Below are 57,671 nucleotides of genomic sequence, written 5' to 3'. Positions count from 1 at the left end.
CTGCACCGCCCCCTGGCGCGGATGCAAGGTGATCCCTTCACAGGTGGACAGTTTGCTTATCACCAGCGAGCCTTCTTCTCCCTGTATTTCGCTGCTCAGTACCGAATCACTGACTTTGGAATGCAGAATAGTCACATCAAAATCGCCGTAATCCAGAATCACCGTTCCGTGGGCATCGACCCCGCTTTCCAGTAACGACGCCTGAGCTTTGACGCCCCGGGGGGCGCCCCACAACGCCACGGCGCTGGCCAGCGGATAAAAGCCGATGTCCATCACCGAGCCATTCGAAAACTGCGGGTTAAAGGTATTCGGATTTTCGCCCGCCAGGTAAGGCTGATACCGCGAGGAGTACTGACAATATTGCAGCAGCGCTTTACGCAGTTTTCCCAGCGCCGGCAGGGTGTCACGGATCACCCGGAAGTTAGGGAGGGTCGCCGTTTTAAACGCTTCAAACAGCACAACCCGATGCTGCTTCGCACAGGCGATCATTTTGGCGGCCTGAACGTCATCTGACGCGAGCGGTTTTTCGCAAATCACGTGTTTCCCGTGGCGCATAAACAGGCAGCTCTGTTCACAATGCAGCGAATTCGGGCTGGCAATATACACCACCTCCGCCAGGTCGCTCTCTGCCATTGTTTGCAAATCCGTAAATACCGCCGGCGAACCATAGCGCGCCGCGAACGCCGCGCCCTGTTCCGGGGTCCGTGAATAGACCGCACTCAACGTATAAAGACCACTTTCCAGTGCCGCAGACACGAAACTGTCGGTGATCCAATGTGTTCCTGCCACTGCCAGTCTTAAGGTCATCTCTGCTCCGTCTGTCACTGAATGATGTGATCCAGCATAGCCATTACTCCGTGCGCTGTCCTGCAGCCACCGTAAAATCTTTATTATTTCCGGACGGGTTCACAGGAATGTCATCTGTGGTTGCCATGCTGACCCTGCAGATTCACTATTCAGCAACCATGGAGTTTTCTGATGGCGACAACTTATGCGATGCAAATTGAAGAGATCCTGGCCAGTGGTCAGCGTTACCTTTCTGATGATTTACTGAATCCGGTCTGCCCTGCGGCCAGGGACACTGAGGAATATGACGATCAGGGGGCTTCCCCTGAACTCTGTTTTGATGAATAACCACCGCCCCCGGCGTGGTGACCGTCCTCTGTATCGACGGCCGTAGGGCAGATCGCCCCTCCCGGCCGCCATGCGGGGATCGGCCCCGCAAAAGACGATCCCTGCGGAAGGATCATCGCGATCCGCCAGCCAGCGACCGCCGGACATCTTTCAGTCACCGGCCTGCCCGTCAGCATCGATCCAACAGGCGGGCGTTACTGACAGAGGGTCGGGCCGTTGCACGTGACTCCCGGGATCCGTCGCTCCCTGCCGATCCCGCCGGTGGATCAGAGTCATCCGGGGTTCGTCTCCCGGACATATCATCCCGTATCAGGGTAACAGCATCACCTGCGGTCGCCGATGAGGCGTTGCCGAATGGACACTCAGTTCCGCCCCGTACCAGTGCTGTAATATCTCTGCATTCAGTACCTGCTGTGGCGTGCCCTGTGCGACCAGGCTCCCCTGATGCAGCAGCAACACCCGGTCTGCCCAGAGCGATGCCTGATTCAGATCATGCAGCACACTGCATACCATCAGTTTCCCCTGCCGGGTCAGCCGGTGCAGTAACCTCAGAATATGCTGCTGATGATAAAGATCCAGCGCCGAAGTGGGTTCATCCAGAAACAGGAATCCCTGCGGCTCGCCGTCACACCAGAGTTGTGCCAGCACCCGCGCCAGCTGGACCCGCTGCTGCTCTCCGCCGGATAAGTGCAGATAATTGCGGTCCAGCAAGTCACTGCAGCCGGTCAGTCCGGCGACCCCGGTCACAATTTCATCCTGCTGACCCCGGGGCCAGGCCGCCCTGCCCAGAGAGATGACCTGCCTTGCGGTCAGCGCAAAGGTCAGGCTGCTTTGCTGACGCATGACCGCACGTTGCTGTGCCAGTAAACGGCCTTCCCATGCACTCAGCGCTGTCCCCTGCAGGCGGCATTCGCCACTGTCCGGGGCAAGATAACCACTCAGTACCCGTAATAAGGTGGATTTACCGGCACCGTTCGGGCCTATCAGAGCGACCATTTCTCCGGGCGATAACTGTAACGAAACCGCAGACAACAGCGTTTTTTGTCCGCGTTTCAGGACGAGGTTATCGGCTTCAAGGTTAACGGCCATCACTCCCCCCGCTGGCGACGGATAATCAGCCAGAAAAACCACGGTGCGCCGATCAGGCTGGTCAGTAATCCGACCGGCATTTCTGCCGGGGCCACCACCGTGCGGGCCAGTGTGTCGGCCAGCAGCAGTAAAATAGCTCCGCTCAGGGCCGATGCCGGCAGGACACTGCGGTGATCACTGCCGAAGCACATCCGCATCACATGAGGGATCACCAGCCCGATAAAGCCAATCACCCCGCTGACCGAGACGGCGGTGCCCACCAGTACAGCATTCAGTACCAGCAGCTGCCGCTGCGTACGGCTGACATTGACCCCCATATAATGGGCATCTTCTTCCCCCAGTTGCAGTAAGTTGAGCCGCTGTGAAAAGAATAAGGTACCGAAGGTGGCGGGCAGAATAAGTAACACACAGACGAGGATCACCGGCCACTGTGCCTGGGACAGACTCCCCATGCCCCACAACGACAACTGACGTAACTGCTGATCATTACTTATCCATGACAATACCCCGACAATCGCCCCGCACACCGCATTGATGGCCACACCAAACAGTAATAAACGGGACAGATGTCCGACGGTAAAGCGGCTTAGCCGGAAGATCAGCACGGTAACCAGCAGGCTGCCGGTAAATGCCGCGACCATCGGTAGCCACAGGGCCAGGGCCGGCGGCAGGGAAAACGGAATGATCAGGGCAATGGCAACGGCCAGGCCCGCCCCGCTGCTGATCCCCAGCAATCCCGGGTCGGCCAGCGGGTTACGAAATAATCCCTGCATTACGGTGCCGGAGACGGCCAGAGCCAGTCCGACCAGCGCCGCCAGCAACACACGCGGTAAACGGATATTCAGCCATATTTTCCGCGTCAGGCTGTCCGGGTCCGCATGCCATAACGTGGACAGCGACAGAGGCAACGCCCCGGACTGACTGGAAATCAGCAAGGCCGCCAGCAGGATCCCTCCCATCACCAGCAGCCAGATCAACGTCTGTGGGTTACTCCGCATCGATCTTTTCTGCCGCCTGACGCAGCTGAAGGAGAGCCTTCGGCGTCTGCAGGCCAAAGCCCAGTAACGCCATCTGATCGATAGTGATCATCCGGTGGTGCTGACCCGCCGGCGTCATCGAAAGGCCCGGTAACTGCCACAATTTTTCCGGCCCCCCCAGGGCTGCCACACCGCTACGGTCGATAATAATGACCTGCGGGGCTGCGGCGATAACGCCTTCCGCAGACAGGGTCTGGTAGTGAGGGACGCTGCCCATCACATTGCTCAGCCCGGCACTGCGCATCGCCACATCTGCCGCCGTCCCCTTACCGGCCACCAGCGTGGTCATACCGCTGTTAGCCATAATATACAACGCTCTGATCTGCAGAGGCCGGGTCGGCAGTGCCTGTATCTGTTCACTGACCTGACGTAATAAGGGTTTTGCCGCCTCCTCTTTATGCAGGGCATCAGCAATGGTGGTAATTTTTTGCAGAATCGCCGGCAGGCTGTTTTCGCCGGTGACATGCACCACCTTTACCCCGACCTGCGATAACTGTTCCAGAACCTGTGAGGGTTTCGCCTGCTCATTGGCAAGCACGACTTCCGGCTTGAGCGCCAGAATACCTTCGGTATTTAGCTGGCGCATATAGCCGACATCGGGAAGTTTTTCGGCCTGTGCCGGAAAGGTGCTGGTACTGTCACGGCCCGCCAGCTGGTCACCGGCGCCCAGAGCATAGACGATTTCGGTGACATCTCCGCCAATGGAGACCACCCGCGGACTGGCGAAAACCGGTAATGCCAGCAGACAAAGCATCAGGCCAAAAAATCTCATGCCATTACACTCCCTTTCAGTGATTCGATTTGCTGACGCCAGAGTGTCTGCTCCGGCTGCCCTTCACTGCGCTGCCCATAGAGCTGGGCAATTTGAGTACCATCTGCGGCAAATAACTCCAGGCTGGTGACATGTCCGTCAACCGTGGGTTTGCGGGTGATCCAGCTTTCCGCTATCTGTTTATCCTGTAAATGCAGGGTAAAGCGGGGATTAAAGATATTCAGCCAGCCCTTCATCGGTTCAACTTTCTCCACCGGGCCGGTAAAGATCTGGGTGCAGCCACGGTTACCGACAAAGATCATGATCTCATTACCCGCATCCTGCGCCAGCGTCAGTAACTGTGCCAGTGCACCGGCATCGACCCGACAGGCCAGATCATCACTGACCGCCGCAAAGGCCTGCTGCCGGCTGATATTGTGACGGCTGAGCAGACGGAAAAACTGATGCACGTCTGTCATTTCCCGCCACTCCTGCTCTATCAGAGGTGCATCAATCTGTTCCGCGTACGCGGGGGCCGGTGCCTGGCTCACAGAGAGCATCGCAGGTTCCGGCTGACGGAAAGCGGTGATCAGTTGCTGCCAGGCCGCCTGATCGGTGTGCCCGGTGGCATAGATTTTGATCACTGCCTCGCCATGACGATCAAAGACCTGAATGCTGTGACGTTCGCCGCGGGCGCTCTGCTCCTGCAGACTGAAAACACTGTGCCATTGCGCGAGGAAAAAACGCAGATCCAGGTGGCGCGGATTTAATACCAGCCCGGCATGCGGACCAATATGCAGATGATCAAAGGTGCCGGTCTGTTCATGGACCGCATATTCGTTGCGGGTAATACTTTTAATTTCACCCACACTCTGCAGGGCTTCCAGTAACGCCGGAAAATCTGCCCGCAGGGGTTGCGCTTCGTCTGCCCGGGCCTGGATCAGCTCAGCTTCACTGATCCCCATCATTTTTGCCAGATCCCGGGCATAACTGCCAGGATGTTCGGCTTTTAACTGCACATAATGCTGATAAGTCGTCATCATAACTTCTCCTGCTCTCTGTTCCCTGAGTGCCCTGCCGTATGGCAGGGCGGATAATGGATCATCAGAAATCGACGTTCAGACCTAACTGATACGTCCGGCCCGGCATCACGGCTAATGCCACATCATTACGATCCTGTGCGGTCGATGTTTCCAGATCACGGCTGCTGAGGTAATCAATATATTTACGATCAGTAATGTTATAGATCCCTCCGCTCAGTTTGACATTTTTTGTGATGCGCCAGTAAGCGGTCGCATCCACCAGACCATAACCCGGAATGCGCAGATACGGGCTCTCTTTACTGGTCACCGTGCCGGTAGTGGTGGTATCACGCGTAGTCTCGCTGGCCTGCTTCCCTTTCACAAAGGTCGCCGTTACGGCACTGCCCCAGACGCCTGATGGTGCATCCCAGGCGACACCGACCACGGCTTTCATGGGTGGCACACCGTCAAGATCGGTGTAGCTGTCTCCGGTGAGAGAAGACTTAGACTCGCCTTTAGCATAGCCCAGCGCCAGGGTGGTGCTCAGCCCTTCCGCCGACTCCAGCCAGTGACCAATATGGAATTTCGCACTGATATCTCCGCCATAAATAAAGGCTTTATCGCGGTTTTCTGCCTGATAGATCGTATAGATATTTGACGGTACATTGGTAAACGCCGCCGGCGATCCGCTACGGGTATAACGGGTGTACGCAATGAAGTTATCGTACTGGTTATAGAAGACCGACCCGCTGAGCGTGATCCCCGGATTCAGCTGCCCGGTCAGGCCCCACTCGAAGTTATTACTGGTTTCTGTTTTCAGCGACGGATTACCGATCAGCGCATACTGCTGGGTTCCCGCATAGCTTGAACCCAGGTTCCAGGAGCCGTACAGCTGGCTGGCGTTCGGGAATTCCGCCCCGCGTTTATACTGAACATAGGTCAGCAGCGTCGGGGTTAACGAATATTGCAGTGTCAGAGACGGTAATACCTGAGTATCACTGGTGCCGGAACCATATAAGGTGTCCACATCCCCGGTGGTCAGCACGGAACTGCCGTCAGCGAGGGAGGAGAGATTCTGCGGTTTAGTTTTCTGATAGGCAACACGAACACCTGGCGTGATCGCGAAATTATGGCCCTGCAGATCAAAGTTAATTTTGTCCTGCAGGAAGGCACCGAGGGTGGTGCTCCGGCTGTCAGCCTGTGGCTGCATCACTGAATAGTAGACCAGCGGTGCCGGCGACTGTTCAAACGGACGCGTGGTATTTTCCAGACCGGCGTTCACTCCTCCGCTCAGCTCATGGCGTCCCAGGGTTTTACGCAGTTCGGTGGAGAATCCCAGCGAATGGGTATTGTAGTCCGAGTAGGTACGGCCAATCACCCCGGTATCATAAGGTGCCAGCGTATTGTCATGCGCTTCGGTCTTTTGCCAGTTAACCCGGGTGGTCAGGGAATCTATCCAGTCATTGTACGGCGTATATTCATCCTGCAGATTGACTCCCAGGCGGCGGGTTTCCCCGGACTGATGGCTGGTACCGATCACATTCTTGCCGGCGGAATCCCAGGTGTCATAATGCGTATGATGAGTTTTATCATAATAGCTGAAGGTCCCGGTCAGCTTATGCTGATCATTCGGCTGCCAGATACCGGTGGTCAGGAAGGCGTCGGAATGCCAGTTCGCCGGATAGGCGGAGACGGTCCCGCTGTTATTAAGGGTTTGCTGACCGTCGCGACGACTGTAGACAAAGATCCCGCGCAGTTCTTCACCACCGGCCGCGGCGGTGATCCCGTTGTGCCAGCCCCGGTCAGAGGAATCGTAATCCGACTGGTAACCGAAATAGGTCGATTTTTCCGGGTTAAGGTAATCGTCCGGAGATTTGGTACGGAAGGAGACCATGCCGCCGATAGAGGTGTTCGGCTGCGATACTGCGGTGGCTCCCGCATCAATACTCATTAAACCAAACAGGTACGGGTCAATATAATCGCGGCCAATACCGAAGGTGTTCACTCCGGTACGTCCGACGTAGCCACGCCCCGTGGCAGACGGGAGTTCAACCCCATCCACATCAATGCCGACACGGTTGCTTTCCAGGCCGCGGATGTTGTAACCGGTGTATCCACCACGGTCAAAACCACTTTTCCCGTTACCGGAACCGCCGCTGGCTCCGGTCGCACTGACCAGCGTCTGATAACGCATCAGCGTACCAAAGTCTGTTGCGCCCTGCTTTTGCATCTGATCAGCCGTGATCGTTTTCCGGTTATCTGCGCGCAGCGGCAACGGGGTGGCCGTAACGGTAAGCTGCTGTTCAGAACTCCCGGCCTCTGCGTCAGTCGTTGCTGTGTTTGCGGCAAAGGTACAGGCCGAATGAACGGACAGTGCCACCGCGGTAAATTTGAATAATGCGGGTTTAAACTTACCCTGAGTCAGAAATTTATACATAATTATCAGTATCCAGACACGCCAAAAATGTCGTTTGCCGGCAAGTGAATGCAAACGAATGTTTCCTCTCAAAGAAAGAAATTGTGCAAATATCAGCCACTTATTTTATGTGAGAATCTACATCATTTTGATAATGGTTATCAATAGCATTTACAATATCCAGACACTGATACTGTTGTAAAATCGTAAAATGCCAGCAGAGGGCGACGAAAGGATAAAAAAGACATTTAAACGTGACTGCCCGGCCGGCCACAGGAGGGAAACCGCCACCCTGACGGGCTTGTGCCAGGTCTCAGACGTGCCATCCCACCCGACCGAAGCACGATGAATCGCCATCGTGAAGGCCTGTAAAGAAGACGGCAGAACGCCGCCCGCCCCCGGACCAGCAGGAGCATCAGTAAAACAAAATAATAACGGATGGTTTACATTATTACAGGAAGATGGTTAAACCGCGGTATATTTTGCATACCGCGGTTTAACCACACATAACGCAATATTGATCAATTATTGATAAGCTTCCGCTAATATGCCGTCGGAAAATATTTTCCATACGACATCTCTGATTATTATCAGCGCTTACGACATTGATGAAAAGTTCAGTGAAAAATTCGTTATTAAGACTATTCCTATAACGTCGCCATTATTCGTTGTTCCTGATTAGCCATCGGAGCGCATATAATTTTTTCCAGACTCTCTATCGTTTTAAAGGTGCATGAGCAGGTAATATCCTGACATTGATAGTATGCTTCCTTGGTCGTATCACTTAAGTAACGGCTCGTACGTGTGTGAGCCGGCTTGTTACAGATCGGGCAACGCATCATAAGTACCACCTATTTTTACTGAATAATTTTAAAACATGTAGAGGTATAAATGATCAATCACTACATTAATGGCTGTTAATAGATAAAAGATTCTATCTGCTTTTTATCTGGCTGTAGATACTTATTTATATACCCGTCCGGCGCCATCACTCTCTGGTCTGCCACTGACTACACAACAATACGGCCCTTTTTTAAATTATGTCTGTTGTGTGGTGCATTACAAAATTAAATGCGTTTTAATTATTTACGGGGACATGATTTTATTAAACCTCATTCAATTACGGAGGTTTAATATGAAAAATTTAATAGATAAAGTGAAAACTACTGCATGGAGCCGTGCTGACGCCCTTAAAGTTCGTTCTGATGATCCGACCACCACACAGCCGCTGGTCGGTATTGATTTTCCAGTGATGAGTGATGAAGTGTTTATCTGGGACACCATGCCGCTGAAAAAATATGACGGTAATATCGTTTCCGTTAACGGCTGGTCTGTCATCTTCACGCTGACCGCAGAGCGTCAGCCTGATGTCTACACTGACGCCGAAGGCAACTACGATATCGACAGTGACTGGGTCAATCGCCACAGCCGTGCACGTATTTGTTTCTGGTATTCCAAAGACAGCAAAAACTGGACGTTCGGTGGCCGGGTCATGGCGGACGGCGTTTCACCGACCACCCGTGAATGGGCCGGGACACCGGTTCTGCTAAACGAGCAGGGTGACATTGAACTGTACTACACCTGCGTCACCCCCGGCGCGACAATCGTGAAAGTTAAGGGTAAAATCGCTGCCGATGGCAACGGAGTCAGGCTTTCCGGGTTCAGAGAGGTCATTGAACTGTTCTCTGCCGATGGTTTTATTTACCAGACAGAAGAACAGAATGAATACTGGGGCTTTCGTGACCCGAGCCCGTTTATTGACCCTAAAGACGGCAATCTTTACATGGTGTTTGAAGGGAATGTGGCCGGCGATCGCGGGACACATATCATCACCAGCGAAGATATGGGGGATGTTCCTCCGGGCCATGAAGACGTCGGCGGTGCCCGCTATCAGACCGGTTGTATCGGCTTTGCGGTAGCAAAAGATGCCGAGGGTAACGACTGGCAGTTACTGCCACCATTAATCACGGCGGTCGGGGTCAATGACCAGACAGAGCGTCCTCACTTTGTGTTCAAAGACGGTAAATATTACCTGTTTACTATCAGCCACAAGTTCACCTACGGTGACGGTGTGACGGGGCCGGATGGTGTGTATGGCTTTGTCAGTGATTCTTTATTTGGCCCTTATGAGCCGTTAAATGGTTCCGGTTTAGTCCTGGGGAATCCCTCGTCACAACCTTATCAGACGTATTCACATTGCGTCATGCCCAATGGCCTGGTGACCTCTTTTATCGATACTATTCCGCAATCAAATGGCGATTATAACGGTAGCTATCGTGTCGGAGGAACCGAAGCCCCTACCGTACAAATTAAAATAAAAGGCAACCAGACGTTTATGGTTAAAGAATTTGACTACGGTTATATTCCTCCGATGGAAAATGTCATCGTCAAATAATATTCATTGCGGCGCGACTGAGGTCGCGTCTTTATCAGGAAAAATTTATGGATATTAACAGCATTATTAATGCAGCGAAGGGAGCCATTCGGGGAGATTCCGTTTTCTTTGGTGTTTTCATCTCCTTTTTTATGGCTATCCTGCGAATGATATATTCCGGACGGGGTATTATCGAAACATTACTTGAAGGGGGGATTTGTGGCTGCCTGACATTTATTTCTGTATCGTTAATGAATTATTTTGGGGTATCCAGCCAGTTAACCGTTTCTGTTGGCGGATTTATCGGTTTTATGGGCGTAAAAAAAATCAGTTTCTGGATAAACCGGATTATCATGAAGAAATTGAATTAACCCTGCACTTAACATTCTTTGTAAAAACATGCCCGGCAGAAAATTATCTGTTGTTCATGGGAGAGGAACGCCGGTGAATAATACGCATTCCTCAGACTATAACCTTAAAAATGATAGGGAATATTTTATTTTTTAACATTATTCCCACATCTCTTCTCTGTAATGAGAAATATCCCTGATAAAATCAGGGGATATTTATCTCCGGATAAAACATCGCTTCGCCGCCGGCCGGGAATATCTTTCTGGCCGGTTTTCCCCTTTCTGTTAACAGGCTGCCTGCCGTGTTTATCAGCCATCATAGTGCGGCTTCTCTCCCGAATCCGGGAGGTGGCAACACGGGACACCGTCCGGAAAGGTCTCAGCACGGCGGTCATCATGCTTAGGGTTCTGTACCTTTCTGCTGATCGATATTTCCCGTCAGCGCACAGTGGATGTCATAAAGGTGAAAGCGATCGCCAATGGCGGCGATCCGCGGCCGGAAACGACACCGCACGATACGTCTTTTCCATCCACCACAGCGTCCGCCCGCCAGGGATCCTTCCCGGGCCGCTGAAAGCGGCCGCGTGTTTCACACCGGGGTTTCCGGTCGTCATACCGGCTGCCAGGGGAGATTTGATCATTTCTGCCCGCCGGCAACAGCGTTGAAAGGGATCGGCAGAGTAAGAATACTGCGACACCTCTGCCTGACGTCTTCGTTTCAGGTCGCTAAAGGTCTCAGAGTCAACGGATCCGCCCTGCCGGCGTCGACCTGGCAGTGAATAATGAACGTCTCGCTGAGAGCGGTGGCCAGGCCGGAGATTATCGGTTAATTGCCGGACCTCCCTTTTCCGCAGAATGAAAACTGTCCTCCCGGCCTGCTGACAAAACAACACAGAACACAGGCGCTGGATGGGCTGTGTGATCTCATGTTCATGGATATCTGATAAATGCCATCGGGATGACAGATGAAAACATTTCAACCCACGGAAAAGAGGATATTAGTAGCGGGTGATGTCCGGACCAGAAATATGACTTATCAGGAGATCCCAGGATACAGATTTTATCATACTCCTGACCATCCCTTATCTCTTACCGCGGTTCATGACATTACGATAACAGACCGTTCTGCCGGTCGGTAGCCGAATATCGGCTGATCAGAAATCCCGGATTCGTATATTTTCTGTGAACTGAACGGATATTTTAATTTATATGAAAAAATCCCCCTGGCGACGGAAAAATTCTCATAAACACCGAGCACCCCCATTTTTTAAGAAAAAGTCGCAGGGATATTACCCCAGTTTTTGCTTGCCATTTTCTCGTGAAAATGTTCAGCATGAAAATCCATTTCCGGACCACCGGACAGTGTCGGATAAAAAAGTGAGCAGGGATATATTCAGCCGTTGTCTGCTCTGCCACACAACAAATAATAAGATTATTTTCTGAATATGTTGTGTGGTAAATGACAAAGCCGGGATACGTTTAATTAAATAACGCTGCATGTTTTTATAAAGCCTCACTTAACTACGGAGGTTTTAAAAATGAAAAATACTGAAATTAAAAATTTACAAGACAAAGTAAAAACAACTGCATGGAGCCGTGCAGATGCACTGAAAGTTCGCGAGGATGATCCAACCACCACTCAGCCTGTGGTCGCCATTGATTTTCCGGTGATGAGCGATGAAGTCTTTATCTGGGATACTCTGCCATTACGTAAATACGACGGTAATATCGTTTCCGTTAATGGCTGGTCCGTGATCTTTACGCTGACCGCCGATCGTCTGCCGGAAGAGTACACCGATGCAAACGGCAACTACGACATCTACACCGACTGGAATGCCCGTCATGGTCGTGCCCGAATCTGCTTCTGGTACTCAAAAGACAGCAAAAACTGGACCTTCGGTGGCCGTGTGATGGCGGAAGGTGTTTCACCGACTACCCGTGAATGGGCCGGTACCCCGATTCTGCTGAACGAACAGGGTGATGTGGAACTGTATTACACCTGCGTCACGCCGGGCGCGACCATCGTGAAGGTGAAAGGTAAAATTGCTGCCGATGGTAACGGCGTCACCCTCTCCGGTTTCAATGAAGTCATTGAGCTGTTCTCCGCTGACGGTTTCTACTACCAGACCGAAGAACAAAACCCGTACTGGGGCTTCCGTGACCCAAGCCCGTTCATCGACCCGAATGATGGCAACCTCTATATGGTCTTCGAAGGCAATGTGGCCGGGGATCGCGGCAGCCATGAGATTACCACCGAAGATATGGGTGATATTCCTCCGGGTTACGACGATGTCGGTGGCGCACGTTATCAGACAGGTTGTATCGGTCTGGCGGCGGCGAAAGATGCGGAAGGTAATGACTGGCAGCTGCTGCCACCGCTGATCACTGCGGTTGGTGTCAACGACCAGACGGAACGTCCTCACTTTGTGTTTAAGGACGGGAAGTACTACCTGTTTACCATCAGCCATAAATCGACGTATGCCGATAACCTGACCGGCCCGGACGGCGTTTACGGATTTGTCAGTGATTCACTGTTTGGCCCTTACGAGCCGCTGAATGGTTCCGGCCTGGTACTGGGTAACCCATCGTCTCAGCCGTTGCAGACCTATTCACACTGTGTGATGCCAAACGGCCTGGTGACGTCATTTATTGATACGGTGCCAGCTTCTGACAATGACTACGACGGTGCATACCGCATCGGTGGTACCGAAGCCCCGACCGTACAGATTAAGATCGAAGGTAAACGTACCTTTATGGTCAAAGAATTCGACTACGGTTATATTCCGCCAATGGAGAACGTAATCATCCGTTAATCCCGCTACCGGCACAGTGAGAGCTGTGCCGGTTTTTATTCATCCCATCTGCAACATGGCTGTCGCCCACACCGGGTGTTAGCCATGTTGCCGCTCAGGTCACACCTCATAACGATGTGAATACTTACTATCAATATAACCTCCTATATTAGTCGATTTTTATTATAACAGAGCCATACGGTGGTGATGTTGTTCAGCTAATGCGTCACAGGAACCACTAAACACCTTCCGCTGAGATATCGCCTGCGAAACAACCTGTAATGACAGTCTGGCCTGTGATTAAGATAATCCTTCTGCAAAGATAAGATATTAAACCCCTGTCAGCTTTCAGCCATCCGCACTACCTTCAGAGCCGGTCTGCCGTGACTTATTTATGGCGTGATCACGCTATAAAAGTAAGCGTGTACTTACACTCTCTCAAGACACCGTAATAAAAAGCTCCATTCCGGGATATCCAGCCCCTTTCCTTCAGGATCCTGCCCCGTAAACCGCAAACAACTCCTGCTTTCCGGCCCAGCCACGGGACAGACTTAACACCGTCATTCGCTTCCCCCCGGACCAGGACGATATCGCACAGGTCCCCCGTAAACCTTCTCTGTCCTGCAGCAGCCAGGCCAAAACAATGCACCACCCCCTCTGAACCAGCCGTCATTCAAGCCAGCACCTGACAGAACCAGTAAACCTTTGCTGTTGTTCTGCAGACGCACAGAGACAAAACCGCATCGCACTGAGTCGCCACTTCGCTAAAACGATCCCCCTTAGAGCCAGCATATATTCTCTGTTTTCAGCAGCCACGCAGAAATAAAGCCACCTTCTGATTCAGCCGTCACTCAAGCCAGTACCTGACGGAACCGGTGAGCCTTCGCTGTTCTTCCCTCAGAGACACAAAACTCTGCACCCTTTCGCTAAAACGGACTTCCCGCCGGTCCCCGTAACGCCCTCTGTTCTCAGGAAAAATAACAGAGAGCCAGCACCGTATTACAAACCAGGCTTCGCAAAAGGGAGCTCCTGCCGAACCCGCCAACAGGTCGCAGGTATACCGTGACTGACTCAGAGAAAGTCCTGAGTCACGTTGCGCAGCCCCCACTCCCCGACCTCCTGAAAGTGAATACCCACTTTCATTCTGTTTCACGGATGGCGGGCAGCAGCAGACAATTTCACGCTTACAGGGTATACGCCCCACAGGGAACAGTTCAGAGGTTCAGAGGACAGACAGGAATAATCAGAACAGGTTAATCAGCGACGTGCGCGAGACTGCAGCCACTGCCGTTAAGATGAAGAGATCACTGATTCAAACAAACTCACATAACCGCGATACCCGTTCACGGAGACAACGATCCCGCAGGAGAGAGAACAGGTGAATTATGGGGGAAGTGCTAAGGGGGTTATCGGGCCGGTATCGCCTGAGCGATACCGGCCCGATAAAGGACAGGATCAGATATAGAGAGAAGCTTCCCCCATCGGTCGGGTTTTAAAACGGCGGTGGACCCACATATATTGCTCAGGTGCACGCATAATTTCCCGCTCAATGATCTGGTTCATATAAGCCGCCGCTTTCCACTCCGTGGCCGGGAAATCTTCTAAAGGTTCCTCGATATGTAACTGGTAGCCTCTGCCGTCTTTTTTACGGACAAGGGTAATGGTTAACAACGACGCATGCGACAGACGGGAAAGCACATAGGTTCCGTTGGTCGTTGCCACATCTTTAACCCCGAAGAAAGGCACAAAGGAGCTGCCCTTGATTCCGTAATCCTGGTCCGGCGCAAACCACACCGCTTCACCCTGTTTCAGCTGACCGACCATGCCACGCAAATCGCGGCGGTCAATCATCGCTTTGTTCGAGCGTAAGCGACCACGGGTTTGCAGCCATTCCATCAGTGGATTATTGTGCGGACGGTAGGTTGCCATCATTGGCTGGCACAGTCCCATGACTCTGCCGCCCAGTTCAAGGGACATAAAGTGAACCCCGACACACATCACCCCGCGTTTGCCGGACTGCGCGCGCTTCAGGTTTTCCAGCCCTTCAACGTCAAACCACTTACGGATACGCCGGTCAGACCAGAACCAGGCCATGCCGGTTTCCAGTAATCCCAGCCCCAGGGATTCGAAATTTTGTTGTAACAACGCTTCCTGTTCCTGAGGAGACATATCAGGAAAGCAGAGACGGATATTTTGACGGGCGATAGACTTACGTCGTTTCAGGAAAGGCTGCGACCAGGTGCCGAGGCGTTTCCCCAGGGCAAGAAGCAGTGGATAAGGGAGCTTAACCACACACCATAAAACACTGATCCCAAGCCACAAGGTCAGATATTTAGGATTCAGGAAGCTGAATTTGAACCCATTACTTTTTTTCATGCTTGCATCACCAATCTATTAGTCGACATTATTTTATGTCTCATCACTAAGACAAACTGGCGAGTTAATAATTCATGGACCATAATGTAACAATTTACGTCTTTATTTTTTCGCCATCAGGAGATGGTACGAACTCCCGGATGATTATGATATAGGAAATATCAGTACTTTCGCACAATTATTCATTTCCTGACAAAAACGGGCGATGACGTGTGGGTAAGCTGCCCCCCGGCGGCTTAAAAAAGTCCTTTAAAACCGGAAAGATACCTATTTTTCCGGCCCTGTCCCTCCCTGATCTCCCCCTGTTTTTTCTGCTTCCTGGCGACTCACAATCATCACTGATTTATTTAGTATCAGTGTGATGAGATACACACTTAAGCATGACACTATTGTAGAAATTTTCTACAAAAATATTCATCCTTACCGGCAAGGTATCACAATGAAAATCACGCATTTTCATCATGTAAGCTAACTTATCTCCGTGAGTTGACGCCGGATTGACGTTGGCTGCCTCATAGTTAGCAGACATCAATATTTTTTATTTATCGTATTAAGGGTTGTCATATGACCAAATCACTACGGTTCGCCGGGGCGGTGGTAATGACCGGGGTACTCTCCGGACTGGGCGGCATGTTACTGGCGATGCTGCTGCATGCCGTGCAGCATCTGGCTTTCGGGTACAGTCAGGATGCGATTATCAGCAAAGAGAGCTTTTTACAGGGCGTGACCGCGGCCAGTGGTGAACGACGGATCATGGCTTTACTGGCGGGAGGGATCATTGCCGGTGCCGGCTGGTGGTTGCTGGCACGCTACGGCCGTCCACGGGTTTCGGTCAACGCGGCAGTGAAAGATCCCGCCAGACCGATGCCGGGGGGCACCTCACTGATCCATGCCTTATTACAGATTATCACGGTGGCGTTAGGCTCACCGTTAGGCCGTGAAGTGGCACCGAGGGAGATCGGCGCGCTGGGCGCCACCTCTCTGGCTCGCGTCTTCGGGCTTTCCCCTGAGGATACCCGGGTGCTGATTGCCTGTGGTGCAGGGGCCGGGCTGGCAGCGGTATATAATGTCCCGCTGGCCGGAGCCATCTTTACCCTGGAAGTTCTGCTGATCTCTTTCCGCTGGTCCTGCGTACTGCCAGCGCTGGTGACTTCGGCACTGGGAGCCTATGTCGCCACCTTTGGCCTGGGCAATGAATCGCAATACCATTTCTCAGCACCGGCCGCCGGTACACCCTTGATTATCTGGGCCATCGTTACTTCACCCCTGTTCGGCTATGCCGCACATCTTTTTCGCCGTTATACCGAAAATGCCCGCAAAGGAGTTAAAACCAATTGGCAGATGCCGGTCCTGTGTCTGCTGAGTTTTGGCCTGACCGGCGTTTTGTCACTGTGGTATCCGCAATTACCCGGCAATGGTAAAGGGCCAACGCAACTGGCCCTGTGGGGGGAATTAACCGGTCTGTTACCCGTGATATTGCTGGTACTGAAACTGGTGCTTATCCGGGCTGTGTTGCGCGCCGGGGCTGAAGGCGGCGTTCTGACGCCAGGCTTTACCGTCGGCGCTCTGCTCGCCAGTATTTTGTTCACCGTTTTTTCACCATGGTTACCCGCCGGAGATCAGACGGCGATTGCGCTGTCAGGGGCCGCCGCTTTCCTTGCGGCATCAATGCAGATGCCACTCACTACGGTGATGCTGGCGGCAGAATTCACCCATATGGGCAGTACGCTGGTCATTCCGGTGATACTGGCCGTGGGAGGCTCCTTCGCGACCTGCTGTGCCATTGAGAAGCGGGCGAAGTAATCCGAAAACCGTTGCAGGCCGGCTCGCGGTCACTGTCATCCTGTGACGATAACAGCAACCCGGCACTGCAGAGGCTGTCCGTTCACCCGGGTCCGTTATCCCGCCGGGTAAGGCAGACCGGAAAGATTCCGGCCTGCGATCGCAGGCCGGATGAGTACGATACCGCACATCAGAATACGCTGTTACTGCCTGAACAGCGTCTCACCTCAGTACACTATGGCCCAGAAGATGAATGCGAGGAGCCACCGGTTTGCCACCCCCCTCCCAGCACCTTATACAAGGTGATTTTCTGGTTCAGCTGTCCCAGGCGGGCAGCGATCAGCGATTGCTGTGCGCTATACCAGGAGCGCTGTGCGACCAGAACGCTCAGGTAACTGTCCACCCCCTGCTGGTAGCGTAATTGGGCATAATGGTAATCACGCTGGCTGGCGGCGGCCTCCTGATCGACTGCCTGTAACTGCGCACCCCAGGTATCTTCTCCGGCCAGCTGATCATTCACCTCTTTAAATGCTGTCTGAATGACTTTCTCATAATTGGCAATATCGATACGTTTTTCGATGTTAGCAATATTAAGGTTTGCCGTATTGGCTCCGCCATCAAAGATAGGCAGAGAGATTGACGGTACAAACGACCAGGCTCCGGTCCCGCCGTCGAGTAAACGGTCCAGGGAACTGCTGGATGACCCCCCGAAAGCTGTCAGGCTGATGGACGGAAAGAATGCGGCTCTCGCCGCACCGATATTGGCATTGGCGGCCTTCAGCGTATGTTCGGCAGCGATAATATCCGGCCGGCGGGTCAGTAAGTCCGACGGCAACCCCGCCGGGGTCGGTGGGAACTGCCAGTGACTGTTAAGCGTCGCATGAGAAAGCAGCGAGGCAGGTAAGTCGGTCCCCGCCAGTAACCGTAAGGCATCCACATCCTGACGCACCTGACGGGTGTAGCTGGCAACATCGGCCTGGGCACTGCGCAATGTCATTTCTGCTTCGGCCAGGTCCTGATCACTGCTGACCCCACCGTCATAGCTCATTTTGGTCAGCCGGTAGGAGTCCTGCTGACTGAGTACCGTTTGCTGAGCCAGGTGCAGCAGGTCGTTATCCGAACAGAGCGTCAGCCAGGCGCTGGCCACTTCGGCGATCAGTGAGATCCGCGTCGCCTGTTCTGTGGCGGCGGTCGATAAGTAGGTTTCCTGCGCCTCATCCTTCAGGCTGCGCAGACGTCCAAAGAAATCCAGCTCCCAGGAGGTGACTCCTAACCCGGCACTCAGCTCATGTTCCGTCACCGCCCCCGTGCTCCGGGTGCTGTAGAGGTTGGCCGGCAGATGTTCAGAGGTCTGGCTGGCGGTAGCATCCACCGTCGGCATCAATGCCGCACGGTTGACCGTGACCCGATTCCTTGCCTCCTCCACATCCAGCGCCGCCACCCTTAAGTCACGGTTATTTTCCAGCGACAACTGAATTAACTGCTGTAACGTGCTATCGGTGAAAAAATTCTGCCATGACATGTCCGCGACATTCCCCGGCGCACCGGACAAACGGTAACGGGTATCTACCGGCATTGCCGGACGTTTGTAGTCGGGCTGCAGACTGCACCCTGCCAGCCCCAGGACTGCCACCAGCGGCAGCAGCTTCCACGGGAAAGACTTAATTATCATCTGTAGTCACCTCAGAGGGGTGTTTCTTCTTCCCGGAGAATGCCCGGGACACCACAACATAGAACATAGGCACGAAGAAAATCGCGAGGAACGTGGCGGTCAGCATCCCCCCGACCACCGCCGTACCGATCGAGTGCTGGCTGCCTGCGCCGGCTCCGTTAGCGATAGTCATCGGGAACACGCCGAGAATAAAGGCCATCGACGTCATAATTATCGGCCGGATACGCATGCGTGCAGCGTCTTTGGCCGCATCAATCAATGAGCGACCCTCACGCTCGTGCTGCTCCTTTGCAAACTCGACGATCAGGATGGCATTTTTTGCCGCCAGACCGATGGTGGTTAATAACCCGACCTGGAAAAAGACATCGTTACTTAATCCGCGGATAAGTACCGCCGCAATGGTCCCCAGCACGCCTAACGGCACCACCATGATCACCGATAACGGAACAGACCAGCTCTCATACAGTGCGGCCAGGCAGAGGAACACCACCAGCACAGATAACGCATACAATGAGTATGTCTGAGATCCTGACGCCTGTTCTTCATAGGAAATACCGTACCACTGCACCCGGAATCCGGACGGCAATTGTTTAGCAATCTGTTCTACCGCTTTCATTGCCTCCCCGCTGCTATAACCCGGTGCCGGTGACCCCTGAATTTCTTCCGCCGACATTCCGTTAAAGCGCTCGTAGTGCGGTGACCCGGTGACCCATTGACCGCTGCCAAAAGCGGAGAACGGTACCATGTCGCCACTGCTGTTACGGAAGTACCATTTATTCAGGTCTTCCGGGGTAACACGGGAGGTGGCTTTCCCCATCAGATAGACTTTTTTGACCCGTCCGTTATACATGAACTGGTCAACATAGCTGGAACCCCAGGCCACGGATAAGGTGTTATCGATATCAGAAAGACTCAGCCCTAACGCGCTGGCCTGCTCATCATTGATGATAAGCTGATATTGCGGTTCATCTTCCATTCCGTTCATGCGGACCGCGGTCAGACGGGGATCCTTGTTCGCCAGCTCAATAAATTTATGGGTCGCGTCCATCATCTGCTGATGGGTATGATCGCCGGTATCCTGTAAATAGAAGTCAAATCCGGTCGCATTACCCAGTTCCATCACCGCCGGAGGGACCATCGCGAAGATTTTGGCATCTTTGTAGTCACTGAAATGGGCCATCGTGCGGTCGGCCAGCGCACTGACGCTCTGATCAGCGTGCGTTCGCTGACTCCAGTCTTTCAGGCGGACAAAGGCCATGCCACTGTTCTGTCCCCGACCGGCAAAGTTAAAGCCATCCACCGCAAAGACGGTGGATACCACACTGCCTTCCTGTTTATTCAGATACTCAGAGACATCATTCAGTACCTTCTGTGTCCGCTGCGATGATGCATTTACCGGCAGGGTCACCTGGATCATCATCAGCCCCTGATCTTCTTTGGGCAGGAAGGTGGTCGGTACCCGGGTGAACAGGAAAGCCATCACGCCGATAATCACCAGATACACCAGCATAAACAGGCCTCGCCGCGACAGTATCCGGTTAATACCCCGGCTGTAACTCAGTGTCCCCTGTTCAAATTTCCGGTTAAACCAGCCCGCCAGACCGCGGGTTTTACTCTCTGCCGACCCGGGCTTCAATACGGTGGCGCATAAGGCCGGGGTAAAAATCAATGCCATCAGTACTGACAACGCCATCGCAGAGACAATAGTTACCGAGAACTGACGATAGATAACACCGGTCGAGCCGGAGAAAAAGGCCATCGGTAGGAGTACGGCCGACAACACCAGTGCTATCCCGAATAATGCCCCCTGGATCTGCTGCATCGATTTGATGGTGGCGGCTTTCGGGCTAAGCTGCTCATCGTGCATCACCCTTTCCACGTTTTCGACCACCACGATGGCATCATCCACCAGCAGGCCTATCGCCAGCACCATTCCGAACATGGTGAGCGTATTGATGCTGTAACCAAAGACGGCAAGAATACCAAAGGTGCCGAGCAGGACCACCGGCACCACCAGTGTGGTGATCAACGTCGCCCGCAGATTCTGCAGGAAGATCAGCATCACAAAGAAAACCAGCACAATCGCTTCAATCAGTGTTTTAACCACATCCTCAATCGAGGCACTGACGACCGGCGTGGTATCATAGGGATATTCCACCTCGACATTGTCCGGCAATGAATCTTTCAGCGCAGCCACGGTATTACGTACCGCTTCTGCGGTGTTCAGCTCATTGGCCCCGGTGGCCAGACGTAATGCGATACCGGCGGAAGGGCGCCCGTTCATGGTCGAGTCGATGGTACAGCTTTCCGGCCCCAGTGCCACGTGAGCCACATCTTTCAGCCGGATTTGAGACCCGTCACTGTTCACTTTTAATAAAACATTTTCGAATTGTTCTACCGTCGTGAAACGTGATTTCCCCAGAATAGTCGCGGTGGTTTTATTGCCAGGCACTGTCGGTAAGCCGCCCAGCGAGCCGGAAGAGACCTGTACGTTCTGATTGTCGATGGCCGTGGAGACATCACTGGGGATCAGGTTATATTTGTACAATTTGGCAGGGTCCAGCCAGATACGCATGGCATATTCGGCCCCCATCACCATAAAGTCGCCGACCCCCTTGGTCCGGGAGATCGGGTCCTCCAGTTTGGACACCAGAAGGTCGGCCAAATCGGCATTACTCAGCTTGCCGTCTTTGGAGATCAGACCAATCACCATCATGAAGTTTTTCTGGTATTTTCGGATGCGGATCCCCTGGTCCGTCACACTGGAAGGCAACTGAGACTCGGCCAGCGAAACCCGGTCCTGTACCTGGACCTGAGCAATGTCTGAGTTAGTCCCCTGATTAAAGGTCGCAATAATGGAGGCGCTGCCATCACTGCTGGTGGTGGATTCCAGATAGCGTAATCCGTCCAGCCCGTTCAGTTGCTGTTCGATGACCTGCACTACGGTATTCTGGGTCGTTTCAGCACTGGCCCCGGGATAAGTGACCGAAATAGAGATCGCCGGGGGTGAAATATTCGGATACTGATTGACGGGCAGATTGAAGGTCGCAATCGCCCCGACCAGCATCACAATGATCGCGATGACCCAGGCAAAGATGGGCCGTTCTATAAAAAACTTTGACATCAGGCCCCCTTATTGTGCCGCAGGATCGGTCATTGACAGACTGATCTTGCTGGCATCCGGCGTATCGTTGGTATCTGCGGCGACAGGTTTGACTTTCATGCCGGTACGGACATCCTGCAGCCCGTTGACCACCACCCGGTCACCGCTGACCAGCCCCTCTGTCACCAGCCAGTTTCCGCCGGTCATTTCGCCGGTTTCTACACTCTGCTGTGCAATCGTGTCATCCTGGCGAACCACATAGACGTAAGGCCGGGCTTTACTGTCATGCATAATGGATTCCTGCGGGACCATAATACCTTGTTGCTGAACGGCCTGCGGCAGGCTGGCATGGACGAACATCCCCGGCAGTAACACGTTGTCCGGATTCGGGAATACCGCCCTGAGTACCACCGTACCGGTCGCTTCGTTAACATTCACTTCGGAAAAGGCCAGTTTGCCATCCAGCGGATACTGGCTGCCGTCATCGAGTTTTAGCTGAACGTCAGCCGTGTTATCCCCGACTTTTTTCAGTTTGCCTTCTGCCTGTGCCCGGCGCAGGCGTAATAATTCGGTCGACGATTCGCTGACATCCACATACATCGGATTCAACTGCTGGATAGTGGCCAGATAATCAGTCTGTCCGCTGGTGACCAGCGCCCCTTCGGTGACCAGTGAACGGCTGATATGTCCGGAGATCGGTGCTCTGACCAGGGTATAATTCAGATTAACGCGTGCAGTTTCCAGATCAGCTTTGGCTTCCCGCTCTGCGGCCAGCGCATCATCATAGGTTTGCTGGCTGATAGCATGTTCTGTGGCCAGCGGCTGATAGCGTTTACGCAGCATTTCATCGTTCTGCCAGGTCGCCAGAGCTTTGTCATACGCCGCCTGATAGGACGCCGGGTCAATCTGGTACAGCGGTTGCCCCTGTTTTACCTCCCCGCCTTCCGTAAACAGACGTTTCAGGATCACCCCGGTCACCTGAGGACGAACCTCTGCGGTTTTTACCGCATTTGTGCGGCCGGGTAATTGGGTAAATAACGTGACGGGTTCACTCTTCAGGGTCAGCGTACCCACCTCGGGCGGTGCTGATGCCACTGGCCGGGACGCCCCCTGATCGCAGGCTGCCAGCAGGAAAATCACACTGACAGAAAGATATTTTAATTTCATAAGTGATCTCAACATCGACGGGGAAAAGGATAAGGTGATTTTTTCCATGATATGTCATAGAAAAAGAGTTAACCGGTCACTTGCCGTAAAGATTTCGTGAAGTATCATTGCAAAAAGCAACCCCGCAGCCTTTCCCCGGACGGGGGCCTTTTCAGGTATACGGCGTATTCACCAACGATAGCCTGCCTGAACAGCCTGCCAGCACGCGGCTCGCCTGCGAAAAGTCCTCCCTTCCCCGCTGTCGAAAGACTGCCTTTCTGCGGAAGAATATCGCTGACCGGCGGCCCCGGTGGAAGCATTCAGAGGTTCTCCGGCCCGGGGCCTTTTTTGCCAGGCGTGCAGGGACCACGGCACACTCACGGTGGCCGGTGATGCCGGCAGAAGATGGGTTCAGTAAAGGCGTCCGGGATAGCTGACGGAGCCGGGGGCAGGAGGCAGCCTCCCTGCCCCGGGCCTGTGACATGTGACTATTGGCTGAGCGATGCTAGAGTTAAGGTATTGATGACAAACCCACAGGAGTGACTGTGCTACCTTTTATGACCCCTGTAATGGCGCTGGTGATTGGCTGGCGTTTTATTTTACATCTCCCGCTTCCCGCGTCCGTCAGAATACTGTTGTTTGTTTTTGCCTTGCTGGTCGCGGAGTGTCACCTTATCTATCGTCTGGTGTTCGGCAATATGTTTTCACCGGAATTTCCTCAGCCGGTGATGGTGGCGATTAACGTTCTGTTTGGCGCGGAGATCCTGTTTACTCTGCTGCTGGTGCTACACGGCCTGATCGCCGGAGTGGCTTATCTGGCGGGGCATCCGCTATCCCATGAAGGGGCCACCAATAGTCTGTTATGTGCCATCTCACTGGCCATTTCGGGCTATGCGGTATGGCAGGCCGTGAAAGTCCCCGCAGTGAAAAATGTGACGGTGAATGTCTCCGGATTACCTGCCGCCTTTGAAGGTTACCGGCTGGTACAACTGACCGATCTGCATGCCAGTACCTTATTACGCGGTCAGCGAATGGCAGAGATCGTCGAAAAAACCAATGCCTTGCAGCCGGATCTGATCACTATTACCGGTGATATCGCCGACGGCACGGTGGCGGACCGTAAACAGGATGTCGCGCCGCTCAAAGGGTTACGGGCCGCAGATGGTGTGGTCGCCATCCCGGGGAACCATGAATACTACGCGGATTTTTCCGGCTGGATGCGTGAAATTGAAGCCGCGGGGATCCGCGAACTGATGAATCAGTCGGTCCGTATTTATCGCGGTGAACAGAGTATCGTGGTCGCCGGGGTGACCGATGAAGCGGCGCTGCGGTTTTCTCAGCCCGGCCCGTCACTGTCAGAGGCCCTGCAGGGGGTGACGCAACAGGATACGGTGATCCTGCTCGACCATCGACCGGTGAATGCCCGGCAGAATGCGGCCAGTGGTATTGACCTGCAGCTTTCCGGCCATACCCACGGCGGTATGGTGCCGGGACTGGATATTCTGGTAAAACGAGCCAACCAGGGGTTCTATTCCGGCGAATATCGTCTGGGCCGGATGTTGCTGTATGTCAGCAACGGTACCGGCTTATGGAATGGTTTCGCGCTGAGGCTGGGCTATCCGGGTGAAATTACGCTATTTACTCTGCAAAAAGGTTAAACCTTTATCACGGCTACGCGGGTCCCACGACTGGTCCGGAACAAAGCCGGGCCGCTGACATCCGTTTTTACTTATCAGCCTGCCACTGCCAATAAACATCAGGTGTCCGGCTCAGCAGCGGGCACTCTCTTCCGCCAGGCCCGGGATTACCGGGAAGCCGGCCGGAAACAGAACTGACGCTGTGACGGAATGATGACCTCCCGGTCGCGGGTCACAAAGATAGCCTCTATCCCTTCAGCCCCGGCGTGTGCCGCCAGCCATTCACAACCTTTTTCCAGCCCCATGCCATATAACTGCGTTGAGTATATTTCGCCATCGATGGAGTGCGGTGAAATCACGGTCACGCTCAGTAAATCGTTATCCTGCGGATAGCCACTGCGTGGATCCAGAATATGATGATAATGGTGTCCCTGATGGACAAAGTAGCGTTCATACACTCCGGAGGTAACTACCGACCCCTGAGATAAACGGATACTGCCCAGCAGCGATTCAGGGCCGGCAAAAGGTTGCTGCAGCCCGACCGACCAGCCTTCAGCACCGGGCGGGCTGATGACCCGGATATTCCCCCCCAGATTGATCAGTGCATGATCGACGGCCTGTGCCTGTAAAAAATCACAGATCCGGTCAGCCATATACCCTTTGGCGATGGCTCCGGCATCGACAGACATCCCGGGCCGTGTCAGAAAGATCGAACCGGCCTCCGGATCCATACGGATCGCATGGGGATCGGTCAGCGGCAATAACGCGGCGATCTCTTCGGCCGGCGGCACGGCATCACCGCTGAATCCGATCTTCCAGCGCCGGACGAGCGGGCCTATCGCCAGATTAAAACATCCGCCGCTGAAGCTGACCTCCCTGGCCCGCCAGAGCAGTGAAAATACCGGTGGTGGCACCACCACAGGGTGAGCCCCGGCGGCACGATTGACAGACATCAGTGCGGAGTCCGGCCGGTTCACGGTCAGCAGATCTTCCAGCCATTTAATCTGCCGGAAGACCTGATGCGCCAGCGCCGGCTGGTGTGCCGCCAGTTGCAGTTCTACGCGCGTCCCCATCATCACCGCCGAATAATGGTATCTGCCCGGGATCTCTGACATAGCGTCTCCTGAGGAATGACCGCCAGCCCCGTCAGGCCGGGGTGACGGCCGGCTGATCCCGGTGTGCCAGGGCATACTTCGCGGCGTTTTCTCCCGCCACCCGGCCAAAGATCACGATATCTGCCACGGCATTCCCCCCGATACGGTTACCGCCATGGATCCCGCCGACCACTTCCCCCGCCGCAAACACCCCGGCCAGCGGCTGCTGGTTTTCATCCAGCACCCCGGTATGGGTATTAATCGTGACCCCGCCCATCGTGTGGTGTACCCCCGGCGCAATACGGATAGCGTAAAAAGGCCGCTGGCTAAGGGGCTGCCGCAGGGCCGTGGTACGGCCAAAGGGATCCGGCTGCTTGTTTGCGACGACCTGATTAAAACAGGCTAACGTCGCCTGCAACCGCGTGGCATCCATCCCCGTCTTTTCGGCCAGCGCCTCCGGGGTGTCCGCGCTCACCACAAATCCCCGCGAGAGATACGTCTCAATGGCCTTGTTATGTTCACGGATCTGCTGATCAAACACTATCCAGGCCGATTTCTCCGGCAGGCCGATGATTTTTGCCGAGACCTTATCCCGGGTGTCCATCTCATTAATAAATCGTTCGCCCTTCTGACTGACCAGAATGGCCCCGCCGCCGCGGACAGATTCAGAGATCAGGTAAGAGGTGGTCTGTTCTACGGTAGGATGGATCTGTATCTCGCCCATATCCACCGTACCGGCACCGATAGACTGTAATAACGCAATCCCGCTCCCGGTTGCGCCGGGATGGTTGGTGGTGACAAATCCGGCCAGATCCGGACGGTAGCTGACCACCATTTTCTGATTGGCGCTGAAACCGCCGGTCGCCACGATCACACTGTGGCACTGCACACGGAAGCTTTCCTGCTGCTCATTCAGTAACGTCACCCCGGTCACCCTGCCATCGTCATACTCAATTCCGCTGACGCTGGTATCGGTCATCATTTCAATGTCCGGGCGCTGATGAATATTTTTTAATAAACCACTGACCAGATAGCCCCCGACGGCAGACGCATCCGCCGGACGATGGGTACGATCGATACTCATGCCGCCGGTAATGGTGATATCGCTCAGCACGATGTCATGCTTCGCCAGCCAGTCCACCGCCTGAGGCGCCTGCTCCACAAATTCATGCAACAGCAGCGTATTATTTTTACCGTGGCCGCCTTTCAGGGTTTCCTCATAAAACAGCGCCTTACTGTCACGGATACCTTTCAGCGTCTGATACCGGGTTTCGGCCGCATTCATCCCTACCGAGGCTTTCAGCGTATTGCCGCCCGGTACCGGCATTTTTTCGACAATCAGCACGCGGGCACCCGACTCGCTGGCCTGTATGGCGGCCGTCAGCCCGGCACCGCCACTGCCCACCACCACAACATCATAGTGCGCTTCGCCCCCGTTCCCGTCGCCGGTCTGCTGCAAACGCTGCCTTGCGGAGGCCATCAGGATTCTGGCGACCACTTTTTTCACGGCTTCGCATTGGGTTGTGGCACCGGTCACCGCATCCACATAAGGACTGTTAGCATCGAGGATCCGCGAACGCAGTTCATTAAAATGGGTGGTAAATTCGATCTCAGCCGGTTCCTTCGTGGACAGTTCGAGATCAGTAATACGATCCTCCGCCAGGGTGACCGTGATCCGGCAATCCCCCTGCTCATCCTGTAAGGTTTCACTGTAGTGGCCGGGCATAAACTTCCCGCCCGCCAGACTCAGATCGCGGACCATCGCCGCCACCTGCGGGAAGTACCACAGCGGTTCGGGAATAAATAAGGCTTCACGCTGAGTACTGTCGATAGTCAGCGACAGGGTCTCGCCCCCGATGATCCTTGAGGCCCAGTCAGTATACGCAATACTGCCTTTGCCGATGGCGACCAGCGAGTAACCATGGGCCAGCGCCTGCGTCGTTTCCTGCTGACTCACTACACTGCCCACACCAATCACCGGAACAGCGGCCAGTGCCGAGGTGCGCCCTGCAATATATTTATCGATAAGGGGTTCACTGTCTGCCGTATCCACCAGCGAGCTGCGCAGAATATGGTTCATTGAAAAGTGCAGGTAATCCAGCCCCTGAACCGCCAGTTTATCCAGCAGAAAGAGCGTATCGTCAAAACGGATCCCCGGCTCTTCGATCTCTTCCGGGGAAAATCGATAGCCGATAATAAACCCGGGCGGAGCGTATTGTTTTACTTTCTTTTGAGCCGCTTTCAGCACTTCCAGCGGGAATCTGGCCCGTTTTTCACGGCTGCCCCCCCATTCATCATTTCGCCGGTTCGCATGCGGTGAAAAGAACTGCTGAATGAGATAGGTATTCGCCCCGTGGATTTCGACGCCATCAAATCCGGCCAGGATAGCCCGATGAACGGCCTGCCCGAATTTCTCTACCATGTCTGCCACTTCCTGCGTGTTCAGCGCGCGCGGGGTGACAGCACCTTCGCGGGGCATGGCGATAGCGTCCGGCGCGACCGGCTGCCGGCCGCCAATCAGCAGCGGTTCACTCATCCGCCCGCCATGATAGATTTGCAGAATCGCTTTCGAACCCCGCGCTTTGATAGCCGCGGCAATTTTTGCCAGGCCCTCGATTTTACTGTCTTTGTCGATACCTATCGCCCCGGGGAACGCCGGCCCGTTATCTTCCACAAAGGCACATTCAACAATAATGGCGGCTGCATCACCCGCACGCTGTCGATAGTACTCCACCAGTTCCCGGGTCACACTGCCTTCATAGAATCCGGCGCAGGTCGTCATCGGGGCCATCACCAGCCGGTTTTTTAAGGTGGTACCACAGGGAAGCGTCAGGGGTTCTGATAGCTGCGGGTTACAATTCGTCATTATCTGCTCCGGATGTTCAGGACTATTTTTTTCAGGTCGTTATCGGAAACCCGTTATTCCGGTAATGTCCGATCTCCGTATTCAAGCACAAACAAAAAACACAACTTATGACATAAATTAATTAAAATTTAAATTCCGCCAACTGGCAGGGCCGCGTATTTTTCTGTTAACCCTTACCACGCTGTTTTATTACAGGAGAATATAAGGTCACCGTAAGCCAGCAAAGAGATAAACCCTAATTAAATCATCATGTAACACTTTTCATTCCGTGCCCACCGGCCGGCAGAAGCCCCGGCTAAGCGACCGGAAATAAGCAGGTGACTGATATCAAAAAAGAATTGCTAAAAATAATTTAAAAAATAAAAAAATAGTTCTGTTTCGTTGATCAGGATCAACGGTAAAAAAAAGAGATAACAGATCATATAAAGACTTTATCCATGATGCAGATGATGTAACATGCTCTGCATAATAATAATTTTCGCGTCGGGGATATTCTGAACCACAGAAAAGTCCTGATAACGGAAACGCAATATTATCTGTACGCTACTCCATAACTATTCTAACCCCATACAGAAACTGACTATGAACGTAAAATCAAATGCAACTCAGCCCGCGACGGGAGTTCCCCCCGCCACCGGCAAAAAAAACCGTCTGATATTATTGCTCCTTCCCGTCGTCGTCGCCCTTCTGCTTTTACTCGTCCCCGTGCCTGCCGGTCTTCCGCCTTATGCCTGGCATTTCTTCGCCGTGTTTGTCGGGGTGATCGTCGGGCTGATTTTTGAGCCGTTACCCGGCGCCGTCATCGGCCTGACCGGGGTGGTGGTTATCGCCCTCTTCAGCCATTGGTTACTGTTCAGCCCGGAACAGCAAGCGGCTCCTGGCTTCAAACTGGCAGGCCAGTCCTTTAAATGGGCCGTCAGCGGATTTGGTAACTCCACCGTCTGGCTGATCTTCGGGGCCTTTATGTTTGCCGCCGGTTACGATAAAACGCAATTCGGCCGCCGGCTGGCACTGATACTGGTCAAATATCTGGGACGCCGCAGTCTGACGCTGGGGTATGCCATTACCTTTGCCGATTTATTACTGGCCCCGTTTACGCCTTCCAATACCGCCCGTAGCGGCGGAACGATCTACCCGATTATTGCCAACCTGCCGCCGCTGTATGGGTCGAAACCTAATGACCCCAGCGCGAGACGTATCGGTTCATACCTGATGTGGGTCGCCATCACTGCCGCCTGTATCACCAGCTCAATGTTCCTTTCCGCACTGGCCCCCAACCTGCTGGCGCTGGCACTGGTGAAAAGTATTACCGGGATCACCATCTCCTGGGGGAACTGGTTTGTCGCCTTCCTGCCGCTCGGTATTCTGCTGATCCTGGCCATGCCCCTGCTGGCCTATCTGTTTTATCCGCCGGAGGTGAAGGTTAACGACGAGGTGCCGCGCTGGGCCACCCGTGAGCTGGAAAAACTGGGTAAGCTTTCCCGTAACGAAATCCTGCTGCTGATCTTTGTCTGCTGCGCCCTGGCGATGTGGATTTTTGCCGCCAGCTGGATTGAACCGGCCATGGCCGCTCTGCTGGTGATCACCCTGATGTTATGGACCGGTGTGCTTAACTGGAGCGATATCACCGGTAATAAAGCCGCCTGGAATACCTTTACCTGGTTTGCGACCCTGGTCGCCCTGGCGGATGGTCTTTCTTCTACCGGTTTTATCGGCTGGCTGGGGAAAGAAGGCGGTGCACTGATGGGTGGTATCTCACCGGGCGTGGCGCTTATCGTGCTGGTGATAGCCTTTTATCTGCTGCATTACCTGTTTGCCAGTACCACCGCACATACCACGGCATTATTGCCTGCCATGCTGACCATCGCCGCCACCATTCCGGGCATGAACATGCAGGTCTTTTGTCTGATGATGGTCACCTCTCTGGGAGTGATGGGCATTATCACCCCTTACGGGACCGGACCAAGCCCGATATACTACGGGAGTGGCTATCTGCCTACCGTAGACTACTGGCGTCTGGGGACCATTTTTGGTGCTATTTTCCTGGTCGCATTACTTGTCATCGGCTACCCCTGGATGATGATGATCTTCGGATAACAGCGTCGTTTTTATCGCTGCAGGTATTTATGTCAATGAGCCTCTCCCGGCACCGGCAACGTATCGGGCGCCGGGAGAGATTTTCCATTACCATCAGTATTTTGCGAAGCATAGTGGCCGCCAGTCTGCGGCTCTTTAAGTGAGAAAACATGTCAACGATCCCTTTTCATTATCAGGACCCGTTTCCTGTCGCCGAAGATGATACCGACTATTACCTGCTGAGTAGCGATTATGTGTCAGTCGCTGAATTTGAAGGGCAGGAGATCCTGAAAGTAGCGCCGGAAGCGCTGACGCTGCTGGCTCAGCAGGCATTCCATGATACTTCGTTTATGTTGCGCACCGCCCATCAGCAACAGGTAGCCGATATTCTCGATGACCCCGAAGCCAGCGAAAATGATAAATATGTCGCGCTGCAGTTTCTGCGTAACTCCGAAATTGCCGCCAAAGGTATCCTGCCGTCCTGTCAGGACACCGGGACCGCCATCATCGTGGGTAAAAAAGGTCAGCGGGTCTGGACCGGCGGGGGCGATGAGGTCTTTCTCAGCCAGGGAGTCTTCAATACTTATCAGCAGGATAACCTGCGCTATTCACAGAATGCTGCGCTGGATATGTACCAGGAAGTGAATACCGGCACGAATCTGCCGGCGCAGATCGATCTCTACAGCGTGGATGGCGATGAATATAAGTTCCTTTGTATTGCCAAAGGAGGCGGTTCTGCCAATAAGACCTATCTGTATCAGGAAACCAAAGCGCTGCTCAGCCCGGGGAAACTCAAAAATTATCTGGTCGGGAAAATGCGCACCCTGGGCACGGCGGCCTGTCCGCCATACCACATTGCCTTTGTGATCGGCGGCACATCCGCAGAGAGTACCCTGAAAACCGTCAAACTGGCCTCCGCCCATTACTATGATGATCTGCCGACCGAAGGCAATAAGTACGGTCAGGCGTTCCGCGATACGGCGCTGGAACAGGAACTGCTGAAAGAAGCACAGAACCTCGGCCTGGGGGCGCAGTTCGGCGGTAAATATTTTGCCCATGATATCCGGGTGATCCGTCTGCCCCGCCACGGTGCCTCCTGTCCGATCGGGATGGGCGTCTCCTGTTCGGCTGACCGTAATATTAAAGCGAAAATTAACCGTAAAGGTCTGTGGATAGAAAAACTGGAACATAATCCGGCACGCCTGATTCCGAAGACATTGCAGAATGCAGCGGAAAGTACGGTCGTCAGCATCGACCTGAACCGGCCGATGAAAGAGATCCTGGCCCGGCTGAGCCAGTATCCGGCATCGACCCGTCTCTCCCTGAATGGCACGATTATCGTCGCGCGTGATATCGCCCATGCAAAACTGAAAGAGCGTCTGGATAACGGGGAAGAACTCCCGCAGTACATTAAAGATCACCCCATCTATTACGCCGGGCCTGCAAAAACGCCGGCCGGTTATGCCTCCGGTTCACTCGGGCCGACCACCGCCGGACGAATGGACTCTTATGTGGATTTACTGCAATCCCACGGCGGCAGCATGATTATGCTGGCCAAAGGCAACCGCAGCCAGCAGGTGACGGATGCCTGTAAAAAACATGGCGGGTTTTATCTTGGCAGTATCGGCGGTCCGGCAGCAGTACTGGCACAGCAGAGTATTAAAAATCTGCAGTGTGTCGAATACCCGGAACTGGGGATGGAAGCTATCTGGAAGATTGACGTTGAGGACTTTCCGGCTTTCATCCTGGTGGATGACAAGGGTAATGATTTCTTTACACAAATCCTTGAAAATCAATGTAACGGGTGTGCGAAACCTGCCTGACCCTCCTGTGGCCGGTGAGTTTCACCGGCCCTTACCGCAATATCGGACAACTATTTTCCCCCGCATCATATTATTCTCTTCTGCGCTTTTTTTAATGGCTATCATCTGCCATGCTTTAAAGTGATAACTACATCACAGAAAGGAGACCTTCATGAGCAAGATTAAAAGCTACGCCGCGGCCGAAGCTGGCGCAGCACTGGAACTGCAGGAATTTGATGCCGGTGAACTTGCTGCCGAAGATGTTGAAGTCACGGTTGAGTACTGTGGTATTTGTCATTCCGATCTGTCGATGATTGACAACGAATGGGGCATATCTCAGTACCCTCTGGTCGCTGGTCACGAAGTGGTTGGCCGTGTCAGCGCTCTGGGGAGTGCGGCAGAAAACAAAGGCCTGAAAGTCGGTCAGCGTGTCGGGATTGGCTGGACCGCGCGCAGTTGCGGGTATTGTGATGCCTGTATCAGCGGCAGTCACAGCAACTGTAAACAGGGCAGTGTGCCGACTATCCTGAACCGCGGTGGCTTCGCTGAAAAAATCCGTGCCGACTGGCAGTGGGTGATCCCGCTTCCGGAAGCGCTGGATATCGAATCTGCCGGTCCGCTGCTGTGCGGCGGGATCACGGTATTCAAACCCCTGCTGCAGCACCATATCACGGCGACCAGTCGTGTCGGTGTCATAGGTATCGGTGGCCTGGGCCATATCGCTATTAAACTGTTGCATGCGATGGGATGTGAAGTCACCGCGTTCAGTTCGTCACCGTCTAAAGAACAGGAAATCCTGGGAATGGGTGCCGACAAGGTGGTTAACAGCCGCGACCCGGAAGCCCTGAAAGCGCTGGCCGGACAGTTTGATCTGATTATCAACACCATCAATGTCGATCTGGACTGGATGCCGTACTTCCAGGCACTGACCTACAACGGTAGCTTCCATACCGTCGGTGCCGTGATGAAACCGTTTGAAGTGCCAGCCTTTACGCTGATTGCCGGTGACCGGAGCATTTCCGGGTCATCGACCGGGTCTCCGCATGAGTTACGCAGCCTGGTAAAACTGGCCGCACGCTCCGGGGTGAAACCTCAGACCGAGCTGTTCCCGATGTCACAAATCAATGACGCTCTGCAGTATGTGCGTGACGGTAAAGCCCGTTACCGTGCGGTACTGAAAGCGGATTTCTGATGATATCCCGGCCCGGCGTCCTGCCGGGCCTTCAGTCTTACTCTGCTGACTTTCCTGCCCGTTCAATAGCCGCCATCGCCTGATACAGCGTTTCTTCCGTCACTTTCACCGGTAACAGGTGAATGGTTTCCCGCGGACGTAAAGTATGCGCGATCATTTTATCCATCTCTTCACGATCTGACAGAGAAACTCCCAGCTCCGCCAGCGTGACCGGCAATTTCAGCTGATGATAAAAGTGCAACAGCTTACGGATATCCTGCTGCTGATTCAGCAGTGCCGCCTGCACCAGAATGCCATAAGCCACCTTAATCCCGTGCAGAATACGGTGGGTTTGCGGCAGCACGGTCAGCCCGTTATGCACGGCATGCGCGGCAGCGACACGGGTGAAACGTTCACCTAACCCGCCGATCAGCCCGCCCCCGGCAATAATGGCATCGACCACCGAGATAAAGCGCGGGGTCAGTGTGCCCTGTTGCTGATCCCGCAGTGCGACAGCACTGTCACTGAACAGCAGGTCACGCAGACCTTCGGCCATTTTCAGCGCCGTCTTTGCCAGATAAGGGACACTGCAAGCCGTTTCATCCGGCAGCAGCACCCGGGCTTCATACCATTTCGCCAGGGTATCGCCGATACCGGCCAGCAGATAGTCCGCCGGCGCGTTCAGTATAATTTCCGGTTCCACCAGCACCAGATGGTTAGCCTGTTTAAAGATTTCATAACCAATATTCTCTCCGTGGGCGTTGTACCACACCGAGAGCGGCGTCCAGGCCGCACAGGTGGCGGCAATGGTCGGGATCAGCACCACCGGTAATTTCAGGCGATCCGCCAGTGCTTTTGCACTGTCCATCACCGATCCACCGCCGATACCGATAATCACTTTCCGGTGGTCCCCGGCCTGTGTCAGTAGCTGGCTGATTAAAGGTTCACTGCAATGTTCCCGGATGCAGTGCTTACCGGCGGAAGGCAGAGACCAGGCGGCCGGCAGAAAAGGTTCCGCCGCCCCAATCGCCCGTTCACCATAGACCCAGAACGCCTGCTCCAGGTCTGCGGCAGAATAAAAGTTTGTCAGTTCACGTAACGCTCCCGGAAAACAGTAATAATTCGCCGGCCCCGGTACGACCTGTATTTCGGTAAATGACATCTCAGACTCCCCCGCCAGGCTGTGTATTTTCATGTTTTACAGACGCATAATCTTCGGCATCCACATCGTACCCTGACGGCTCCCAGCGAATGATAAACAGTGCCAGCAGACCGATCACCGGTGATAAGGCAATCACCCAGAATAAGCCGGTGTCCAGGCTCGCCGTCAGGATGGGGAACAGAAACAGCGCCAGCGTCGAGCTGAAACGTGTAATCGTCTGGTTGAAACCGACCCCCACCCCGCGAATCGACGCCGGATAACTGAGTGAGGCGTACACCATGGTATGCGCCCCCGGGCCGAAGCCCTGCCCCAGCAGGAAAAGTGCCAGGAAGGCACAGCAGGCCACGGCCTGCGCCGTATCTTCCGGACGTCCGGCCAGCGCCAGGCCCAGCAATGCAACCAGCTGGCAGGTATAACCGGCAATCGTCATACTGCGTGACCCCAGTTTCGGTACCAGCCGCACAGCCGCCAGTCCGCCGGTAAAGGCAAACAGCAGATTCAGTGCCAGAGAGACCAGAATGGTGGTCAGCATCGATTGTTTAAACAGGGTGGAAATAATAATCGGCAGCCCGAACGCGATAGCCGCATAGGCAAACGGCGAAACAAATGACATTACGCTGTTCAGCACCGTACGTTTCAGATACTCACCCTTCAGCAACACGCCATAACTTTTCCAGCCGGTCGTACGCCGTTTCAGACCCTTTTTCGCGTGTAAGACCGCGTCTTTCCCGACCGTGGCCGGGATATTATAGGCGGTCTGCAGGATGCTGGCCGCAGAGGTTAAGTCTCCCTGTTGCGCCGCCCAGACCGGCGATTCTGTCATATAGCGTTTACGCACCGTCAGGATCACCAGTGCCGGTACCGCCCCGAAGCCCACGATATACCGCCACAGGTATTCGCTCTGACTGGCGGGTAACGAATAGAATAATCCGAGCACCAGCAGATACGAGACCGAGATAGCCGCATACCAGGTCGGACACCACATCGCTATACTGGAGGCCTTATTGCCCCGCCCTTTCAGCCGCGAAAATTCGGCCAGAAATGCCATGGCGACCGGTAAGTCGATGCCGATCCCCAGCCCCATAATAAAGCGGCTGATGCCCAGCACTTCGGCATTCGGTGCCAGAGCGCCCAGCAGGGCGGCAAACACAAAGAAAAACATATCGGCCATAAACACGCGGTAACGGCCGATTTTATCGGTGAGATATCCGCCGATGACGGCTCCGACGATGGCCCCGAGAGTGATGGCAGACACCACCATACCGATACCCGACGGGCTCAGCCCGAACTGGCGGGTAATGTCTTTCACGCCGAATGCCAGCGCGCCTAAATCATAGGCATCCAGAAAGACACCGCCCAGGGCGATGGCCACGATGATCCGTGCATTGGTCCGGCCATGGGTTGAGTTATTGACCAGCCGGCTGACATCTGCCGCGCTATGGATAGTGTAATCATTTTCTGGTGGGGTACTTCCCGACGATACGTCAGCTGAAAGTTGAGTCATAGTTTGCGATATTTATCAGTGTTATTTTAGGGGAAGAAAGGTGAATTGGACGTTTGGACGTCTCAATGTCCAGATTTCCATAATTCCTGATAAATCGCAAGTATTTTGACCCGTTTCCCCGGGCCGGCAGCGCAGAAACCTGTTCATCCGCTGCAAGCATTTCCCGTCTGCATACATCGCAATCAACAGAAAACCGAATCAGTCACCGGCCACTTATCCGCCTGATATCGTCCGCCACCGACAGACCTTGCCTCTCTGCGCCCCACGTCCCGGACAGCCATGACCCGTGGTTTAGCTAATTTCCGGATAACCTGTGCACGAATTGATATTAAATAAAACAACACAGCGCAGATATAGTTTAAGCAATAATATTAATCAGTTAAGAATAATTATGGCCAGAAATGAACAGCTCTCATTAGGTGCATTTATCCATCCGGCGGGCCACCACGTGGCCGCCTGGCGGCATCCTGACGTGGCGCCGGACCCGCTGGATCTTCAGCAATATATCCGGATTGCTCAGCTTGCTGAACACGCCTGCCTGGACACCTTATTTATTGCCGACAGTCTGGCGGTGTTTGACTCGCCGGTGGCCCACAAGATGGCGCGCTCTAATTATTTTGAACCGGTCACGCTGCTGGCGACCCTCTCAGCGGTGACCCGGCATATCGGTTTAATTGCCACCGCAACCACCAGCTACAATCAGCCGTACCATATTGCACGTCAGTTCGCCTCACTGGACCACCTGTCCGGCGGCCGTGCCGGCTGGAACCTGGTAACGTCTGATGCCGCCAACGAAGCCGCTAATTTCAACCGGGAGCAGCACTTCAGCCATCAGGAACGTTATTTACGCGCCCGTGAGTTTTACCGGGTCGTCGAAGGGCTCTGGAACAGCTGGGAAGACGACGCGTTTGTGTATGACAAAGCAGGCGGCGAAGTCTATCGCCCGGAGAAAATGCATCCGCTTCACCATCACGGTGATTATTTCCGGGTACGGGGGCCATTAAACATTGCCCGTTCCCCGCAGGGGAAACCGGTGGTGGTACAGGCCGGCTCGTCCGAAGACGGCAAAGCGCTGGCCGCAGCCACGGCGGATGTCGTGTTTACCGCCCAGCCGACACTCGACAAAGCCAAAGCCTTCTACCGGGATGTGAAACAGCGCCTGAGCCTGTCCGGACGGACCGAAAACAGCCTGAAGATCATGCCCGGAGTACTGCTGGTCACCGGACAGTCGCAGTCTGAGGCCGAAGAAAAATATGAGCAGTTCCAGCAACTGGTCGAACCGGACGTGGGTATCGCTCTGCTGGGCAGAATGCTGGGGAATTTTGATTTATCCGGCTATCCGCCGGATGAACCCTTGCCGGAACTCCCTTTGTCAGATTCCGGTCAGCAAAGCCGCCAGGCCCTGTTACTGGCGCTGGCCGCCGAAGAAAATCTCACGCTGGCAGAGCTGGGGTTACGCATTGCCGGAGGCCGTGGGCACCGGACCCTGACAGGTACCCCGCAGCAGATTGCCGACGAGCTGCAATGCTGGTTCGAAGAGTATGCCGCGGACGGTTTCAACATTATGGTGCCGCACCTGCCGCAGGGACTGGAAGAGGTAGCGCTGCAGGTGGTGCCGGAATTACAACGTCGTGGCCTGTTCCGCACACAGTATCAGGGCAGCACCTTACGCAGCCATCTGGGCTTAACCGTCCCCGCCTTTCCCCCTCGTCAGTGAGAAATGACTATGCATTATCAGCCTGCAAAACAGCGTTATCAGGAAATGCCCTACCGGTATTGTGGTCAGAGTGGCCTGAAACTGCCGCGGATCTCGCTCGGGTTATGGCAGCACTTCGGTGACAACACCACCCGGGAACAACAGCGCGCCCTGCTGCACAGCGCTTTCGATGCCGGTATCACCCATTTTGATTTAGCGAATAATTACGGAACCCCTTATGGCAGCGCTGAACAGAATTTCGGGGAGGTGTTCCGCAAGGATCTCCGCCCGTTCCGCGATGAACTGATCATCTCCAGCAAAGCCGGGTATGACATGTGGCCGGGGCCTTATGGTCAGGGCGGCAGTTCACGCAAATACCTGCTGGCCAGCCTTGACCAGAGCCTGCAGCGACTGGGACTCGACTACCTGGATATTTTCTACTCCCATTGCTACGACCCGCAGACACCGCTGGAAGAGACCGCCTCGGCATTAGCCACCGCGGTCAGCCAGGGGAAAGCCCTGTATGTCGGGATCTCCTCTTACCCCTCTGCACAGACGCGGGAAATCACACGCCTGTTACGTCAGTGGCATGTGCCACTGATTGTTCATCAGCCGGCCTATAACCTGTTCAACCGCTGGATTGAGCAAAACCTGCTGGAAACCTGTGCCGCACAGGGCACCGGGATCATTGCCTTCAGTACCCTCGCTCAGGGATTACTGAGCGGTAAATACACCGCCGCCACTCCGGCGGATAAGCCGCGCGCCAGTATCGATCAGCGTGAACTGAGTGAGCAGAATTACGCCCGGATTGCGGGGCTGGAGGCCATTGCCCGACAGCGTGGGCAATCCCTGCCACAGATGGCGCTGGCCTGGGTTCTCCGCTTACCTGAAGTGACTTCCGCGCTGACCGGTGTCAGCTCGGTGGCGCAACTGCAGCACAATCTGCAGGCGCTGGAAAATACCGACTTTACCCCCCATGAACTGCAGGCCATCGACCACTACGCCATCGATGGCAGCAGCCAGTTTGGCAGGATCAACGACCCCCGACCGGAGGCCTGATGTTTACACTGATAACCACCCTGGCAACGCTGTTGCTGATCATCCTGATCTCCTCCTGGCTGACGCGGCGGATCAAAAATACCAGTGCCAGAGAGTATTTTATGGCCAGCGGCAAGCTGAGCTTCGGTTTTATCGCCGGATCCATGATGCTGACAAATGTCTCGGTTGACCAGCTGATTGGCCTGAACGGCGATGCCTACCTGCATAATCTCAGTGCCATCGCATGGGAAGCGACGGCCATTATTGCCATTATCGCGCTGGCGTTATTCTTCCTTCCCCGCTATATGCAAAGCGGCTTTACCACCCTGACCGGATTTATTGAATCCCGCTATGACCGGACCGCCCGCAAAATTGTCAGTATTCTGCTGCTGATGACGTATACCCTGGTGTTATGCCCTTCGTCACTGTATCTGGGGGCGCTGACGCTGGAGAAAATCTTTAATGTTCAGCAACTGCTGGGGATCAGTTATCAGAGCAGCCTGGTCGCTATGATCTGCCTGACCGGGGCCATCGGGACGGCCTATGCCGTGTTCGGCGGGCTGCGGGCAATTGCGGTTTCCGATACCATCAATGGCGTCTTTTTGCTGGCGATCATCTTCCTGGTGCCGGTGCTCGGCTTTATCGCGCTGGGGCACGGCCATTTTCAGGCAGGGGTCGGTGAGCTTCTGCGTCAGAATCCGCAGAAACTGAATATGATCGGTAATACCCACGACAGTGTGCCGTTCAGTACCCTGTTTACCGGGATGATTTTTGCCAACCTGTTTTACTGGTGTACCAACCAGGCCATTATGCAAAAAAGCCTGGCCGCCCGTTCACTGGAAGAGGCACAGAAAGGTATTCTGCTCACCGGCGCGTTTAAGCTGATCCTGCCGTTACTGATGATGCTGCCCGGCATCATTGCCTGGCACTACTTCCGCGGACATCCGCTGGCCTCGTCAGACCTGGCGTATCCGGCCCTGATCGCCGCCCTGCTGCCCTGGTGGCTGAAAGGATTTTTTGTCGCCATTATTCTCGGCGCGGTGATGAGTCACTTTAATGCCATACTCAATGCGTCCGCCACGCTGCTGACTTATGACTTCTATCTGCACCGCCGCCCCGCAGCGACGGACCGGCAACAAATCCGTTTCGGGAAACAAATGACCCTGCTGGTCGCCATCATCTCGATTGCCTGTGCCCCGTTGCTAATGCATGCCCCGGACGGTATCTACACCCTGTTACGCCGCTTTACCGGGTTCTTTAATATGCCGGTCATTGCGATAGTGCTGTTTGCCTTCCTCGTCGCCCGCCCGCCCGCCATCGCTGCAAAAGTGGTGCTGGTGTTTCATGCCCTGCTGTACGGTATTTTTATTCTGGGACTGAACGTGGATGCCCGCTGGGGGATCAGCTTTATTCATCTGATGGGGATATTATTTGCCTGTGAAATGCTGCTGCTGTTTGCTCTGAACCATTATCTGCCCGCCGGCCATCAGGGCCGTCTGCCGGACCGTGGAAGTGAACTGGTGGGCTGGCGTTATGCGGTGCCGGTGAGTATCGCGCTGATTGCGGCACTGGTCAGTCTGTATCTGACCTTCTCTCCGCTCGGGCTGGTGAGCGGGCACTTACAGCGGGGCTGGTATATTGCGATGGGGGTGGTCTGGAGTCTGGCGGTGATACTGACTATACGTTACGTCAGTCGGCCGAAATCTGCTGTAGCCACACACCGCACTCCCTCTTCCGTCCCGCTGGATAACCACTGACGGATCACCCGCTGCGGGGGGCCGCGACAGGCCTTAAGGAAAGTAATGCCGGTGACAGGGGACTGTCACCGGCATTTTACTGTGCGCTCAACGGGTAACCCCCGGCACAACGCCCGCAGACCTGCGGAAGCCATACCGGATCCCGCTCGCTTCTGTCAGGTTTTCAGCCGTTGCCACGGAATTCCGGATACAGACTCATCCCGCCATCCACAAATAATGTGGTGCCGTGTACATAATCCGCCAGATCACTGGCCAGCCACACCACCGCGTTGGCAATATCTTCGGTGTCACCGATACGCCCGTAAGGGATCAGCTCCAGCAGTTTTTCAGCCGCCTCTCCCTGTGTCGCCTCCTTATTAATTGCCGTGGCGATGGCCCCCGGTGCAACGGCGTTGATACGGATTTTCTCCTCGCCCAGTTCCTGGGCCAGTGAACGCATCAGCAAATCCAGACCGCCTTTTGAGGCTGCGTAGTTGGCATGACCGGCCCAGGGGATCAACTGATGCACCGAGCTCATATGAATAATTTTGCCTTTTGCACGGCTGAGAGACCCGCGATCCTGGTTACGGAACTGGCGGACGGCCGCCCGGGCGCACAGGAACTGTCCGGTCAGGTTCACATCCAGCACCTGTTGCCACTCAGCGAGGCTCATATCCGCGATCATGGCATCCCGTTGCAGACCGGAGTTTGCCACCAGAATATCCAGAGCGCCGAAGGCTTCGAGGGTTTTCGCAAACAGATTTTCGACATCCTCTTCTTTTGACACATCTCCCTGCACCGTAATGGCCTGACCGCCCTTTTCACGAATACTGGCGGCAAGTTTTTCGGCCGGCTCTGGCTGGCTGCGGTAATTAATTACCACGCTGGCACCGGCAGCCGCCAGGGCTTCCGCGCATCCGTAGCCAATGCCTGAACTGGCACCGGTAATCAACGCCACCTGGTTTTTCAGAGATAAAATCATCCATTACTCCTGTGTCTGCAGAATAAAATATCCCTCTAAGTGTAGACAGGGATTGGCGGGTTGCTCAAAAAGACCGGGAAAAACCGAAGAGACGGGTCGGGCAGCCCCCAGACCGGTAAGAGAGTGATTAATTCGCTGATATAATGACCTGTCAGTAACATAACAATATTTGAGCTAGTCCTTGCGTTAGTTAGCTCTCCCGGCATAGCGCTGCCTTTTATTCCGCAGGAGCCTGCCGTTCACACCCGGTGAGTTCTCTCACGTTTTTTCTGTTAATCAGAAAATCATCACTGAAATTCCGTCTGCGCCGTCTCTTACGGACGACGGATCCTGCCAGTCGGATGCGAAGCTCATCACAAATTTACCGGTTCCCGGCCCCGCGAAGAACCGCTCACGGTCACCGGCAACCGCTCTGTTCCCTATAACGCCACTGGCCCGGTTTTCTTCCCGCAAGCTAACAAAAATCGCCAGGATGGGAGTGCCGCCACCGACCGGCCAGGCACCGTCCCCGGCTCCGACCGGAGACCTCAGGACCGTTAACTTCTGTTCAGCTAACACTACGGATAACTTATGGATAAACATAAATTTCTCAGGCACCTGCCCTGGGTTTGTTTAGGGATACCCGGGGCCGGATGTCTTGCTATCGTGGCCCTGCGGCGGGGGGAAACCATCAGTGCGATGTGGCTGGTGGTCGCCTCGGTTTCTGTCTATCTGGTGGCCTATCGCTATTACAGTCTCTATATTGCCCGCAGAGTCATGCAGCTTGACCCGACGCGGGCCACACCGGCCGTACTCAATAATGACGGGCTGAATTACGTCCCGACCAACCGTTATGTTCTGTTCGGCCACCACTTTGCCGCGATAGCCGGAGCGGGGCCGCTGGTCGGGCCGGTGCTGGCCGCACAGATGGGCTATCTGCCCGGTACGCTGTGGCTGCTCTCCGGGGTGGTCCTGGCCGGGGCCGTACAGGACTTTATGGTGCTGTTTATTTCCTCACGCCGTAACGGGGCGTCGCTCGGCGAGATTATTAAGCAGGAGATGGGGCCGGTCCCCGGGACCATCGCGTTGTTCGGCTGTTTTTTGATCATGATTATTATTCTGGCGGTGCTGGCGCTGATCGTGGTCAAAGCCCTGGCCGAAAGCCCCTGGGGCGTTTTCACCGTCTGCTCTACCGTGCCTATTGCCCTGCTGATGGGGATTTATATGCGCTTTCTGCGGCCCGGCCGCGTGGGTGAAGTGTCGGTCATCGGTCTGGTATTACTGCTGCTTTCTATCTGGTTCGGCGGTGTCATCGCCCATGATCCTTACTGGGGCCCGGCGCTGACCTTTAAAGATACCACCATCACCTTTACCCTGATTGGCTATGCCTTTGTCTCTGCCCTGTTACCGGTCTGGCTGATCCTGGCCCCGCGGGATTACCTGGCTACTTTCCTGAAGATCGGGGTGATTGTCGGTCTGGCCGCAGGGATTATGATCCTGAATCCGGATCTGAAAATGCCGGCAGTGACACCGTTTATCGACGGTACCGGCCCGCTGTGGAAAGGCGCCCTGTTCCCGTTTTTATTTATCACTATCGCCTGCGGTGCGGTGTCAGGGTTCCACGCACTGATCGCCTCCGGGACGACCCCGAAACTGCTGGCGAATGAAAACGATGCCCGTTTTATCGGTTATGGTGCCATGCTGATGGAATCCTTCGTTGCCATGATGGCTCTGGTCGCCGCCTCGGTGATCGAACCCGGTCTCTATTTTGCCATGAACAGCCCGCCCGCTACCCTCGGCATCACCATGCCTGATCTGCACCAGATGGGAGGCGATAATGCCCCGCTGATCATGGCGCAACTGCAGGAGGTGACGGCCCGGGCCGCCGCGACGGTCAGTTCCTGGGGCTTTGTGATCACTCCGGAACAAATCCTGCAAACCGCACAAAGTATCGGAGAACCGTCGGTACTGAACCGGGCCGGGGGAGCCCCGACACTGGCCGTGGGGATTGCCGAGGTGTTCCATAAAATTATGCCAATGGCAGATATGGGATTCTGGTATCACTTCGGGATCCTGTTCGAAGCTCTGTTTATCCTGACCGCTCTGGATGCCGGAACCCGGTCCGGGCGCTATATGTTGCAGGATCTGCTCGGTAACTTTATTCCTTTCCTGAAAAAGACACAGTCACTGCCCGCCGGGATTATCGGCACGGCGGGCTGCGTCGGATTATGGGGCTATTTACTGTATCAGGGGGTGGTCGATCCGTTGGGGGGCGTGAAGAGTCTGTGGCCGCTGTTCGGTATTTCTAATCAGATGCTGGCCGCCGTCGCGCTGATGCTGGGCTGTGTCATCCTTATCAAAATGAAACGGCAACGGTATGTCTGGGTTCCCTTGTTGCCGGCCATCTGGTTACTGATCTGTACCACCCGGGCATTAGGTCTGAAGCTGTTCAGCAATAATCCGCAACTGGAAGGCTTTTTCTATATGGCCCGCGAGTATCAGTCACGTCTGCGTGACGCCGGCAGCCAGCTGACCCCGGAACAGGCCAGCAATATGCAGCATATTGTGATTAATAATTACACTAATGCCGGGTTAAGCCTCCTGTTCCTGGTGGTGGTGTACAGCATTATGATTTACGGCGTGAAAATCTGGCGTCAGGCCAGCCGGATACCGCAACGTACCGACAAAGAAACACCGTATGTGCCCATCCCGGAAGGCGGCGTGAAAACTACCTCCGGCCACTGAATACCACAGAGTCACGGCCCGCGGTTGCCGGGCCGGTGACGAAGGAGAAGCGATGAGTAAAGCGGGTTCTGTTGCCAGACACCTCGGACATGCCGCCAGAATGCTGGTCGGTATACCCGATTATGATACCTATGTGGCGCATATGCAGCTCAGGCATCCTGACCAGCCGGTGATGAGTTATAAAGAGTTTTTCCGTGAACGCCAGCAGGCACGCTATGGCGGTGAGGGGAAAGGAGGAATGCGCTGCTGCTGAACAGGCCCTGTCACTGCGGCCTTTCTGTCACTGGCTGTCGGGTGGATCCCCGGGATCGCTCTCCGGGGGCGGGGGCGATGCTGTCCTCTCCGGACCACCACGACGAATCCCCCCTTGCCGGGCCGGGTAATCCGTTTACAGGTCGATCTCTTGCCACAGGTCGTCGTCACAGAAGTGATCATCCCGGGAAATTCAGTCAACCTGTTGAATAATCAGAGGCCCTGTCACCGCCCGGGGATCTCTCCCCGCAAAACTCTGGATCACGGAGATGATCACCGGTGGAACGCTGGTAAACTCCCGGATCCTTTTACCGCCCGGGAGTCAATCTGCGCAGACCGTGGGTCGCGGAGATAATCATTCGGCGAAACACCGGTAAACTCCCGGATAACTGCCGGATCCTCTTACCGTCCCGGGATCATTCCCCGGAGATCGGCGGTCGCGGAGAGGACAACCCGAGGATCTCCTTCAGCACCTTCAGATAACGGCGGCTGACCGGGACTGTCAGTCCGTTTTTCATCACCAGTTCACCCTGATGATTTTCATGCATACGGATCTCGCTAAGCAGATCCAGATTGATCAGATGCTGCCGGTGACAGCGGATCAGCGGGGTCCGCCGCTCCAGTGTCCGCAGGGTTAACTCCGTCGTCCCGGCTTTTCCATCCCGGCCGGTCACAGAGACGCCACCTATACGGCTGCTGACACAGGCAACGTCCTCCATCGGTAACAGATAAATACGGTTCAGGCCATTACAGGGAATATATTTCAGCGGCCGCTGTGTCACCTCTATCCGGCTGAAATCCTGAGGCTCCTCTGCCTGCCTCAGACGCTGTAGTGTTTTTTCGAGTCTGGCCGGCTGGAGCGGTTTTAACAGGTAATCGATGGCATTTTCATCAAACGCCTGTAATGCGTATTCATCATAGGCCGTAAGAAACACAATACGGGGCCGCTGACGGGTATCCAGCATCCCGGCCATCTCCAGCCCGCTGATCCGCGGCATCTGGATATCCAGAAACACCACCCGCGGCTGCAGACGGTTAATGGCCGCCATTGCCTCTATCGCATTTTCGGCTTCGCCGGCAATCTCCACATCCGGATACGCCTGTAATAGCACCCGCAGATTTTCCCGCGCCAGAGGTTCATCATCGACGATCAGTACCGTCAGCATCGCTCCGCCTCCGCCGGTAAACGGAGCGTCACGCGGGTATAACATTCGCTGTCCACCGTCACCGTAATTCCGTAATCATCGCCGAATTTCGCTTTCAGTCGTTTGTCAGCCAGCCCCATACCCATCCCCTGGTGGTGGTGATTCTCCGGCAGATAAAGACCGGCATTATCCTGAACGGTCACTTGCACAGATTGTGGCTGCCGGTGGGCAAAGATAGTAATTTCCCCGACCCCGAACAGCCGTGATGTCCCGTGTTTGATCGCATTTTCCACCAGCGGCTGCAGAATAAATGCCGGCAACCGGTAATGACGTAATTCCTCCGGGATCTGCAGGGTCACTTTCAGCCGCGACTGAAAGCGCGCCTGCTCGATTTGCAGGTAAGCCTGTACATGCTCCAGCTCATCGCCCAGGGTCGCAATTTCTGACGAACGTTTTAAATTTTTACGAAAGAAGGTCGACAGATCCTGCACCAGTAAACCGGCCCGCTGACTGTCCTGGCGGATCACCGCCTGTAGGGTATTCAGCGCGTTAAACAGAAAGTGAGGGTTAACCTGAGCATGCAGCAGTTTAATCTCTGACCGGGCCAGCAGCGCGGTCTGACGCTCATACTGGCCCGCCAGGATCTGTGCGGATAACAGCCGCGCGATCCCTTCTCCCAGCGTACGATTGATCGAACTGAACAGGCGGTTTTTTGCTTCATACAGCTTAATGGTGCCGATGACCCGCTGGTTTTCTCCCTGTAGCGGGATCACCAGTGACGATCCGAGCCGGCATTGCGGACTGATCCGGCAGCAGTAAGGCACTTCATTACCGTCAGCATAGACCACGCTGCCGGTTTCAATGGCACGGCGGGTATGATCAGAAGAGACCGGCCGTCCGGCCAGATGATGATCATCACCGATCCCGGTGAAAGCCAGTAGCTTTTCACAATCGGTGATCGCCACGGCTCCGATATCCAGCTCCCGCTGCAGTACCTGAGCGACTTTCAGGCTGTTTTCCTGGTTGAATCCCTGCCGTAATATCCCTTCGGTGGCGGCGGCAACCCGCAATGCCGTGGCTGAAAACACGGAGGTATAGCGTTCAAACATCTCGCGCTTATCCAGCAAAATGCGCATAAACAGCGCCGCACCGGCCGTATTAGTGATCACCATCGGGGCGGCAATATGGCTGACCAGCGACCGCGCTTCCGGATAAGGCCGCGAAATCAGCAGAATAATCAGCATCTGTACCAGTTCTGCCAGCAGCGTAATCAGCCCCGCCGTCAGCGGACTGAAGATTTTATCTGCCCGCTCCCGGCGGACCAGATACCGGTGCAGCAGACCACCCAGCAGTCCTTCGGTCACCGTAGAGATCATACAGCTGACGGCCGTCATCCCTCCCAGAGAATAGCGATGCAGACCGCCTGTCAGCCCGACCAGCACCCCCACCGACGGTCCGCCAAGCAGCCCTCCCATCACCGCGCCGATAGCCCGTGTATTGGCGATGGAGTCATCGATATGCAGCCCGAAATAGGTTCCGGCGATACAGAAGACCGAAAAAGTGATATAGCAGAGCAACTTATGACGAAACCTGACCGTGACCTGCATCAGCGGGATAAACAGGCGTGTCTTACTCATCAGCCAGGCGATGACCAGAAAGACACACATCTGCTGCAGCAACAGTAATATCAAACGTAATTCATGCATCTGCCATCGCCCTTTCTCTGACAAACTGGGAGCATAGCGTTTCCGGACAGGCCTTTCTTTGCGCCAGCGCCGAAATTTGCCACCGCTTTTGGTCAGTCATTACCGCAGAAAATTTATGTGATATCGCTAAGGGCTGTCATCTGTCAGTGCAGAAATCTGCATAACCGGTCACGTGGTTCGTCAACCGGAGTCCGGAACCCACGTCTTACCCCTGAAAGGGCCCATAGTGCCGCATTTTCTGAGGGGGCTGAGGGTGGCAATTCTGCCGGCGTCCGGAGAGGTGAAAACGGCCCGCCGATAGAATGCAGCGTATTGCGGGCGGGGCCGGTTACCTCACTGCCGGCCAGACACTTCCGGCAACCGTGACAACTTTCCTCCCGCAATCCGCATCTGACTGTCGGTCTTCAGGGTAGGCCTCAGAAGACATAGATCATGGTGACGGCCACCGCATCCTGACTGGCCAGACGAAGCGCGTTATCGTCTTTCAGCAGGCTCATTTTGTACTCTGTCGTAATACGGAAGTTATCATTAAACGGCCAGGCGGCAAAAAAGACCCACGCTTTATCCAGCCAGGCCTGACCGATGGATTCCAGGCGTTCAGCACGCGACTGAATATAGCCGGCAGAGGCTGTAAAACCCAGAGGGGTATTCCAGGAGGCGACTGCTTCAAAGCTTTTGGCTTTATTCGCAAACCCGTAAATATTGAGCGGGCTGCTGCGGACCTGGCTCAGATTACGGCTTTCTGAATACAATGCCGCCGCATAAAAAGGACCGTGCTCCAGGTTAGCGCCGGCCACCCATGCGTCCATATTGTCCCCGCGACCGGGCGACAGTTTTTTCTGTGCATCCGTCCGTGACGAACGGATATAGGACCCGCCAACCGTCAGCCCGGTCTCCGGGATTTTATAGGTCAGGGACAAGCCATAACCGTTACCATTCTGTTTCAGTACCGGGGTATTACCCTCTTTTTTCCCCTGGAACTGGATACCGGCTTCCAGCCCTTTCACCAGAGAGAAGAAGTCCCGGTTATGATAGGAAAAAGAGCCCGAACCCCGGCGGGCCAGAAAGTTATCGATAGCAAAAGAGCCCGCGCCCCAGACAGGGAAAATATCCGTCCAGCGGACCACATCATAAAAAATACTGTCATTCCTGCCGTAATCGAAATACCCATATTCCCGGGCCGAAAGTCCGACATACGCATAACGGGTATAATCTTCCCCCGGCTCACTTTCGGCTTTATTTGCCCGGAAATCATGTTCGAAACGGCTGTAACCGTACATCTGATCATTGATATCGGTTTCCGCCCATAAATTAATACGGGCTATTACCGCATCACCACTCATCGCCTTGTTCTGACTGAAGAAATGACGTCCCAGTACACGTCCGTCAAGATGCAGCCGGTTCCCCCCCTGATCATACACCGGTACAGCCTGTGCATTCATCTGAACAGCGGACAACCCGGCGAACAGCATTACCCCGAAAGTATTTTTAATCGTCATCATATTAATTCATCCTGAAATAATATTTGTTTAAGTTATTTTGCAACCTATCCCGTTGCGTTGATTTTATTGTTATGCGGTGTGCTGTCTGAAATAGCGTTTTATTTTTTCCGGAGACCTCCCCGAGTTAAGCAGTGAAAGAATAATGTCCATTGAAGGTAAGCAATGCCGCAGATATTCTTTATAACCGGCACAGAGATAGTTTTTATTCGGCATGCCGTTAACCGCCGGTTCAAAACGGTGTTTTGGACACCCGCCATGGCAGAGTGGCCGGAACGTACAACGGAGACAGTCAGGGTCGGGGTGACGGAGTTTCTGCTGGCCGAAGCGAATATTCTGTTCAGCGTTGATCAGATCCCGGAGGTCCGCATGGTGTATATTTCCCAGCCGGTGTTGCGGGTAGACGAAGTGATCGCAGGAATAGACATCCCCGTTCGCTTCCATCACCGGGTTCGCCCCGCAGGTCGGCGCGGTGACACAGGAACCCTGTCCCCCGGCCCGCTGGGTCAGCGTCTGTTCAAAATTCATCACAAACACCTGACCCATGTCGTTCAGCCGCCAGTGGTCGAAAATCCTGTTCAGAAACCGGCCATAGGCCTGTGCGGGCACCGACCAGGGCGTGACCTCGCTCTGTCCGGTGAAGTCCGGTGATATCAGAGTCCGTCCGTCCGGGCCTGGCCTGCTGGCGGCCCTTTCCACCAGCGGAATAAACTGAATATAACGACTGCCGGCGCGCTTCAGCGCCTGGTACGTTTCCAGCGGACGCCGGACATTTTCCGCATTGACCACCGTGAGGGTATTGAATTCCACGCCGTGCTGCTTCAGGGCACGGATACCGGCCAGCACCTGCGGATAACTGCTCTTTCCTGCGCGCGTCTGACGCCAGCGGTCATTACTGATGCGGTCGCCGTCCAGAGATATCCCCACCAGGAAGTGATGCTTTTTCAGAAAACGGGCCCAGCGATCATCCAGCAATATGCCGTTGGTCTGCAGAGAATTATTAATTTGCCGGCCGCCGCAGTAGCGCTGTTGCAGCGCCAGCGCCTTTTCAAAGTAATCGATGCCCATCAGGGTCGGTTCGCCGCCCTGCCAGATAAACTCCACCACCCCGGAACTGTCTGCCTGAATATACTGCCGCACAAAGGCTTCCAGCGTGGCATCGTCCATTTTCCAGTGGTTTTTTCTGTCCGGATACAACCGCTCCTTTTCCAGGTAAAAACAGTAGGTACAGTCAAGGTTACAGACCGACCCGGAAGGCTTGGTAATCACCTGGAAATGCTCAAAAGGACGATTCATGATCACTCCTCCGCCTGCGGGCAGAGCTGCCTGTCAGGGCAGCACAGCATCATTACAGGGATCCATCCGCCGGCGTCCATTGTTCTGTCGGACTTTCCTGCCAGCCGTAACGTACCGCTTTAAAATGCAGGACTGACTGATCTGAACGCGGGGTAATTGCACCGGTATAGAGCTGCCAGGTCTTACCATCCCAGCTGTAACCGATGGAGGCATTTTCGGTGCGGTTGCTCAGGTAGATTTTATGGTTTACCTCATCCTGCATGGCGACCGGCGGCAGGGTGACATGCTGCTGTCCATTAGCATCCAGCAGGTCGGCTACCATCTGCCCTTCATCGATCAGGTTGGTATCATTCCCCTGGTCACGCCAGTCATCCATCGCCTTGCGGAAACGGGCGATTTCTGCGCTATAGGCCTTGTCTGCAATGACATTTTTTAACTGCGCCGAATCCTTTCTCAGGTCATAAAACTCTTCGGCCGGACGCGGGGCAAACCAGGCCTGTTGTGCCGGATTCAGTTGCTTATTCTGCTGTGCATTCACCAGGTCATGCATACTGCGTAACGCATTCCGGAAAGGGATACTGGCGCCGCCCGGCGTGCTGTCCAGATTACGCACATACTGGAAGTTTTTATCGCGGACAAACAGCGAACGCATCTTCAGGTTATCCATCCGCCCCCGGGAGCCGTAGACATATTCACGGCGCGGGGCATTATCTTTCGACAGATCGACTCCTTTCATATAATCAGGCACCTTTACCCCGGCATAGCCCAGCAGGGTCGGCGCAAGATCTTCGAACGAAATCAGCCGGTCATCACTGCTGCCGTCGGCAGGCCAGCCCGCCGGCCGGTATCTGGCCGGGATATGGATCATCATCGGGACATGGGTGCCGGAATCATACCCTTCCCGTTTTTTACGCGGCAGGCCATCGCCGTTATCGGCGGTGAAAATAACGATGGTATTGTCCCAGAGCTTATCTTTCTTCAGGGACCGGACCAGATGACCGACCTGCTGATCCATCACCTGAATATTGTCATACAGCTGAGCCAGTTCCTGACGGGTCTCCGGGGTGTCGACCAGCCAGGGTTCGATCACCACTTTGGCCGGGTCGGTGGGGGTATAGCGGTAATACGAGCGCAGTTCATTCCACACTTTTGTAATATATTCAAAACCCTTCGGCGTATTATTGTCGGTAAAGAGTGCCGACTCGTGGGTAATTTGCGGGTTAAAGTTCATAAAAAACGGTTTACCCTGCAGATCATAGTTACGCCAGGCCACCGGCACCCGCAAATCGTCCATATTGCCGTAATCACCGTGTGCGCTCCACAACGAGAACGGCCCGACATCCGCATGGCCGCGGGTAAACTGGTAATCGGTTTTCGTGTCGTTATAAGTAAAGTAGCCACTGCGCCGCAGTAACTCCGGGTAGCCTTTGATCCAGGAAGGCGGTACGCCGACATAGGCCCCTTCCGGTCGGGTGGCAGTGCGCATATGCTGTAATCCCAGGGTATGAGCAAATACCCCCGTAATCAGCCCTGCACGCGAGGGAGCAGAGACTCCCGCCATGGTAAATGCATTGGTAAACCGCACCGATTCTTTCGCCAGTGCATCCAGGTTAGGCGTGTTAGCCACCGGGTCACCAAACGCTCCGATACGGGCGTTCATATCCTCGGTGGCGATAAGAATAATATTGGGACGGTCACTGCGGATTTGTGGCTGGAATGACATATTGACTGCATTGACTGACGGGGTAATAAGCATTCCGGTAATCATCGATGATAATAACAGAGGTTTCATCATTGATAGTGTCCTTTATCAATTAGCCGTATGACATGAATTAATACTGTTTCCGGTTTTTAATAGCCTGAATGAAGTATTCTTAATTCTTCCTGATGACTCATAAATAACACCACGAGAAGCTCGTGTTATTCTCATTCATCTTTCCAGGTGATTTATTATCAATCAGACAGTAGCAGACTGGCTTTTTTTTATATGTGAGTAAAATCACCAATGCTATAAAAATCCTTTAATCTGTTAACAGGTTAAACGATTATATTATTCATATCATTTGTATTCTGATTAAATTTTATTTTATGACTCCGGATTCCGGAATATTCCACGCCCGCTTTCGCCGGCCTGGCCCCGGAGAATGATCGCTGCACTCTGCTGGTGCGCCATCATTGAGCATACCAGTGACCCGCACCAATCCGGAGCACTCTGCCTGCTCACCGCGCTCTCCCTTTTTTTATCCGGCACCGTCTTCTGTCCGTCATGTCACCGTATTCTCAATAATTTCTAATGTATTAGCGCAAAATCTGCTGGCCGGGACGACTGGCACGCTAATTGCTTAATTATTCTGTCAACGCTGATAGGGGAAAAAATGAAAATCGCAATCTGGCAAACACAGAGCAGCCACTGTGACTACACCGCAAATCTGGCCCGGCTGGATTCTGCGTTACAGGAAGCTGCAGGTCAGGGCGCGTCATTACTGATCACCCCCGAAATGTTTCTTTCCGGATATGTACTTAACCAACGTACCCGTGAAATGGCAGAGACATTTCCCCTCGCGGCACTCCGGGCACTGGCCGCCAAATGGCAGACAGCGATTATCGCAGGCGGACCGCTGGCTGCGGACGGTAAGGTCTTTAATGCCAGTTACTTTATTTCGTCGCAGGGGGAAGTCAGCGGGATTTACCGCAAAACGCACCTGTTTGGTGAACTGGATAAAAGTCAGTTTACCGCCGGAGATCAACCGGTCTGCATCATCCCCTGTTACGGGGTCAATATTGCATTACTTATCTGCTACGACGTCGAGTTTCCGGAAACCGTTCGTGCTGCCGCACGGGCTGGTGCGCATCTGGTCGCGGTGGCAACCGCACAGATGAAACCCTTCGACTTCGTGAATAAACATCTGATAGCCACCCGGGCCTGGGAAAACCAGCTCTATGTGGCTTACGTCAACCAGACAGGCCGGGAAGAACATCTGGAATATGTGGGATTAAGTCTGGTGGCAGGCCCGGACGGACAGGTGATAGCGCAGGCTTCAGAAACTCAGGAACAACTGCTTTATGCAGAGATAGATCCGTCTCAGGTGATTCAGGCACAACGGGATAACCCTTACCTGACTGATCTGCGAACCGACATATTATGAATCATAAAAACTCAGGGGATACCAGTATGAGTGACAGTAAATCGACACGAAAATCCGCCGGACTCAGCGGAAATCTGGGGGTGGGCAGCATCGTCTTTATGGTGATCGCCGCGGCTGCACCTTTGACCGTGATCGGCGGCAACGTGCCGCTGGCTATCGGCATCGGTAACGGCGCCGGCGCTCCCTTTGGCTTTCTTATCGCCTCGCTGATCCTGCTGGTATTTGCGGTCGGCTTTGTGTCGATGACACCCTATGTAAAAGATGCCGGTGCCTTTTACTCTTATATCACCCAGGGGCTGGGTCTCCGTGCAGGGATGGGTGCCGCCTGGCTGGCACTGGTGACCTACACCACGATTCAGGCCGGGGTTTATGGCTATATGGGCTGGGCGGTCAATGACCTGGTGGTGCATTACGGGGGCGCGGCCCATCCGTGGTGGCTGTACTCGGTGCTGGCGATTGTAGCCGTCGCTATTCTGGGTTACCGCCACATTGAGCTCAGCTCAAAGATCCTCGGGATTGCGCTGGTGCTGGAGATTGGTGTGGTCTTAATCATGAACTTCTCCGTACTGTCAAAAGGCGGTGCCAGCGGTATCAACCTGAACTCATTCGAACCTGCCACGGCCTTTTCGCATGGTTTAGGGATGGCGGTGCTGTTTGCCCTGACCGGATTTATCGGCTTCGAATCGACGGCCATTTTCCGCGATGAATCCCGTAATCCCGGCAAGACTATTCCCCGTGCGACCTACCTGGCGGTAGTAATTATCGGTGTATTTTATACCTTTTCGGCCTGGGCGATGATTGAAGCGACAGGGGCATCCCAGGCGGTGACGGTCGCCAACAATACCCTGAACGGTAACGGAAATATGCTGCTGGATATTGCCCGTCAGTATAACGGCGCCCTGCTAAGTAACATCATTCAGGTGCTGCTGATCAGCAGTATTTTTGCCTGTGTGCTGAGCTTCCATAACGTGTTAGCCCGCTACAAATATGTGCTGTCCGGCCAGGGCTATATGCCTAAGTTCCTGTCCGCGGTACACCATCAGCATAAATCACCGTCTAACGCCTCACTGGTTCAGTCGGTAACCGCGCTGGTGCTGATTATTATCTGTGCATTATGCAAACTGCAGCCACTGACTCAGGTCTTCGGCTATATGGCAGGAATTGCCACCGTGGGTATTGTGTTACTGATGCTGCTGACCAGCCTTTCGGTGGTAGTGTTCTTTAATAAAAACAAATCCCTGGTACAGGGAAGACACTGGAAAACCCGTGTCCTGCCGGGTGTTTCTGTACTGACGCTTTCGGCCTCGCTGGTGATGGTGCTTTCTAACTTCACCACCCTGACCGGCGGCAGCATGCTGGTCAGTGCCCTGCTGGCCGTCATCCCGGTGCTGGCGTTAATCGGAGGCTATCTGGTCATTAACAAACAACAGCTTCTGGTGGCCGGGATGGAATCTTAAGCCCGCCATTGTAAGTTGTCATCTCACCGCCCCGGCCACCGTCCGGGGCTTTTTTTATGCTGCCGTTCACGCTTCCTGCCCGTGTCATCCGCTATCTGTCCTGCTCAATCCCGCGCTTTTAGTGAAAGAAAATAGTGCTGTCTGACCCGCCCTATTCCGTAAACGCTATACTTTATTCACTGGCCGGGAGATGACGTTTATTTTCCCGGCCCCCCGCCGGCAGGTCCGGGAAACAGCCCTGCAGCCACCCTCTCTCAGCGAAAAGGATACCTATGTGTACATTTAAAACTCAGGATGGGACGCCGCTCTATTTTAAAGACTGGGGCACCGGCAAACCGGTGGTCTTCAGCCATGGCTGGCCTCTGGACAGCGATATGTGGGATACACAACTCAGGTTTCTGGCGGAGAATGGCTATCGTGCCATCGCCTTTGACCGCCGGGGATTCGGACGTTCCGGCCAACCCTGGCAGGGGTATAACTACGATACCCTGGCCTCAGATATCCATGATCTGCTGACCCATCTGGATCTGCAGGACGTCACTCTGGTCGGTTTTTCGATGGGCGGAGGCGATGTTGCCCGCTATATCAGTCATTACGGAAGTTCACGTATTGATGGCCTGGTCCTGCTGGGCGCAGTGACCCCGTTACTGGGGGCCAAACCCGATTTCCCGCAAGGTGTGGAAGCATCGGTGTTTACGGATATTCGCCAGGGCTTGCTGAAAGATCGCGCGCAGTTTATCAGTGATTTTTCGACCCCGTTTTACGGCACGAATGCCGGCCAGACCGTGTCTGAGGGTGTCCGGACACAGACGCTGAATATCGCCTTGCTGGCATCGCTGCAGGCGACGGTGGAGTGTGTGACGGCCTTTGCGGAGACAGATTTCCGTGCCGATATGGCAAAAATAGATGTACCGGCACTGGTGATCCACGGCAACAATGACCAGGTAGTTCCCTTTGAAACCACCGGCAAACTGGCGGCCGAAATGATTAAAAATTCTTCACTAAAGGTGTATGACAATGCGCCTCATGGCTTTGTCGTGACCCATGCACAACAACTGAACGATGACCTGCTGGCATTTCTGCAGACACTGTAATCCTTACAGAAAAGGCCCCCGCCAGGCGATTGCCTGAAAAGAGGGCCTTTGGCCTGCACCGTGCCCGTTACCGGTGCAGCCCCACCACGGACAGTGGATCGGTGATACCCGTGCAGCGTCGCGGGCTAATATCAGTCTGCTTCGTGATCACATTCGGCGGAAACGACTGTCGCACGGGGTCCGGGGGTAATCAGGTCAGGGCAGATAGGGTTAAAAAACCGGGTTCGGGTGGCCGGGAACAGCTACGAGCGCAGGAAATCCCGCTGGCAGACCGGACAGCCCGGGGCCTAAGCCCCGGGTATACGCTTATGCGACGTCCCGTGTCACCTGCCCGTCATGCAGCACCACGTTCAGACTGCCATCCCAGAACTCAACGATAAACACATCGCTGCGCGGGATATTCAGGCTGTCGAGTTTGGCATCCAGCCACTCTTCATCTTTATTAATCATATTCAGTTCCGACGCTCTTGGCCGGCCATCTTTCATCACGATAATCGACGGCATCTTGCTGCCCTCACAGACCACCGACAGTGATCCGCTCGGCTCAATCTGTGCGTAACGTATCTCCTGGAAAGAGTGGATCCCCTGCGAATGCAGCTGTGAAGCCACATTGATAATATCGATTTTATTGCGTCTGCGCAGGATGTTATCCATCAGGAACTTACCGTTTTTGATGATAGGGATCGGCTCCCCGATAGTAAACGTGCGGAAAAACCAGACATGTTTACTCACCCAGTTCAGCAGTGAAATCAGCATCACGCCGATCAACAGCACCAGAATATATTGATGCATCGGGATAGCATCACTGTAGATCACCCCGCCGATGATCCCCCCGAGCACAAAGTTACCGATAAAATCTACCGGCGTCATTTGGGACAGTTGCGTTTTCCCTGAAAAGTTAAGGTGTGAAATCACTACCACAAAACCGATAATGAATTTCAACAGAACAATTGCATAATATTCCATAATCACATCCCGTAGTGAACTCAGCTTATAATGTGCAGTCGGGCACCTGAGGTTTCCGCAAGCTGTCTTTCATTGCAACCCGCCAAAAAAATAAAACAAAAATTAAACATTCTCATTACAATTCATCTCACCGGAACCGTTACCTTATTTCACCCCGGTAAAGCGTTCCTGCGGATACTTTTACCTGCCCTGCTGACAGACGTCAATCCTGACAGCGTACCGGAAAATAGAAAAATTAAATCCTCATCTATTCACCGTTATTTTCTGGCGCGGGACCGCGATTTATTAACTGCGGAAAATGACTTTTAATAAGGGAATTTTCTATTTTACCGTCACGGCGCGTTACCGATATCCGTATATCCTGATACAGTCAGAAAGTTATTATTAATAAAACATCCGGGGCTGTTTTAATAAACATAGGGGGCAGAAACGAAATAAGAGAGGCAGCTTGCAGGCTCGTTCTCACAGAAGGGCTGAAGGTCCCGGCCAGGGTTTTAGCCGCAACTGAGGTTAAGGATAAAGATATTCCCCGCGTGACCGGGGACCGTGAGTAACCGCAGTCAGGGAGATCCGTCAGA

At 54.2% G+C, this 57,671-nt stretch carries 42 protein-coding genes (1 of these 42 running past the window's edge); 17 read left to right on the top strand and 25 right to left on the bottom strand.

The window, feature by feature from the left end:
* Positions 1-807, bottom strand: the 5' portion of a protein-coding gene (locus ABD035_RS06400) for a Gfo/Idh/MocA family protein (RefSeq protein ID WP_343868648.1). The gene continues 183 nt to the left of window position 1, outside the view; 807 of the gene's 990 nt are visible here — the first part of the coding sequence; the start codon lies at positions 805-807; the stop codon falls past the left edge of the window.
* A 171-nt stretch (positions 808-978) separates the two neighbouring features.
* Here ABD035_RS06400 and ABD035_RS06395 point away from each other — a divergent pair, with 171 nt between their 5' ends.
* Positions 979-1,134: a hypothetical protein gene (locus tag ABD035_RS06395; protein ID WP_343868646.1), complete on the top strand. Its 156-nt coding sequence runs from the start codon at positions 979-981 to the stop codon at positions 1,132-1,134.
* A gap of 309 nt (positions 1,135-1,443) precedes the next feature.
* Here ABD035_RS06395 and ABD035_RS06390 read toward each other — a convergent pair whose 3' ends face one another.
* The 6 genes from ABD035_RS06390 to ABD035_RS06365 all read right to left on the bottom strand — a co-directional run bounded on the left by ABD035_RS06390 (position 1,444) and on the right by ABD035_RS06365 (position 8,291).
* Positions 1,444-2,223 carry a heme ABC transporter ATP-binding protein gene (locus ABD035_RS06390; RefSeq protein WP_343868644.1) on the bottom strand — a complete coding sequence of 260 codons (780 nt, stop codon included), beginning with the start codon at positions 2,221-2,223 and terminating at the stop codon, positions 1,444-1,446.
* The gene (locus ABD035_RS06385; RefSeq protein WP_343868642.1) at positions 2,223-3,221 is read right to left on the bottom strand and encodes a FecCD family ABC transporter permease; all 999 of its coding nucleotides are present in this window, start codon (positions 3,219-3,221) and stop codon (positions 2,223-2,225) included. The genes ABD035_RS06390 and ABD035_RS06385 overlap by 1 nt, the downstream gene beginning before the upstream one ends.
* A complete protein-coding gene (locus tag ABD035_RS06380) occupies positions 3,211-4,032 on the bottom strand; it encodes a heme/hemin ABC transporter substrate-binding protein (protein ID WP_212713764.1) in 822 nt (273 codons plus the stop codon). Before ABD035_RS06380 ends, ABD035_RS06385 begins: the two co-directional genes overlap by 11 nt.
* A complete protein-coding gene (locus ABD035_RS06375; RefSeq protein ID WP_343868640.1) occupies positions 4,029-5,054 on the bottom strand; it encodes a hemin-degrading factor in 1,026 nt (341 codons plus the stop codon). Before ABD035_RS06375 ends, ABD035_RS06380 begins: the two co-directional genes overlap by 4 nt.
* A gap of 61 nt (positions 5,055-5,115) precedes the next feature.
* Entirely contained in the window at positions 5,116-7,470 is a 2,355-nt protein-coding gene (locus ABD035_RS06370; RefSeq protein ID WP_343868638.1) for a TonB-dependent receptor domain-containing protein, read from the bottom strand.
* Positions 7,471-8,096: 626 nt separating this feature from the next.
* Positions 8,097-8,291 carry an ogr/Delta-like zinc finger family protein gene (locus ABD035_RS06365; RefSeq protein WP_212713762.1) on the bottom strand — a complete coding sequence of 65 codons (195 nt, stop codon included), beginning with the start codon at positions 8,289-8,291 and terminating at the stop codon, positions 8,097-8,099.
* Positions 8,292-8,584: 293 nt separating this feature from the next.
* Between ABD035_RS06365 and ABD035_RS06360 the strand changes: the two genes are divergently transcribed.
* Entirely contained in the window at positions 8,585-9,844 is a 1,260-nt protein-coding gene (locus ABD035_RS06360; RefSeq protein WP_343868635.1) for a glycoside hydrolase family 68 protein, read from the top strand.
* Between the two features lie 47 nt (positions 9,845-9,891).
* The gene (locus ABD035_RS06355; protein WP_212713760.1) at positions 9,892-10,194 is read left to right on the top strand and encodes a phage holin, lambda family; all 303 of its coding nucleotides are present in this window, start codon (positions 9,892-9,894) and stop codon (positions 10,192-10,194) included.
* Positions 10,195-10,319: 125 nt separating this feature from the next.
* Here ABD035_RS06355 and ABD035_RS06350 read toward each other — a convergent pair whose 3' ends face one another.
* Together ABD035_RS06350 and ABD035_RS06345 are read right to left on the bottom strand one after the other, a co-directional pair.
* Positions 10,320-10,493 carry a hypothetical protein gene (locus ABD035_RS06350; protein WP_343868632.1) on the bottom strand — a complete coding sequence of 58 codons (174 nt, stop codon included), beginning with the start codon at positions 10,491-10,493 and terminating at the stop codon, positions 10,320-10,322.
* 135 nt (positions 10,494-10,628) lie between these two features.
* Positions 10,629-10,814 carry a hypothetical protein gene (locus ABD035_RS06345; RefSeq protein WP_343868630.1) on the bottom strand — a complete coding sequence of 62 codons (186 nt, stop codon included), beginning with the start codon at positions 10,812-10,814 and terminating at the stop codon, positions 10,629-10,631.
* A gap of 897 nt (positions 10,815-11,711) precedes the next feature.
* Here ABD035_RS06345 and ABD035_RS06340 point away from each other — a divergent pair.
* The gene (locus tag ABD035_RS06340; protein ID WP_212713758.1) at positions 11,712-12,986 is read left to right on the top strand and encodes a glycoside hydrolase family 68 protein; all 1,275 of its coding nucleotides are present in this window, start codon (positions 11,712-11,714) and stop codon (positions 12,984-12,986) included.
* Between the two features lie 1,434 nt (positions 12,987-14,420).
* Here ABD035_RS06340 and lpxP read toward each other — a convergent pair.
* Entirely contained in the window at positions 14,421-15,341 is a 921-nt protein-coding gene (gene lpxP, locus ABD035_RS06335) for a kdo(2)-lipid IV(A) palmitoleoyltransferase (protein ID WP_212713757.1), read from the bottom strand.
* A 564-nt stretch (positions 15,342-15,905) separates the two neighbouring features.
* Between lpxP and ABD035_RS06330 the strand changes: the two genes are divergently transcribed.
* Entirely contained in the window at positions 15,906-17,144 is a 1,239-nt protein-coding gene (locus ABD035_RS06330; protein ID WP_343868627.1) for a chloride channel protein, read from the top strand.
* Between the two features lie 214 nt (positions 17,145-17,358).
* Here ABD035_RS06330 and ABD035_RS06325 read toward each other — a convergent pair whose 3' ends face one another.
* The 3 genes from ABD035_RS06325 to ABD035_RS06315 are packed head-to-tail and all read right to left on the bottom strand — an operon-like array spanning position 17,359 to position 23,065.
* Positions 17,359-18,795 (bottom strand): efflux transporter outer membrane subunit, encoded by a 1,437-nt coding sequence (locus ABD035_RS06325; protein WP_343868625.1) that lies wholly within the window; start codon positions 18,793-18,795, stop codon positions 17,359-17,361.
* Positions 18,785-21,919: an efflux RND transporter permease subunit gene (locus ABD035_RS06320; protein ID WP_343868623.1), complete on the bottom strand. Its 3,135-nt coding sequence runs from the start codon at positions 21,917-21,919 to the stop codon at positions 18,785-18,787. The genes ABD035_RS06325 and ABD035_RS06320 overlap by 11 nt, the downstream gene beginning before the upstream one ends.
* A 9-nt stretch (positions 21,920-21,928) precedes the next feature.
* Complete coding sequence (locus ABD035_RS06315) at positions 21,929-23,065, bottom strand: efflux RND transporter periplasmic adaptor subunit (protein ID WP_343868619.1); 1,137 nt, start codon at positions 23,063-23,065, stop codon at positions 21,929-21,931.
* A 524-nt stretch (positions 23,066-23,589) separates the two neighbouring features.
* Here ABD035_RS06315 and ABD035_RS06310 point away from each other — a divergent pair.
* On the top strand, positions 23,590-24,702 hold the full coding sequence (locus ABD035_RS06310) for a metallophosphoesterase (RefSeq protein ID WP_343868617.1): 1,113 nt from the start codon (positions 23,590-23,592) through the stop codon (positions 24,700-24,702).
* A gap of 146 nt (positions 24,703-24,848) precedes the next feature.
* Here ABD035_RS06310 and ABD035_RS06305 read toward each other — a convergent pair whose 3' ends face one another.
* Together ABD035_RS06305 and ABD035_RS06300 are read right to left on the bottom strand one after the other, a co-directional pair.
* Complete coding sequence (locus tag ABD035_RS06305; protein WP_343868615.1) at positions 24,849-25,796, bottom strand: FAD:protein FMN transferase; 948 nt, start codon at positions 25,794-25,796, stop codon at positions 24,849-24,851.
* Between the two features lie 31 nt (positions 25,797-25,827).
* Positions 25,828-28,641, bottom strand: coding sequence for a flavocytochrome c (locus ABD035_RS06300; RefSeq protein ID WP_343868613.1), 2,814 nt, complete (start codon positions 28,639-28,641; stop codon positions 25,828-25,830).
* Between the two features lie 582 nt (positions 28,642-29,223).
* Between ABD035_RS06300 and ABD035_RS06295 the strand changes: the two genes are divergently transcribed.
* The 3 genes from ABD035_RS06295 to ahr all read left to right on the top strand — a co-directional run bounded on the left by ABD035_RS06295 (position 29,224) and on the right by ahr (position 33,711).
* Complete coding sequence (locus ABD035_RS06295; RefSeq protein ID WP_212713752.1) at positions 29,224-30,738, top strand: anion permease; 1,515 nt, start codon at positions 29,224-29,226, stop codon at positions 30,736-30,738.
* A 149-nt stretch (positions 30,739-30,887) separates the two neighbouring features.
* Complete coding sequence (fumA, locus tag ABD035_RS06290; protein WP_212713751.1) at positions 30,888-32,540, top strand: class I fumarate hydratase FumA; 1,653 nt, start codon at positions 30,888-30,890, stop codon at positions 32,538-32,540.
* 151 nt (positions 32,541-32,691) lie between these two features.
* Entirely contained in the window at positions 32,692-33,711 is a 1,020-nt protein-coding gene (gene ahr, locus ABD035_RS06285) for an NADPH-dependent aldehyde reductase Ahr (protein ID WP_343868609.1), read from the top strand.
* A 37-nt stretch (positions 33,712-33,748) separates the two neighbouring features.
* On the opposite strand, the gene ABD035_RS06280 is transcribed toward ahr, so the two are convergent.
* Both ABD035_RS06280 and ABD035_RS06275 read right to left on the bottom strand, forming a co-directional pair.
* The gene (locus ABD035_RS06280) at positions 33,749-34,852 is read right to left on the bottom strand and encodes an oxidoreductase (protein WP_343868607.1); all 1,104 of its coding nucleotides are present in this window, start codon (positions 34,850-34,852) and stop codon (positions 33,749-33,751) included.
* A 1-nt stretch (position 34,853) separates the two neighbouring features.
* Entirely contained in the window at positions 34,854-36,356 is a 1,503-nt protein-coding gene (locus tag ABD035_RS06275; RefSeq protein ID WP_343868605.1) for an MFS transporter, read from the bottom strand.
* A gap of 391 nt (positions 36,357-36,747) precedes the next feature.
* Between ABD035_RS06275 and ABD035_RS06270 the strand changes: the two genes are divergently transcribed.
* Genes ABD035_RS06270 through ABD035_RS06260 form a run of 3 tightly spaced genes read left to right on the top strand, consistent with a single transcriptional unit; the run spans position 36,748 to position 40,847 of the window.
* Positions 36,748-38,073: an LLM class flavin-dependent oxidoreductase gene (locus ABD035_RS06270; RefSeq protein WP_343868603.1), complete on the top strand. Its 1,326-nt coding sequence runs from the start codon at positions 36,748-36,750 to the stop codon at positions 38,071-38,073.
* 9 nt (positions 38,074-38,082) lie between these two features.
* Positions 38,083-39,111, top strand: coding sequence for an aldo/keto reductase (locus ABD035_RS06265; protein WP_343868601.1), 1,029 nt, complete (start codon positions 38,083-38,085; stop codon positions 39,109-39,111).
* Positions 39,111-40,847, top strand: a complete 1,737-nt coding sequence (locus ABD035_RS06260; RefSeq protein ID WP_343868599.1) for a solute:sodium symporter family transporter — start codon at positions 39,111-39,113, stop codon at positions 40,845-40,847. The genes ABD035_RS06265 and ABD035_RS06260 overlap by 1 nt, the downstream gene beginning before the upstream one ends.
* 163 nt (positions 40,848-41,010) lie before the next feature.
* Here the strand turns inward: ABD035_RS06260 and ABD035_RS06255 are convergent, their stop codons facing one another.
* Together ABD035_RS06255 and ABD035_RS06250 are read right to left on the bottom strand one after the other, a co-directional pair.
* A complete protein-coding gene (locus ABD035_RS06255) occupies positions 41,011-41,808 on the bottom strand; it encodes an SDR family oxidoreductase (protein ID WP_212713744.1) in 798 nt (265 codons plus the stop codon).
* Positions 41,809-42,084: 276 nt separating this feature from the next.
* Positions 42,085-42,390: a hypothetical protein gene (locus ABD035_RS06250; protein WP_212713733.1), complete on the bottom strand. Its 306-nt coding sequence runs from the start codon at positions 42,388-42,390 to the stop codon at positions 42,085-42,087.
* On the opposite strand from ABD035_RS06250, the gene ABD035_RS06245 reads away from it, so the two are divergent.
* A complete protein-coding gene (locus ABD035_RS06245) occupies positions 42,379-44,532 on the top strand; it encodes a carbon starvation CstA family protein (protein ID WP_343868596.1) in 2,154 nt (717 codons plus the stop codon). The two genes, ABD035_RS06250 and ABD035_RS06245, sit on opposite strands and share 12 nt — an antisense overlap.
* Positions 44,533-44,584: 52 nt before the next feature.
* A complete protein-coding gene (locus ABD035_RS06240; RefSeq protein ID WP_343868594.1) occupies positions 44,585-44,785 on the top strand; it encodes a YbdD/YjiX family protein in 201 nt (66 codons plus the stop codon).
* Between the two features lie 415 nt (positions 44,786-45,200).
* On the opposite strand, the gene btsR is transcribed toward ABD035_RS06240, so the two are convergent.
* The 5 genes from btsR to ABD035_RS06215 form a co-directional block, all read right to left on the bottom strand.
* A complete protein-coding gene (gene btsR / locus ABD035_RS06235; RefSeq protein ID WP_343868763.1) occupies positions 45,201-45,950 on the bottom strand; it encodes a two-component system response regulator BtsR in 750 nt (249 codons plus the stop codon).
* Positions 45,944-47,635: a LytS/YhcK type 5TM receptor domain-containing protein gene (locus ABD035_RS06230; RefSeq protein ID WP_343868592.1), complete on the bottom strand. Its 1,692-nt coding sequence runs from the start codon at positions 47,633-47,635 to the stop codon at positions 45,944-45,946. Before ABD035_RS06230 ends, btsR begins: the two co-directional genes overlap by 7 nt.
* Positions 47,636-48,051: 416 nt before the next feature.
* Positions 48,052-49,137, bottom strand: coding sequence for a porin (locus ABD035_RS06225; protein ID WP_343868590.1), 1,086 nt, complete (start codon positions 49,135-49,137; stop codon positions 48,052-48,054).
* Between the two features lie 69 nt (positions 49,138-49,206).
* Positions 49,207-50,430, bottom strand: coding sequence for an anaerobic sulfatase maturase (locus ABD035_RS06220; RefSeq protein ID WP_343868588.1), 1,224 nt, complete (start codon positions 50,428-50,430; stop codon positions 49,207-49,209).
* 52 nt (positions 50,431-50,482) lie between these two features.
* On the bottom strand, positions 50,483-52,225 hold the full coding sequence (locus ABD035_RS06215; RefSeq protein ID WP_343868586.1) for a sulfatase family protein: 1,743 nt from the start codon (positions 52,223-52,225) through the stop codon (positions 50,483-50,485).
* A gap of 580 nt (positions 52,226-52,805) precedes the next feature.
* Here ABD035_RS06215 and ABD035_RS06210 point away from each other — a divergent pair.
* The 3 genes from ABD035_RS06210 (at position 52,806) to ABD035_RS06200 (ending at position 56,127) form a co-directional block, all read left to right on the top strand.
* Positions 52,806-53,576: a carbon-nitrogen hydrolase family protein gene (locus tag ABD035_RS06210; RefSeq protein WP_343868584.1), complete on the top strand. Its 771-nt coding sequence runs from the start codon at positions 52,806-52,808 to the stop codon at positions 53,574-53,576.
* A 26-nt stretch (positions 53,577-53,602) separates the two neighbouring features.
* Entirely contained in the window at positions 53,603-55,033 is a 1,431-nt protein-coding gene (locus tag ABD035_RS06205) for an APC family permease (RefSeq protein ID WP_212713725.1), read from the top strand.
* Between the two features lie 272 nt (positions 55,034-55,305).
* Complete coding sequence (locus ABD035_RS06200; RefSeq protein WP_343868580.1) at positions 55,306-56,127, top strand: alpha/beta fold hydrolase; 822 nt, start codon at positions 55,306-55,308, stop codon at positions 56,125-56,127.
* A 306-nt stretch (positions 56,128-56,433) separates the two neighbouring features.
* Here ABD035_RS06200 and ABD035_RS06195 read toward each other — a convergent pair whose 3' ends face one another.
* Positions 56,434-57,093, bottom strand: a complete 660-nt coding sequence (locus tag ABD035_RS06195) for a DUF421 domain-containing protein (RefSeq protein WP_212713723.1) — start codon at positions 57,091-57,093, stop codon at positions 56,434-56,436.
* Positions 57,094-57,671: the final 578 nt, after the last annotated feature.

Origin of the sequence: Tatumella terrea, assembly GCF_039523755.1 — a bacterium.
Taxonomy (GTDB): domain Bacteria; phylum Pseudomonadota; class Gammaproteobacteria; order Enterobacterales; family Enterobacteriaceae; genus Tatumella; species Tatumella terrea.
The sequence above is the reverse complement of the archived record's forward strand: the minus strand, read 5'-3'. Positions and strand labels throughout refer to the sequence as shown.

What these genes read in the sequence shown, in the direction of transcription:
- ABD035_RS06395 (WP_343868646.1), top strand. Translation starts at nt 979, where the DNA reads ATGGCGACAACTTATGCGATGCAAATTGAAGAGATCCTGGCCAGTGGT.
- ABD035_RS06390 (WP_343868644.1), bottom strand. Translation starts at nt 2,223, where the DNA reads ATGGCCGTTAACCTTGAAGCCGATAACCTCGTCCTGAAACGCGGACAA.
- ABD035_RS06385 (WP_343868642.1), bottom strand. Translation starts at nt 3,221, where the DNA reads ATGCGGAGTAACCCACAGACGTTGATCTGGCTGCTGGTGATGGGAGGG.
- ABD035_RS06380 (WP_212713764.1), bottom strand. Translation starts at nt 4,032, where the DNA reads ATGAGATTTTTTGGCCTGATGCTTTGTCTGCTGGCATTACCGGTTTTC.
- ABD035_RS06375 (WP_343868640.1), bottom strand. Translation starts at nt 5,054, where the DNA reads ATGATGACGACTTATCAGCATTATGTGCAGTTAAAAGCCGAACATCCT.
- ABD035_RS06370 (WP_343868638.1), bottom strand. Translation starts at nt 7,470, where the DNA reads ATGTATAAATTTCTGACTCAGGGTAAGTTTAAACCCGCATTATTCAAA.
- ABD035_RS06365 (WP_212713762.1), bottom strand. Translation starts at nt 8,291, where the DNA reads ATGATGCGTTGCCCGATCTGTAACAAGCCGGCTCACACACGTACGAGC.
- ABD035_RS06360 (WP_343868635.1), top strand. Translation starts at nt 8,585, where the DNA reads ATGAAAAATTTAATAGATAAAGTGAAAACTACTGCATGGAGCCGTGCT.
- ABD035_RS06355 (WP_212713760.1), top strand. Translation starts at nt 9,892, where the DNA reads ATGGATATTAACAGCATTATTAATGCAGCGAAGGGAGCCATTCGGGGA.
- ABD035_RS06350 (WP_343868632.1), bottom strand. Translation starts at nt 10,493, where the DNA reads ATGATGGCTGATAAACACGGCAGGCAGCCTGTTAACAGAAAGGGGAAA.
- ABD035_RS06345 (WP_343868630.1), bottom strand. Translation starts at nt 10,814, where the DNA reads ATGATCAAATCTCCCCTGGCAGCCGGTATGACGACCGGAAACCCCGGT.
- ABD035_RS06340 (WP_212713758.1), top strand. Translation starts at nt 11,712, where the DNA reads ATGAAAAATACTGAAATTAAAAATTTACAAGACAAAGTAAAAACAACT.
- lpxP (WP_212713757.1), bottom strand. Translation starts at nt 15,341, where the DNA reads ATGAAAAAAAGTAATGGGTTCAAATTCAGCTTCCTGAATCCTAAATAT.
- ABD035_RS06330 (WP_343868627.1), top strand. Translation starts at nt 15,906, where the DNA reads ATGACCAAATCACTACGGTTCGCCGGGGCGGTGGTAATGACCGGGGTA.
- ABD035_RS06325 (WP_343868625.1), bottom strand. Translation starts at nt 18,795, where the DNA reads ATGATAATTAAGTCTTTCCCGTGGAAGCTGCTGCCGCTGGTGGCAGTC.
- ABD035_RS06320 (WP_343868623.1), bottom strand. Translation starts at nt 21,919, where the DNA reads ATGTCAAAGTTTTTTATAGAACGGCCCATCTTTGCCTGGGTCATCGCG.
- ABD035_RS06315 (WP_343868619.1), bottom strand. Translation starts at nt 23,065, where the DNA reads ATGAAATTAAAATATCTTTCTGTCAGTGTGATTTTCCTGCTGGCAGCC.
- ABD035_RS06305 (WP_343868615.1), bottom strand. Translation starts at nt 25,796, where the DNA reads ATGTCAGAGATCCCGGGCAGATACCATTATTCGGCGGTGATGATGGGG.
- ABD035_RS06300 (WP_343868613.1), bottom strand. Translation starts at nt 28,641, where the DNA reads ATGACGAATTGTAACCCGCAGCTATCAGAACCCCTGACGCTTCCCTGT.
- ABD035_RS06295 (WP_212713752.1), top strand. Translation starts at nt 29,224, where the DNA reads ATGAACGTAAAATCAAATGCAACTCAGCCCGCGACGGGAGTTCCCCCC.
- fumA (WP_212713751.1), top strand. Translation starts at nt 30,888, where the DNA reads ATGTCAACGATCCCTTTTCATTATCAGGACCCGTTTCCTGTCGCCGAA.
- ahr (WP_343868609.1), top strand. Translation starts at nt 32,692, where the DNA reads ATGAGCAAGATTAAAAGCTACGCCGCGGCCGAAGCTGGCGCAGCACTG.
- ABD035_RS06280 (WP_343868607.1), bottom strand. Translation starts at nt 34,852, where the DNA reads ATGTCATTTACCGAAATACAGGTCGTACCGGGGCCGGCGAATTATTAC.
- ABD035_RS06275 (WP_343868605.1), bottom strand. Translation starts at nt 36,356, where the DNA reads ATGACTCAACTTTCAGCTGACGTATCGTCGGGAAGTACCCCACCAGAA.
- ABD035_RS06270 (WP_343868603.1), top strand. Translation starts at nt 36,748, where the DNA reads ATGGCCAGAAATGAACAGCTCTCATTAGGTGCATTTATCCATCCGGCG.
- ABD035_RS06265 (WP_343868601.1), top strand. Translation starts at nt 38,083, where the DNA reads ATGCATTATCAGCCTGCAAAACAGCGTTATCAGGAAATGCCCTACCGG.
- ABD035_RS06260 (WP_343868599.1), top strand. Translation starts at nt 39,111, where the DNA reads ATGTTTACACTGATAACCACCCTGGCAACGCTGTTGCTGATCATCCTG.
- ABD035_RS06255 (WP_212713744.1), bottom strand. Translation starts at nt 41,808, where the DNA reads ATGATTTTATCTCTGAAAAACCAGGTGGCGTTGATTACCGGTGCCAGT.
- ABD035_RS06245 (WP_343868596.1), top strand. Translation starts at nt 42,379, where the DNA reads ATGGATAAACATAAATTTCTCAGGCACCTGCCCTGGGTTTGTTTAGGG.
- ABD035_RS06250 (WP_212713733.1), bottom strand. Translation starts at nt 42,390, where the DNA reads ATGTTTATCCATAAGTTATCCGTAGTGTTAGCTGAACAGAAGTTAACG.
- ABD035_RS06240 (WP_343868594.1), top strand. Translation starts at nt 44,585, where the DNA reads ATGAGTAAAGCGGGTTCTGTTGCCAGACACCTCGGACATGCCGCCAGA.
- btsR (WP_343868763.1), bottom strand. Translation starts at nt 45,950, where the DNA reads ATGCTGACGGTACTGATCGTCGATGATGAACCTCTGGCGCGGGAAAAT.
- ABD035_RS06230 (WP_343868592.1), bottom strand. Translation starts at nt 47,635, where the DNA reads ATGCATGAATTACGTTTGATATTACTGTTGCTGCAGCAGATGTGTGTC.
- ABD035_RS06225 (WP_343868590.1), bottom strand. Translation starts at nt 49,137, where the DNA reads ATGATGACGATTAAAAATACTTTCGGGGTAATGCTGTTCGCCGGGTTG.
- ABD035_RS06220 (WP_343868588.1), bottom strand. Translation starts at nt 50,430, where the DNA reads ATGAATCGTCCTTTTGAGCATTTCCAGGTGATTACCAAGCCTTCCGGG.
- ABD035_RS06215 (WP_343868586.1), bottom strand. Translation starts at nt 52,225, where the DNA reads ATGATGAAACCTCTGTTATTATCATCGATGATTACCGGAATGCTTATT.
- ABD035_RS06210 (WP_343868584.1), top strand. Translation starts at nt 52,806, where the DNA reads ATGAAAATCGCAATCTGGCAAACACAGAGCAGCCACTGTGACTACACC.
- ABD035_RS06205 (WP_212713725.1), top strand. Translation starts at nt 53,603, where the DNA reads ATGAGTGACAGTAAATCGACACGAAAATCCGCCGGACTCAGCGGAAAT.
- ABD035_RS06200 (WP_343868580.1), top strand. Translation starts at nt 55,306, where the DNA reads ATGTGTACATTTAAAACTCAGGATGGGACGCCGCTCTATTTTAAAGAC.
- ABD035_RS06195 (WP_212713723.1), bottom strand. Translation starts at nt 57,093, where the DNA reads ATGGAATATTATGCAATTGTTCTGTTGAAATTCATTATCGGTTTTGTG.